The 55543-nt window shown below is 67.5% G+C and carries 62 protein-coding genes, 1 tRNA gene and 1 pseudogene (1 of these 64 cut by a window edge); 35 read left to right on the top strand and 29 right to left on the bottom strand.

The window, feature by feature from the left end:
- Both N415_RS15230 and N415_RS15225 read right to left on the bottom strand, forming a co-directional pair.
- On the bottom strand, positions 1-825 hold the 5' portion of the coding sequence (locus N415_RS15230; RefSeq protein ID WP_068183225.1) for a thiolase family protein. It extends 366 nt beyond the left edge of the window; the window shows 825 of its 1191 coding nt (coding positions 1-825); it begins with the start codon at positions 823-825; the stop codon falls past the left edge of the window.
- Positions 826-940: 115 nt separating this feature from the next.
- Positions 941-1681 (bottom strand): GntR family transcriptional regulator, encoded by a 741-nt coding sequence (locus tag N415_RS15225; protein WP_068183221.1) that lies wholly within the window; start codon positions 1679-1681, stop codon positions 941-943.
- Between the two features lie 231 nt (positions 1682-1912).
- On the opposite strand from N415_RS15225, the gene N415_RS15220 reads away from it, so the two are divergent.
- The 4 genes from N415_RS15220 (at position 1913) to N415_RS31515 (ending at position 3640) form a co-directional block, all read left to right on the top strand.
- Complete coding sequence (locus tag N415_RS15220; protein WP_068183217.1) at positions 1913-2215, top strand: hypothetical protein; 303 nt, start codon at positions 1913-1915, stop codon at positions 2213-2215.
- A gap of 62 nt (positions 2216-2277) precedes the next feature.
- On the top strand, positions 2278-2634 hold the full coding sequence (locus N415_RS33380) for a hypothetical protein (RefSeq protein ID WP_068183214.1): 357 nt from the start codon (positions 2278-2280) through the stop codon (positions 2632-2634).
- A 5-nt stretch (positions 2635-2639) separates the two neighbouring features.
- Positions 2640-3431, top strand: coding sequence for a crotonase/enoyl-CoA hydratase family protein (locus N415_RS15210; protein ID WP_068183386.1), 792 nt, complete (start codon positions 2640-2642; stop codon positions 3429-3431).
- A 110-nt stretch (positions 3432-3541) separates the two neighbouring features.
- Positions 3542-3640, top strand: a tRNA-Ser gene (locus N415_RS31515).
- Positions 3641-3764: 124 nt separating this feature from the next.
- Here N415_RS31515 and N415_RS15205 read toward each other — a convergent pair.
- The 3 genes and pseudogenes from N415_RS15205 to N415_RS15195 all read right to left on the bottom strand — a co-directional run bounded on the left by N415_RS15205 (position 3765) and on the right by N415_RS15195 (position 7667).
- Complete coding sequence (locus tag N415_RS15205) at positions 3765-4796, bottom strand: YncE family protein (RefSeq protein ID WP_152531404.1); 1032 nt, start codon at positions 4794-4796, stop codon at positions 3765-3767.
- A gap of 146 nt (positions 4797-4942) precedes the next feature.
- Positions 4943-6466: pseudogene (locus N415_RS32720) on the bottom strand (NHL repeat-containing protein); the annotation flags it as partial.
- A gap of 121 nt (positions 6467-6587) precedes the next feature.
- Positions 6588-7667 (bottom strand): hypothetical protein, encoded by a 1080-nt coding sequence (locus N415_RS15195; protein ID WP_239645562.1) that lies wholly within the window; start codon positions 7665-7667, stop codon positions 6588-6590.
- Positions 7668-8225: 558 nt separating this feature from the next.
- Between N415_RS15195 and N415_RS31505 the strand changes: the two genes are divergently transcribed.
- Together N415_RS31505 and N415_RS31500 are read left to right on the top strand one after the other, a co-directional pair.
- The gene (locus tag N415_RS31505) at positions 8226-9416 is read left to right on the top strand and encodes a hypothetical protein (protein ID WP_152531403.1); all 1191 of its coding nucleotides are present in this window, start codon (positions 8226-8228) and stop codon (positions 9414-9416) included.
- Positions 9417-9564: 148 nt separating this feature from the next.
- Positions 9565-10608, top strand: coding sequence for a hypothetical protein (locus tag N415_RS31500; RefSeq protein ID WP_152531402.1), 1044 nt, complete (start codon positions 9565-9567; stop codon positions 10606-10608).
- 276 nt (positions 10609-10884) lie between these two features.
- On the opposite strand, the gene N415_RS15180 is transcribed toward N415_RS31500, so the two are convergent.
- The 4 genes from N415_RS15180 to N415_RS31485 all read right to left on the bottom strand — a co-directional run bounded on the left by N415_RS15180 (position 10885) and on the right by N415_RS31485 (position 13558).
- On the bottom strand, positions 10885-11634 hold the full coding sequence (locus N415_RS15180) for a hypothetical protein (RefSeq protein ID WP_152531401.1): 750 nt from the start codon (positions 11632-11634) through the stop codon (positions 10885-10887).
- Between the two features lie 56 nt (positions 11635-11690).
- Positions 11691-12665 carry a hypothetical protein gene (locus N415_RS31495; RefSeq protein ID WP_152531400.1) on the bottom strand — a complete coding sequence of 325 codons (975 nt, stop codon included), beginning with the start codon at positions 12663-12665 and terminating at the stop codon, positions 11691-11693.
- Between the two features lie 75 nt (positions 12666-12740).
- Positions 12741-13259, bottom strand: coding sequence for a hypothetical protein (locus N415_RS31490; RefSeq protein WP_152531399.1), 519 nt, complete (start codon positions 13257-13259; stop codon positions 12741-12743).
- Positions 13260-13318: 59 nt separating this feature from the next.
- The gene (locus N415_RS31485; RefSeq protein ID WP_152531398.1) at positions 13319-13558 is read right to left on the bottom strand and encodes a hypothetical protein; all 240 of its coding nucleotides are present in this window, start codon (positions 13556-13558) and stop codon (positions 13319-13321) included.
- 171 nt (positions 13559-13729) lie between these two features.
- Between N415_RS31485 and N415_RS15170 the strand changes: the two genes are divergently transcribed.
- The 3 genes from N415_RS15170 to N415_RS15160 are packed head-to-tail and all read left to right on the top strand — an operon-like array spanning position 13730 to position 17629.
- Positions 13730-14167 (top strand): MmpS family transport accessory protein, encoded by a 438-nt coding sequence (locus tag N415_RS15170; RefSeq protein WP_152531397.1) that lies wholly within the window; start codon positions 13730-13732, stop codon positions 14165-14167.
- Complete coding sequence (locus N415_RS15165) at positions 14164-17028, top strand: MMPL family transporter (protein ID WP_081665271.1); 2865 nt, start codon at positions 14164-14166, stop codon at positions 17026-17028. Before N415_RS15170 ends, N415_RS15165 begins: the two co-directional genes overlap by 4 nt.
- Before the next feature lie 4 nt (positions 17029-17032).
- Entirely contained in the window at positions 17033-17629 is a 597-nt protein-coding gene (locus N415_RS15160; protein ID WP_068183199.1) for a TetR/AcrR family transcriptional regulator, read from the top strand.
- A 60-nt stretch (positions 17630-17689) separates the two neighbouring features.
- Here the strand turns inward: N415_RS15160 and N415_RS15155 are convergent, their stop codons facing one another.
- Positions 17690-18016: a WhiB family transcriptional regulator gene (locus N415_RS15155; RefSeq protein ID WP_068183196.1), complete on the bottom strand. Its 327-nt coding sequence runs from the start codon at positions 18014-18016 to the stop codon at positions 17690-17692.
- Positions 18017-18360: 344 nt separating this feature from the next.
- Here N415_RS15155 and N415_RS15150 point away from each other — a divergent pair, with 344 nt between their 5' ends.
- Positions 18361-18654, top strand: a complete 294-nt coding sequence (locus N415_RS15150) for a hypothetical protein (RefSeq protein WP_068183193.1) — start codon at positions 18361-18363, stop codon at positions 18652-18654.
- A 55-nt stretch (positions 18655-18709) separates the two neighbouring features.
- Positions 18710-19537 (top strand): enoyl-CoA hydratase/isomerase family protein, encoded by an 828-nt coding sequence (locus N415_RS15145; protein WP_068183191.1) that lies wholly within the window; start codon positions 18710-18712, stop codon positions 19535-19537.
- On the opposite strand, the gene N415_RS15140 is transcribed toward N415_RS15145, so the two are convergent.
- From N415_RS15140 to N415_RS15130, 3 genes are read right to left on the bottom strand one after another with little or no spacing between them, the layout of a single operon-like run.
- Complete coding sequence (locus N415_RS15140) at positions 19532-20320, bottom strand: MBL fold metallo-hydrolase (RefSeq protein ID WP_068183189.1); 789 nt, start codon at positions 20318-20320, stop codon at positions 19532-19534. The two genes, N415_RS15145 and N415_RS15140, sit on opposite strands and share 6 nt — an antisense overlap.
- On the bottom strand, positions 20313-21845 hold the full coding sequence (locus N415_RS15135; protein WP_068183186.1) for a long-chain-fatty-acid--CoA ligase: 1533 nt from the start codon (positions 21843-21845) through the stop codon (positions 20313-20315). The genes N415_RS15140 and N415_RS15135 overlap by 8 nt, the downstream gene beginning before the upstream one ends.
- 16 nt (positions 21846-21861) lie before the next feature.
- Complete coding sequence (locus tag N415_RS15130) at positions 21862-22791, bottom strand: DMT family transporter (protein ID WP_068183183.1); 930 nt, start codon at positions 22789-22791, stop codon at positions 21862-21864.
- A 65-nt stretch (positions 22792-22856) separates the two neighbouring features.
- Between N415_RS15130 and N415_RS15125 the strand changes: the two genes are divergently transcribed.
- From N415_RS15125 to N415_RS15110, 4 genes are all read left to right on the top strand, one after another.
- Positions 22857-23459, top strand: a complete 603-nt coding sequence (locus N415_RS15125; protein ID WP_068183180.1) for a CGNR zinc finger domain-containing protein — start codon at positions 22857-22859, stop codon at positions 23457-23459.
- A gap of 142 nt (positions 23460-23601) precedes the next feature.
- A complete protein-coding gene (locus tag N415_RS15120) occupies positions 23602-24390 on the top strand; it encodes an SDR family NAD(P)-dependent oxidoreductase (RefSeq protein WP_068183177.1) in 789 nt (262 codons plus the stop codon).
- A 17-nt stretch (positions 24391-24407) separates the two neighbouring features.
- Complete coding sequence (locus N415_RS15115) at positions 24408-25331, top strand: catalase family peroxidase (RefSeq protein WP_068183172.1); 924 nt, start codon at positions 24408-24410, stop codon at positions 25329-25331.
- Positions 25332-25367: 36 nt separating this feature from the next.
- Complete coding sequence (locus N415_RS15110; protein WP_068183168.1) at positions 25368-26138, top strand: sulfite exporter TauE/SafE family protein; 771 nt, start codon at positions 25368-25370, stop codon at positions 26136-26138.
- On the opposite strand, the gene N415_RS15105 is transcribed toward N415_RS15110, so the two are convergent.
- Together N415_RS15105 and N415_RS15100 are read right to left on the bottom strand one after the other, a co-directional pair.
- The gene (locus tag N415_RS15105) at positions 26125-27210 is read right to left on the bottom strand and encodes a glutamate--cysteine ligase (RefSeq protein WP_068183166.1); all 1086 of its coding nucleotides are present in this window, start codon (positions 27208-27210) and stop codon (positions 26125-26127) included. The genes N415_RS15110 and N415_RS15105 overlap by 14 nt on opposite strands.
- Before the next feature lie 34 nt (positions 27211-27244).
- Positions 27245-27682 carry an anti-sigma factor antagonist gene (locus N415_RS15100; protein WP_068183162.1) on the bottom strand — a complete coding sequence of 146 codons (438 nt, stop codon included), beginning with the start codon at positions 27680-27682 and terminating at the stop codon, positions 27245-27247.
- Between the two features lie 155 nt (positions 27683-27837).
- Here N415_RS15100 and N415_RS15095 point away from each other — a divergent pair, with 155 nt between their 5' ends.
- Positions 27838-28458, top strand: a complete 621-nt coding sequence (locus tag N415_RS15095; RefSeq protein ID WP_068183159.1) for a TetR/AcrR family transcriptional regulator — start codon at positions 27838-27840, stop codon at positions 28456-28458.
- A 152-nt stretch (positions 28459-28610) separates the two neighbouring features.
- Here N415_RS15095 and N415_RS15090 read toward each other — a convergent pair whose 3' ends face one another.
- Positions 28611-29270, bottom strand: a complete 660-nt coding sequence (locus N415_RS15090) for a DedA family protein (protein ID WP_068183153.1) — start codon at positions 29268-29270, stop codon at positions 28611-28613.
- On the bottom strand, positions 29267-30097 hold the full coding sequence (locus N415_RS15085) for an SGNH/GDSL hydrolase family protein (RefSeq protein ID WP_068183151.1): 831 nt from the start codon (positions 30095-30097) through the stop codon (positions 29267-29269). The genes N415_RS15090 and N415_RS15085 overlap by 4 nt, the downstream gene beginning before the upstream one ends.
- A gap of 122 nt (positions 30098-30219) precedes the next feature.
- On the opposite strand from N415_RS15085, the gene N415_RS15080 reads away from it, so the two are divergent.
- Entirely contained in the window at positions 30220-31281 is a 1062-nt protein-coding gene (locus tag N415_RS15080) for a permease (RefSeq protein WP_068183377.1), read from the top strand.
- Between the two features lie 26 nt (positions 31282-31307).
- The gene (locus tag N415_RS15075) at positions 31308-32108 is read left to right on the top strand and encodes an IclR family transcriptional regulator (protein ID WP_068183148.1); all 801 of its coding nucleotides are present in this window, start codon (positions 31308-31310) and stop codon (positions 32106-32108) included.
- A 7-nt stretch (positions 32109-32115) separates the two neighbouring features.
- Here the strand turns inward: N415_RS15075 and N415_RS15070 are convergent, their stop codons facing one another.
- The 6 genes from N415_RS15070 to N415_RS15045 form a co-directional block, all read right to left on the bottom strand.
- Positions 32116-32955 (bottom strand): polysaccharide deacetylase family protein, encoded by an 840-nt coding sequence (locus N415_RS15070; protein ID WP_068183373.1) that lies wholly within the window; start codon positions 32953-32955, stop codon positions 32116-32118.
- 64 nt (positions 32956-33019) lie between these two features.
- Positions 33020-33745 carry a class II aldolase/adducin family protein gene (locus N415_RS15065; RefSeq protein ID WP_068183146.1) on the bottom strand — a complete coding sequence of 242 codons (726 nt, stop codon included), beginning with the start codon at positions 33743-33745 and terminating at the stop codon, positions 33020-33022.
- Positions 33742-34536: a 3-(cis-5,6-dihydroxycyclohexa-1,3-dien-1-yl)propanoate dehydrogenase gene (hcaB, locus tag N415_RS15060; RefSeq protein ID WP_068183142.1), complete on the bottom strand. Its 795-nt coding sequence runs from the start codon at positions 34534-34536 to the stop codon at positions 33742-33744. The genes N415_RS15065 and hcaB overlap by 4 nt, the downstream gene beginning before the upstream one ends.
- Positions 34533-34760, bottom strand: coding sequence for a dihydrodiol dehydrogenase (locus N415_RS15055; protein ID WP_068183139.1), 228 nt, complete (start codon positions 34758-34760; stop codon positions 34533-34535). Before N415_RS15055 ends, hcaB begins: the two co-directional genes overlap by 4 nt.
- Entirely contained in the window at positions 34757-35275 is a 519-nt protein-coding gene (locus N415_RS15050) for a 3-phenylpropionate/cinnamic acid dioxygenase subunit beta (RefSeq protein ID WP_068183138.1), read from the bottom strand. The genes N415_RS15055 and N415_RS15050 overlap by 4 nt, the downstream gene beginning before the upstream one ends.
- Entirely contained in the window at positions 35272-36555 is a 1284-nt protein-coding gene (locus N415_RS15045; protein WP_068183135.1) for an aromatic ring-hydroxylating dioxygenase subunit alpha, read from the bottom strand. Before N415_RS15045 ends, N415_RS15050 begins: the two co-directional genes overlap by 4 nt.
- Positions 36556-36803: 248 nt before the next feature.
- On the opposite strand from N415_RS15045, the gene pcaH reads away from it, so the two are divergent.
- From pcaH to N415_RS15030, 3 genes are read left to right on the top strand one after another with little or no spacing between them, the layout of a single operon-like run.
- A complete protein-coding gene (pcaH, locus tag N415_RS15040; RefSeq protein WP_068183133.1) occupies positions 36804-37559 on the top strand; it encodes a protocatechuate 3,4-dioxygenase subunit beta in 756 nt (251 codons plus the stop codon).
- The gene (gene pcaG / locus N415_RS15035; protein ID WP_068183131.1) at positions 37552-38070 is read left to right on the top strand and encodes a protocatechuate 3,4-dioxygenase subunit alpha; all 519 of its coding nucleotides are present in this window, start codon (positions 37552-37554) and stop codon (positions 38068-38070) included. Before pcaH ends, pcaG begins: the two co-directional genes overlap by 8 nt.
- Positions 38067-39293, top strand: coding sequence for a lyase family protein (locus tag N415_RS15030; protein WP_068183129.1), 1227 nt, complete (start codon positions 38067-38069; stop codon positions 39291-39293). Before pcaG ends, N415_RS15030 begins: the two co-directional genes overlap by 4 nt.
- Here N415_RS15030 and N415_RS15025 read toward each other — a convergent pair.
- Entirely contained in the window at positions 39280-39927 is a 648-nt protein-coding gene (locus N415_RS15025) for a TetR/AcrR family transcriptional regulator (protein WP_068183126.1), read from the bottom strand. The two genes, N415_RS15030 and N415_RS15025, sit on opposite strands and share 14 nt — an antisense overlap.
- A gap of 264 nt (positions 39928-40191) precedes the next feature.
- Between N415_RS15025 and N415_RS15020 the strand changes: the two genes are divergently transcribed.
- Positions 40192-40473, top strand: a complete 282-nt coding sequence (locus N415_RS15020; RefSeq protein ID WP_068183123.1) for a DUF1876 domain-containing protein — start codon at positions 40192-40194, stop codon at positions 40471-40473.
- Between the two features lie 28 nt (positions 40474-40501).
- On the opposite strand, the gene N415_RS15015 is transcribed toward N415_RS15020, so the two are convergent.
- Entirely contained in the window at positions 40502-42340 is a 1839-nt protein-coding gene (locus N415_RS15015) for a long-chain fatty acid--CoA ligase (protein WP_068183120.1), read from the bottom strand.
- 114 nt (positions 42341-42454) lie between these two features.
- On the opposite strand from N415_RS15015, the gene N415_RS15010 reads away from it, so the two are divergent.
- A complete protein-coding gene (locus tag N415_RS15010; RefSeq protein ID WP_068183117.1) occupies positions 42455-42937 on the top strand; it encodes a flavodoxin family protein in 483 nt (160 codons plus the stop codon).
- A gap of 15 nt (positions 42938-42952) precedes the next feature.
- Here the strand turns inward: N415_RS15010 and N415_RS15005 are convergent, their stop codons facing one another.
- Entirely contained in the window at positions 42953-43225 is a 273-nt protein-coding gene (locus N415_RS15005; RefSeq protein WP_068183114.1) for a hypothetical protein, read from the bottom strand.
- Positions 43226-43400: 175 nt separating this feature from the next.
- Between N415_RS15005 and N415_RS15000 the strand changes: the two genes are divergently transcribed.
- Together N415_RS15000 and N415_RS14995 are read left to right on the top strand one after the other, a co-directional pair.
- Positions 43401-44651 carry an alpha/beta hydrolase gene (locus N415_RS15000; RefSeq protein ID WP_068183111.1) on the top strand — a complete coding sequence of 417 codons (1251 nt, stop codon included), beginning with the start codon at positions 43401-43403 and terminating at the stop codon, positions 44649-44651.
- Between the two features lie 9 nt (positions 44652-44660).
- A complete protein-coding gene (locus tag N415_RS14995; protein WP_068183107.1) occupies positions 44661-46067 on the top strand; it encodes a wax ester/triacylglycerol synthase family O-acyltransferase in 1407 nt (468 codons plus the stop codon).
- Here the strand turns inward: N415_RS14995 and N415_RS14990 are convergent.
- Positions 46064-46294 carry a hypothetical protein gene (locus N415_RS14990; RefSeq protein WP_068183105.1) on the bottom strand — a complete coding sequence of 77 codons (231 nt, stop codon included), beginning with the start codon at positions 46292-46294 and terminating at the stop codon, positions 46064-46066. The genes N415_RS14995 and N415_RS14990 overlap by 4 nt on opposite strands.
- 187 nt (positions 46295-46481) lie before the next feature.
- Here N415_RS14990 and N415_RS14985 point away from each other — a divergent pair, with 187 nt between their 5' ends.
- The 4 genes from N415_RS14985 to N415_RS14970 are packed head-to-tail and all read left to right on the top strand — an operon-like array spanning position 46482 to position 49909.
- Positions 46482-47090 carry a hypothetical protein gene (locus tag N415_RS14985; protein ID WP_068183102.1) on the top strand — a complete coding sequence of 203 codons (609 nt, stop codon included), beginning with the start codon at positions 46482-46484 and terminating at the stop codon, positions 47088-47090.
- A gap of 35 nt (positions 47091-47125) precedes the next feature.
- Positions 47126-48277, top strand: a complete 1152-nt coding sequence (locus N415_RS14980) for a site-2 protease family protein (RefSeq protein ID WP_068183098.1) — start codon at positions 47126-47128, stop codon at positions 48275-48277.
- Positions 48278-48301: 24 nt separating this feature from the next.
- Positions 48302-49093 (top strand): universal stress protein, encoded by a 792-nt coding sequence (locus tag N415_RS14975; RefSeq protein WP_068183095.1) that lies wholly within the window; start codon positions 48302-48304, stop codon positions 49091-49093.
- 57 nt (positions 49094-49150) lie between these two features.
- Positions 49151-49909, top strand: a complete 759-nt coding sequence (locus N415_RS14970; protein ID WP_068183369.1) for a GAF and ANTAR domain-containing protein — start codon at positions 49151-49153, stop codon at positions 49907-49909.
- Here N415_RS14970 and N415_RS14965 read toward each other — a convergent pair.
- Positions 49906-50796: a universal stress protein gene (locus tag N415_RS14965; protein WP_068183091.1), complete on the bottom strand. Its 891-nt coding sequence runs from the start codon at positions 50794-50796 to the stop codon at positions 49906-49908. The two genes, N415_RS14970 and N415_RS14965, sit on opposite strands and share 4 nt — an antisense overlap.
- A 269-nt stretch (positions 50797-51065) precedes the next feature.
- Between N415_RS14965 and N415_RS14960 the strand changes: the two genes are divergently transcribed.
- The 4 genes from N415_RS14960 to N415_RS14945 are packed head-to-tail and all read left to right on the top strand — an operon-like array spanning position 51066 to position 53483.
- Positions 51066-51740, top strand: a complete 675-nt coding sequence (locus tag N415_RS14960; RefSeq protein ID WP_068183089.1) for a helix-turn-helix domain-containing protein — start codon at positions 51066-51068, stop codon at positions 51738-51740.
- Entirely contained in the window at positions 51737-52162 is a 426-nt protein-coding gene (locus tag N415_RS14955; RefSeq protein ID WP_068183086.1) for a hypothetical protein, read from the top strand. The genes N415_RS14960 and N415_RS14955 overlap by 4 nt, the downstream gene beginning before the upstream one ends.
- A 30-nt stretch (positions 52163-52192) precedes the next feature.
- Positions 52193-52537, top strand: a complete 345-nt coding sequence (locus N415_RS14950; RefSeq protein ID WP_068183082.1) for a cupin domain-containing protein — start codon at positions 52193-52195, stop codon at positions 52535-52537.
- Positions 52538-52541: 4 nt separating this feature from the next.
- On the top strand, positions 52542-53483 hold the full coding sequence (locus tag N415_RS14945) for a nitronate monooxygenase (RefSeq protein ID WP_068183078.1): 942 nt from the start codon (positions 52542-52544) through the stop codon (positions 53481-53483).
- A gap of 3 nt (positions 53484-53486) precedes the next feature.
- Here N415_RS14945 and N415_RS14940 read toward each other — a convergent pair whose 3' ends face one another.
- Positions 53487-53987, bottom strand: coding sequence for a DUF1990 domain-containing protein (locus N415_RS14940; protein WP_068183075.1), 501 nt, complete (start codon positions 53985-53987; stop codon positions 53487-53489).
- Between the two features lie 23 nt (positions 53988-54010).
- On the opposite strand from N415_RS14940, the gene N415_RS14935 reads away from it, so the two are divergent.
- Both N415_RS14935 and N415_RS14930 read left to right on the top strand, forming a co-directional pair.
- Positions 54011-54886: an aldo/keto reductase gene (locus tag N415_RS14935; protein WP_068183072.1), complete on the top strand. Its 876-nt coding sequence runs from the start codon at positions 54011-54013 to the stop codon at positions 54884-54886.
- 252 nt (positions 54887-55138) lie between these two features.
- Positions 55139-55543: PE family protein (locus N415_RS14930; protein WP_081665281.1), on the top strand; the 405-nt coding region annotated here is incomplete at its 3' end.

The raw sequence follows: 55543 nt of genomic DNA, 5'->3' as shown, positions 1-55543 counted from the left end.
CGGCTCGGCATGAGAGCCTGGCGCGGCGAGCGCGATTACGGCCGCGGCATCGTTGAGGCCAGAGGAGTTACCGGCCGTCACGGAGAACCCGTCGATTTCTGGGTGCAGCACCTTCAGGGCGGCGAGCGCCTCGATGGTGGTGCCTCTGCGTGGGTGCTCATCCTGCGCGAAAGGTGTTGTGCTGCCGTCGGGTTGCGGCACGACGATCGGCACGATCTCGTCGACGAACGACCCCGCGTCGATTGCCTTCACCGCGCGGTGGTGACTGCGCAGCGCCCACTCGTCCTGCTCTTGCCGCGAGATGACGTACTGCACCGCGCAGTTGTGCGCGACGGTGATCGACATGTCCATCGCGGGCGCATCTTCGGCGGGCGGATGTGAGAACGAAAACCAGGGATCGTCGTAGTCATCGGGATCCTTGCCGGTGGTGAACGGCTTGCGTTTGCGGCATATCGGAGCCGTGGAGAGCGACTCGGTCCCACCGGCCAATACAGCCTGGCTCATGCCGGCACCGATCTGGCCGGCCGCCATCGCGATTGCGGACAGGCTGGACGCACACTGACGGTTGACTGCCGTGCCGGGCAGGTCGGTGAGACCCAGATCCGCGGAGATGTAGCGAGCGATGTCGCCGCCGCCCTGCATGACCTCGCCAAGTATCAGGTCGTCGAAATCCTCGGCGGCGCGCCCGGACCGTTCGATTACGGCCGAGACCACGGGTTTTGCGAGCTCGGCCGCCGGCATGTTGGCAAGAGTGCCTTTTCGCGCGGTGCCGATTGCGGTGCGTGCGGCGGCCACGATCGCGGCGCGGGGTGTAGTTGAGGGCATGCGGTCTCCGAATCGTTGGTGACGCGTCGTAGTCTATACGGTTATACAGATAACTGAATTGCGGCCCGGCGCTCGGGGTCAGGTGGATCCACCGCGGCTGGGATGCGGCTGCGCGTCACTCGAGGAGATCGACCACCGTCGACTGCGTGGGGCCGGCCAGCAGGTACTCCTCGGCCTCATTGAGATGGCGACTCCACAATTCGGCGGCGCCGTCGGCATCGCCCGCCTTAATCATCTCCAGCACCATTCGATGGAGCTTTGCCGAGCGCCGCGTGGCCTCGTCTGCGCGCGCGCCGGTGGTGGGCTGCAGCGTTTGATTGCCCCGCTCGACGATGTGATGAATCATTCCGCTGATCATCCGGAGGGTGCAATTTCCCGACAGACGCGCGATCGCGGCGTGGAAATCGGTCAACTGGGTTATGGCCTCGGCGCCCGTCGGCAGCTGCGCCTCGCGCTCGACTACTTCGTACGTTTCCGCGATGACGGCGGCGTTTCGGACTGCGGCCAACTCCCTCGCCATTGACGTCTCGATCGTCGCCCGGGCGGCGTAGAGGTCCTTCAGGGTGACACCGTCGTGCGTCAGTATCAGGCTGGCGTAGCGGGCCAGCGTCTGGCGTCGTGGACGTTGCACTAGCGCGCCGCCGCGCACCCCCCGTTTGACGCTGATCAGCGACTCGGACTCGAGTACGCGAAACGCCTCCCGAAGTGTCGGCCGAGAAACGCCGAAGCGTTCCATGAGCTCCGACTCCGACGGAAGCATCGTCCCCGGCGCAATCTCCCCGCGGATCACCATGCGGCGCAATGCAGTGGCCACGCGATCGGCCATCTTGGGCTCTCGAAGGCTGTTGACCTCCATACCATTCGTCCCTTCAAGGGCGTGGGGCCGCGACCAGATGAGATACTACTCAAAAATTAGATAAACAGTTAGCTATAATCTGGTACCACAACCAATAGCCTGGATAGAACGGTAGGGAGCGGCTCTGCTGGATCTCGTCGGCCACACCCGTCGGATCGGGCCGAGTGGTCGACGGCCTCCATCGAGCGGCTGCTGAACGTAGTCAGGCGCCGAGTAACGCGAAGGAGCACGATGATCAAGAACGGAACCCGGCTAGAAAGCCAGGTCTGCGAAACGCAGGTCATCGTGATCCGGTCCGGCGACGGCCTTAGTAACTTGCGTGCCGGTGGAGTGCCGATGGTGCCGGTTGGCACCGGAAAGTCCGCCGATGTCGCCCCCGATCCCGCATTGTGTATGGGAAACGTGATGGGCAAGCGTTATGTCGACGAGGGCGGTGCCGAGGTGCTGGTCACCAAGGCCGGCAGCGGCACCCTGACGGTCGGAGACACACCGTTGTCGCTGAAGGAAGCCAAGCCGCTGCCGGCTAGCGACTGATGCCTTCTTTCCGGGCTGCAAAGCGAATGTTGACTTCACGGACGGTGGCCACGCTCCCCGCGATGAAGCCCACGGCGACTGGTCTCGAGAGGCTCGCCCCGCTGAACTTCAGCGGACAACCGGCGCGGATGCGCAGCGCTGAGGAACGCGACATGTCGCTGGCGCTGCGGTCCGGGCAGGGAAACCGGCTCGGCAAAGCGGTCGGCTGGTATCACAGCGATATGATTATCAGCCGCCACAACGACGCCACCCTGGCCGTCGAACCCGGTGAACAGCACCGCCGTGTAGCCCCGGTCGACCAGGTCCGCAATGGCAACCGCTGGCGCGTCGCCTGCGTTGACGCCAGACGGCGTAATTCCTTGCTTTCCGGTGTTCTGAGATCGAGTGTGCGCACGGACCCGTCGCCGGATACCCCATGACGTCGATGAACCTCGGCCAGGAAGCGCTGGTGGAACGCCGCAACAACGTTCAGCTCGTCACCATCAATCGACCGGAAGCGCGCAACGCCATCAACGGCGCGGTCTGCCAGATCGTTGGCGACGCTCTCGAAGAAGCTCACAATGACCCGAATGTGCGAGCCGTCGTCATCACAGGCGCTGGCGACCTGGCTTTCAGTGCCGGGGCAGATCTCAAAGCGTTGGCTCGAGGCGAAAAAATCCGCCATCCTGATCACGAGGAGTGGGGCCTGGCTGGCTACGTGCGGCACGTCATCGACAAGCCGACGATAGCTGCGGTCAACGGCGTCGCCTTCGGCGGGGGAGCAGAGATTGCGTTAGCCAGTGATTTGATCGTCGCCGCCGAGAGTGCGACGTTCGGAATGCCGGAGGTCAAGCGCGGGCTTATCCCCGCTGCGGGCGGGATATTCCGCCTTATGAGACAACTGCCGTCGAAGAAGGCCATGGAGTTGCTGTTGACCGGCGAGCCCATCAGCGCGGCCGAGGCGGCTCGATGGGGCTTGCTCAACAGCCTCGTCCCCAATGGCACGGCATTGGAAGCCGCACTACGACTGGCTCAACGCATCGCGGTGAACGCGCCTTTGGCGGTCCAGGCAAGCAAGAGAGTCGCGCTAGGGGTCGAGGACAGCGTCATCGTCGACGAAACCTCTCATTGGGACCGTACCCAACGTGAGAACGACATTGTGCGTCGAAGTGACGACGCAATGGAGGGCCCGCGGGCCTTCGCGGAGAAGCGTGCACCTGTGTGGCGCGCCCAATGATTGGGCGTATCAGGCCCGGCGCGGCTAGGCCGGCCGAAACGCGAACGTAGATTTCATCCGCTGCGCATCCGCCGCGCCCCTCGTATCGCGTGTTCTGAACCTCAAAGGTTGGTCCAGTTCGTCTGGCTTGACCAGCATGAACGTCTGGCTTCCGACATCGCTTCCGCTTCACACGCGGAAGGTCGCTGGTTCGATCCCAGCCGGGACCACCCTTCTGACCTGCACGAACACGGCTCGTGCACTCGATGATCCGTTGGATTCGTCCGGTTCTTTGGTACATCACGATCCTTGGCGTACAAGACAATCCGTCGCCCCGGCGAGCCCTTGCCCGCGCTATCGAGATTCGATCACCGACACCGTGTTGTCGCCGCCGTTGGTGACGTAAACGGTGTGGCTGCCCGGATCCACCGCCAGTCCGCCCGGGTGCTTGCCGACCGGCACGGTGGCGGTGGCGGTGCGCGTCGAGGCGTCGATCACCGACACCCTGCCGTTGTTGGCGACGTAGACGGTGTGGGTGCCCGGGTCCACTGCCATCCCGACCGGGTTTTTGCCGACGGAGACGGTGGCGACGACCGTGCGCGTCGGGGCGTCGATCACCGACACGGTCCCGTCGCCACCGTTGGCGACGTAGACGGTGTGGCTGCCCGGATCCACCGCCAGGTCGCCCGGGTTCCTGCCGACGGGCACGGTGGCGACGACCGTATGCGTCGAAGCGTCGATCACCGACACTGTGTTGTCCGTGGCGTTAGTGGCGTAAACGGTATGGGTGCCCGGATCCACCGCCACCTCGTGTAGTTGCTTGCCGACGGTCACGTCGGCGGTGACGGTGCGCGTCGGGGCGTCGATCACCGAGACCGTGCCGTCATAGTTGCCGACGTGGGCAGCGGCCGTTCGAAGTCGACCGACGTAGACGGTGTGGGAGTCCGGGTCCACCGCCACCCCCGCCGGGTTCTCTTCGGGGCCCGTGCCGAGGGGCACGGTGGCGGTCACCGTGCGCGTTGAGGCGTCGATCACCGACACTGTGACGCCGTAGTGGGTGACGTAGACGGTGTGGGTGCCCGGGTCCACCGCCACCCCCTCCGGGTCATAGAACGGCTTGCCGACGGGCACGGTGGCGGTGACGGTGCGCGTTGAGGCGTCGATCACCGACATCGTGTCGTCGCCGCGGTTGGTGACGTAGACGGTGTGGGTGCCCGGGTCCACCGCCACCCCCGACGCCGACTTGCCGACGGGCACCGTAGCGGTGACCCGGAAAGTCGGAGGCGTCTTACTGCATCCGGTGACGCCGATGTCGGCAGCGGCGAGCAGCACGAGCGCTGTCGCGGCGGTCGCGACGGAGAGCGCCGCGATTTTTGCGTTCTTCATGATTTGCTTTCCTTTCTGCCGAACATTGGGTCGCCGCGCGCGGCTGTTGTAGTCGGTCACGCCAAGGGTGCGGTGGGCGCCTTGCGCGTTTCTTGCTTGGTCCTTGTGCCGGTTCGCTGTTGCACTTCGACGCGTCAGCCCGTGGGCAGCTTCACCACCTCGGCGTTATCCCGGTCGGTGACGTAGACGGCGCCGGACGCGTCCACCGCCACCCCCCAAGGCTCGCCGAGGCCGACGAACGGCAGCACAGTTTGGGTGTTCGACCCGGCGGCGAGCTTCACGACGCGCTTGTTGGCGGAGTCGGCGACGTAGACGGCGCCCGCCGTGTCCACCGCCACGCCGTGCGGGCCGCCGACTCGGCTGAAGCCGGTGAACGGCAGGACAGTTGGCGTGTTCGACCCGGCCGCCAGCTTCATGACCTTGTCGAAGTCGAGGACGTAGACATCGCCGGCGGTGTCCACCGCAAGCCCCCCAGGGTCGCCAAGGCCGTTGAACGGCAGGACCGTTGGCGTGTTAGACCCGGCGGGCAACTTCAGCACCCGATTCTTGCGGTAGTCGGTGACGAAGACGTCGCCCGCGGTGTCGACCGCGACATCGCGCGGGCCCACACCGGAAAACGGCAGCACGGTCTGGGTATTGGAGTCTGGCGCCAACTTCAACACTCGATTGGTCGTGTTGTCGACGACGTAGGTGTTGCCGGCGGTGTCGACCGCCACGCTCTCGGGGAAGCCGAGGCTGGTGAACCGCAGGTCGGTTTGGGTGTTGGACCCGGCCGCCAGCTTGATTACCCGGTTGCGGTGGTCGCCCGAGGTGTTGTTGACGACGTAGACGTTGCCGGCGGTGTCCACCGCCACGGCCCAGGGATCGTCAATGCCGCTGAACGGCAGCACCGTCTGTCGGCACGCCGGCGGCGCCGTTGACTGCGCCGACGAGAGCTTCACGACTCTGTTGTTTTGGGCGTCGGCCACATACACATTTCCGGCGGTGTCGACCGCGACACTCTCGGGACCGGTGAGGCCGGTGAACGGCAGCGCCGTCTGCATGCACGATCCGGACGCCAACGTCACCGCGGCGTTGTTGAAATAGTCTGTGACAGAAACCCTTCCGGCGCTGTCCACCGCCACCCCGATGGGGCCTTGGAGCCCCTCGAATGGCAGTACGGCCTGGGTGGTCGCCCCGGCCGGCAGCGTCACCACACGCTTGCCGCCGAAGTCGGCGACGTAGACGGTGCCGGTGCCGTCCACCGCGACGCCGCGCGGGCGGCCGAGGTGGGTGAACGGCAGCACGGTCTGGGTGGTTGACCCGGCGGCCAACTCGACCACCCGGGCGTTGAGGTAGTCGGCGACGTAAACGGCGCCGGCCGAATCCACCGCCACGCCGTCCGGGCCGTTGAGGCCCGCGAACGGCAACACCGTCTGGGTGTCGGACCCGGCCGGCAGCTTCACCACCCGGTTGTTGTGGTCGTCAGCGACGTAGACGGCGCCGGCTTTGTCCACCGCCACGCTGTCGGGGTAGTTGAGCCCGGTGAACGGCAGCACCGTCGGGCTGTTCGACCCGGGGGCCAACTTCAGCACTCGTTTGTTGCCGCTGTCGGCGACATACACCGCGCCGCTGGCATCCACCGCGACGCCGGCGGGGTGGTTAAGACCGCCCAGCGGCAGCACGGTTTGTTGGGGCGCCGGCGCCGGCCGCGGCGACGAGTGGCACGCGGTGAGGCCGATGACGGCAACGGCGAGGGCGACGATCGTGGCGTTTCGGCGTTGCCGCCACGGCCGCTGGTGCGGTCGCATGCTACTTCTCGCCCGGGTAAGGCACCGCGCTGATGACCGCGCCGCCGTTGAGCGGCGGTCCCAGCAGAACGTTGGTGGTGCCGGCGGCGGGGTCGTACTCGAGCAGCGACTGGGCGGGTCCGCAACCGGCGACCGTGGCTTTGAGATCGAGGTTCCCGCCGTAGATGCCGATCACGTAGATGCTGTGACTGGGATCGACGTTGGGCACCGCCACCTTGGACACCGTGCCGTCGGGGTTGAGCTTGCCGAGGTGGATGGCGCCGCATCCGCCCGCGTACTGGACATAGGTGCCGGCCGGCAGTTGCCATGCGCTGATGTCGCCGGTGTCGTGCGACGCCGGGTCCGTTATCGGCGCGGTCAGCGCGGTCGGTGCCGAACCGTCGATGGGAACCAGCCAGAGCCGTGAATGCTGGTTTGCGCCACTGCAGTTGGCGAGGACGGTTTTCGCGCCGGCGTCCCACCATCGCACCGGTGAGCAGCTTCCTCCCGCAGACGACAGCTCCCTACCGACTGTTCCGTCGTTGCCCATCAGAGCAAGGCCGGATGCGGTACCCAGCACCAGCTGCGTGCCGTCCGGGGTTGACAGGTACTGACCGTCGAAGGCGCTCGCGAGCTTGTCGGTCGGATAGGTCAGCTGCGGATTGCCGGACAGGTCGACCCGCATCAGTTTCTTGTCCACTTTCAGCAGCAGGGCCTTGCCGTCGGGGCGTGTGAAGCGAGGGGCGACAGACGAGCCGTCAACGGTGAACGTGGTGCGGGTGCCGTTGTGCAGATCGAGCTCGGTGATCACCGTCGATTTTCCGGGGCCCGCGGAGGCCCAAACGGCATGGCTGCCGTCGCCCGACCAGTCGACCCCATTGGGTTCCGTGTTCGGCGGGAAGGTGGTGATCGTGTAGCGACCGCCCGCCGGGTCGACGAGGTACAGGGTGACGGGAACCGTGCCGGGCGCCGGCGAGCCCGGAGGCGGCGACACGCCGGGAGGCACGCTCACGGCCGGGCTCCAGGTGGCGAGCATCCAGCCCGGACCGACTTGCGACCAGGGCACCTCGCCGATCGATTTCTCGACACCGTGAGCCGCCATCTCCGCAGCCGGGGCCGGCGTGGATGTCGTGGGGCTGCCAGGCGCCTGGTGCGATGCGGTCGCAGCGTTCGACGAGCACCCTGCCGCCAGGACCGCGCCTAGCGCGACGAGGCTTGCGTACCGTCGCCATGTCCTCCCCGAGAGGGCTTCGTGGCCGCGGGTGGAGCGGCGCGAGCTGGTGATCATTTCGGTTCCTTTCCCGCGAGCGGTAAGTGGTTGGGAGCAGTCCCGTTCGCGGCTGCTCTGGAAATTGCGGCAACGATGTCGCTGACACCTTGCGCGATTCTTGCGTGGTTCTTGTGCGCGCCGCCGCCAGGTAGGGAACCTCAGCCCTAAGGCATCCGCGGCCGACAACTGCGCGTGAACGCCGCCCTCGACGATGTCGCGGGCAGTTTTGCCACATATGACAAGCTGATGAATCCGAGTCGGAGCGCGGCCGCCGTCCGGCCGACCCGTATCGCTCTCTCGCTGGCCTCCACTCGGTGACCGATGGTGGCTACGCGTGGTACGGGTGTGTCGTCACGTTGGAATGTCGGTGCAGACGCCTACGATGCGCCGGTGCGACGGGATCAACTCGCCATGGCCAAGCGCGGCATCAACTTGCTACTTGGGCACCTAAAAGGCACCAGCGACAGCCTTGATACGGCGATGGCGAGCGAAGATGTGCAAGCCCTCATCGTGGCTTCCGACCCGCTGGTCACCGTTGCGACCATCTTGGTTCGAATGCTCAGGGACGTCACAGACGAAACCGTCGAGAGCACATTGGCTTCACTACGTAAGTACACCGACTTAGATATCGTTCCTGTAGGCCAACTGGAACAAGTCGAGACACTGATAACTCGAATAATATCTGAAGGGTTTTCGGCTCTGCTTCCGGTCAGCGCCGCTCAGGTCGCATTGATTGCCCATGACATAGGGATTGGAGCCGCGACCGAAATCAGCAGAATAGACGGACGCCACGTAAATAAGGTTGTCGCTGATCTTCATGTTCAGCTGAAGAAACAGGGCGACGCAGTACAGATTACCGATCGCGCAGGTGCTAGGGCTGCGTCGGATAAATATGCTGGTGACTTGGAGATGCAGAAGGCGCGACAGCTTGCCGCTTATACAATGGTCGATTATTGGCATCGCGCCGCAGTCGCCTTACACAAGGCCAGCCAAAACGACGAACTGGCGGAGGGCTGCAGGGATTCCCTCGAAGCTTTGTCGCTTGTCGCTGTAACTGTCAATGCCCTCACAGGAGGCGTCTATCAGCTAGCCGGATACGGCAACACTTACCCAGCATGGACGCTTATCCGTCAGCTGGTCGAAACCGAATTCATTCTTTGGCGATTCATGAACGACATCGCTCAAATGCCAGTCTGGCTTCACTCGACGCCGGAGGAACGCCGACAAAATTGGAAACCGGGGAAAATATATCGGCATGACGACAACGACTATCGCCAGAAGGACTATTGGTATCACTGCGAACTCGGGGGACACCCGACGCCTGACGGCGCGCGGGTGATCGTTGGCGCGCCCGGAACACCGGTCTCCCTAGCATCGCTGTTTTCCGAAGATATCGCACATTCATGGGAAGGCTGGCGCCATCTGGCTGAGGCGGCGAAACTGGTCGACGGGCAGTGCGGTACAAACATCTGGAATGAACTTGTGGTCATCGACGCAGAATTCGGATCAACGATTTCTCAGTGGTGTTCGGTCGATATGTACAGGCGCACAACCGCTTTCTACTCCGACCCGCTCGATTAGCTCGACTGGCTACAAAGCTGCAGACCCGATGCCCCGGCAGAGTGCGCCAGGCACCACGGAGATCGCTTACGCGCTAGGGTAACAGGGGGGCCTGAAACCGTCACGGGTTTGCCACGAGTTGTCGGACTCGACTGACATCATCTGGTGTATGACCTTCACGTTTCGCAATCGGATCAAGATTAATGACGGCAAGAATTTCGAACTGGAAGCGCCTGAATTTCGTCTGAGCCCAGAAAGCTCGGATGAAACTATCATGCTCCGTCCTGGTGAACCGGACAAAAAGCTTAGCGAAGTTGACGAATTGATTATTTCTGGAGATGGCTATGATAGCCTCGAATCTGCGCTAGCCGCTGGTCGGAAGTGGCGGCAAGTCGCGTCGTCAGTGTTTGCCAGGATGTTGCTATCGGTCGATTTTGGAGATGACGACGAAAGTAGAGCAGTGCTAGAGGAGATCACGGTCACTGGGCCAGGTCTTGAAATGATTGGCGTCACGCCAGGAGATGTCATCTATGACGACCGTGACGGGTTGTCAGTTTATCGAACAGAGCCCGAACGCCGCTTTATCCATATTTCGATGGGTACGCCATCAGTTCACGTATCGCTGAGCAGGGAACAGACGCATGAGCGCGTTGAGCAGGCGTTGCAACGTCACGCCGGGATTTGGAACGATGAGTTGAAGCTGGCATATCAACTTGTACACAGTTCACTCGCCAATCAGAACCACGAAGCGCGATTCATCCTAGCGGTGACGGCAATCGAAGCCCTTATTCCGTATCGCCAGCGAGTGCCTGAAGTTGTCGCAGTTCTGGACCACCTCATTGCGCATATTAATGACATGCCAGGTAGTGAAGTCAATGGCGAGGTGCGCGATATCATTTTGAAACTGCTTGAATCTGATAAATTCGAATCGATTCGGCAATTTGGCTTGAGACTGAGTGACCGACTGACCCGTGATTACGGTGGCATGTCTCCCCGAAGGTATTTCGACTTTGTATACGGCACCCGAAGTGATCTCGCCCACGGCAACTTACGCGACGCGCCGAGACTGAGTCGGCATGCTCTCAATGAAGCGTATGTGGAGTTGCTGGCTTTTGCCCTTGACATCTTGGAAGCGTGGACACCAGATTACAGCGACTCCGACGCACCGGAGGGCGAAGCTGGTTCACTCGATGGCGACACCGAATCCGCTTAAATTTGTGACGGTGTGACGGAGGCCCACCGGCCACGGCACCGCCCGAAACGGGCATGATGCCGCTTGGCGCGGCGGTGAGTGCAGGCGCGCAGATGCGCCGCGGAGCAGTCAAGATGTACCGCGCAGCGTGCGTTGCCGCGTGGCAGGGCATAACTGAATACGTTGTAGCACAACATGATTCAGATCGGCGATGGGCATGGTCGCGCATGGATCGCACAGGAATCGCCTGAAACATGCGCTGACCGGCATGAACCGGCTGGGTACCTATCAGCCGTACTAGTTGGCTTTGCCGCGATTCTTGCCCACGCTTCCCTCATGGGGCAGAGCGCCGGTGACATCAGGTAGCACAGCTAATTCGGCCCTGCTGTGGGAGCGCAGATCAGTAAGCAACGCTTCGGCCAGGTCGTCCCATTCGGTTTGCACCCACGCCAGCGCCGAATCAATGACGCGGCGCAATCGCCCGATGTTGTCAGCATTGGCCGACTCGCCGAGGACCACCATTCCGTGAACGCTGTTGATCGTTGGCGTGCCGTCAAGGTCATCGATGATCACTAGCGGATTGCACTGCATCCAATTGCTCTCATCATGCGAAATATGTTTGTTCCGAAGGTATTTCAGATGTTTGAAGTCGGCTCGGACGGGCGTGCTTGCGCCGAATATCGTGTCTGGCTTGAGTTCGTCTCGCGCCGCGCTACTGGCGTCAAAACACTTGATGGTTGCGGCGACGGCAGCGATCCATAACGCCGCGCAAGCTGTCGCATTCTCAGCGCTGCTGTTGAGCCGTTGGAACTCATCGAGGAACTTCTTCGCGGTGGTCAGGTCGTGGCGGTGCAGCGTGAGGTGGGCAAACCAGGAGGCGTCTTGTCCGGTGATCCGCTTGACGACGGGTTGTCTCAGGTCTCCCCGGATGAAGATGTCGACAGTCGCCGTGTCGTGGTCGACCTTGACGCCGATTGCATCGCCGAGCTTGCCGTGGTTATAAAACGTGATCGGCGCATCCATCTTGCCGGGTTCGCTAGTTGGCACGGCTGAATTATCCGCCACGACACGCGAGCTTGGCCTTGGGCCAGCGTGATAAAACATCAGACGTGTTGTTCGACCGGGTAGAGCCAGGCCCACGTTTCGATGGTCTTTTGTAAATGCTCTGGGTACAGTCGTGGCCTGTCGGTGTCGTCGTCCCAGTTTTGGGCTTGCGCCTCAAACAGCGCCACCGCACACTCTGCCATCGACACCGCGACGTTGACGCCTTCAACGATCATGCGGGACAGATCAACCTCCCCGCTTGGTATGTAGTCCAGCGGCCACTTGAGCCCGTGAACGATCGCGGAACTTACGTTGTAGAAGCGCGTCGCGATGTCCTCAAAGCCATAGCCGTCATCCCCGTATCGCCCTCCGGACTCGTGCCGTGGCGGGTGGTTGTCGAGCCACCGTGCAGCCGCCTGCACAACGTCGGTACTGCCCAACACTCTGGTTTTCGGCGTCTCATGCTTGCCGCGTTCCAGCATCTTCACGCGCATTTCGAACAGCCGCACGTGCTCGTGGAACTTCTGTTGCTGGATCACGTCATGTTTGCCCGGACCGTTGAGCCACTTTCGGGTTGAACTATGAAAACCCCTCTGCGCGTTCAATTCCGAATCAGTGAATCGCACGCTGAGGCTGCGTCTCATTTCTCGATCTGTGCTCGACAACAGCCATATCGTTTTAGACGCCGATTCAGTTGCCATGCGGCTCAGCGTCAACAGAGAACCTGCGTGGCTATCGCCCGATTCTGGTCTGCCAGCGATTAATTCGGCGATAGCGGTGATACTGTCGATTGCGTTCATGATCGGGAATACCGCTGTGCCGCTTACCATATCGCCAGCGTAATCGGTCATGAAATCTGTGTCATCGCGGTCAAGGCTGCTACCGACATCGACTAGATGGCGTTTGACGCCAAGGCCCCACGGTCGCAACAGTGCGCCGCGTTTGGCCTTGGCTTGCGTGCGACTTCGGATTTCTAAAATTTGCGCCCACTGCATCATACGGTTGAATTCGTCCATCGGATCCGGTTGGCTCATCAGGCTGACTCGATCGACTCAGCCGACTCAGCCGCTTCGTCGGTCACGGCGGCGAGCATGGGGAGACTTCTGTTTTCATCGACGCGATATCGCAAACGAAACGACAGTAGTGATCAAGATTGTGATCACGGTAGCGATCACCGGCACCAGTTCTGACGCCGAGCCGTGTCCCGGATGAGAAGTGCTTGGGGTATTGCTGACCCACACGGTGGTGATGGCGCCGATTACGGCAGCAGTAACGGCTCCTATCCAAGCTAGAAACGATGTTCGACGCGCCACTACTTTTACCTCAGCGTCGGCTTTTCGTTCTGGCTCCGTGGTCGGCTCAGGTGGGTGCCCAGGTTCCTTGCGTCGTATCTCAGCTAACGCAATTGCAATCGAATGTTCTAGTGTGTCGTCGCCTGAAATACCAACGGGCCAATTCTTATGGATCTGGACGAGCGTCTCCAACCGTTCGTAGACCGACTTTCGTGCATTTCGCCAAGTCACCAAGCCCGTGATAAAAGCACCGAACACGACGCCAATCGGGCCTACAAATGAATTCCACCACGCGCTGTTGCAGGTGCTCGGCGCGTCGGCCAGCAGAGTCAGCATGGGCTTAATCTTGCCAGTCTCTGGCCGTTGCGCCCGTGTGGCCGCGCGGGCCGGTTGGGTCAAGGTTTCGGCCCTTCGATGATGGCGGTCGCCAGCGACGACAACGCTTCGCCGATCGCGGCAGCACGACCGAACACCACACCTTGGTAGCGCAGTAATGCGGTCCGGCTGCCGTGTCCAAGACGAGCCAGCGTTTCAGGCCGAATTCTTTCGCACTGCCGGAGGGACACGACCGTCAACCGCTTGGGACCGAGCAACACCCAAATATCGCGGCGTCCAACGGATTCAAGCCAAGTCACCGCCGCAACGGTCGTTGCTCGTGCATCGACGGCAAGGGCTGAGTGGCCCCACAGGGCGGAGTTCTCGGCGATGCGGTAATGTCCTGACCGCCCGAGCATGGAACTTGCGTTCCGCGTCGATGCGGCCCCGGCATCCCGACCTCGGCGGTGGCGGTAGGGAGGAGATGGCAGGTGTATCGACTCTTCAAGAAGGTCTGGATCCCGCTACTTCTTGTCGTCGTCGTCGCGCTCGGTTCGTATGTCGTGCTGCGGGTGCGCGCCAGTTTCGGAGCAACCGCACACGCCGCGAGCCACGACGCGAACGCCGACGACACGAAGCCGTTCAACCCGAAACACATCACCTACGAGGTCACTTCGCCATCGGGGGGCAGCGTCAGCGCCAACTACCTCGACGAGAACGGGCAACCCCATCTCGTCGAGCACGCCCCGCTGCCGTGGTCGTACACGATCGTGACGACCCTGCCGTCGATGTCGGCCAACATCGTCGCCCAAGGTGACAAAGGCCTGCGCAACATCCGATGTCGGGTCATCGTCGACGGCCAAGTCCGCGACGACCGCACCATCGACGAATACGAACCCTTCATCTACTGCCTGGTGAAATCCGTATGAGTACCGAGCCCGGCTCTCGCTCCCGCATCGCCCGCATGATCCGCGTCCTGGCGGTGCCGATCATCCTGCTTTGGCTGCTCGTCGCGCTCGGCACCACGCTGTTCACGCCCTCGCTCGGCGACGTCGCGGGCAGGCACTCGGTGCCCATGACCCCGCGGGACGCGACGGCATTCAAAGACATGATGAACATCGGCCACAAGTTCCAGGAGTTCGACACCGACTCCACGGCGATGGTCGTGTTGGAGGGCGACGACAAGCTCGGCGACAGCGCGCACGAGTTCTACAACAAGATCGTCGCCAAGCTCAAGGCCAGCAAGCATGTCCAGTTCCTGCAGGATTTCTGGAGTGACCCGCTGACCGCCGCCGGCTCCCAGAGCCCGGACGGTAAAGCCGCCTACGTGCAGGTCTTCCTCGACGGCGCGCAGGGCACCACCCCCGCCCACAGGTCGGTCGCCGAGGTCCGCAAGATCGTCAAGAGCGTCCCGCCGCCGCCGGGCGTCAAGGCCTACGTGGCCGGCAACACCGCGCTCAACACCGACACGCTGATCGCCGCGCACAACAGCATGGAACTGATGACGATGGTCACCATCGGCGTCATCTTCGTGATGCTGCTGATCATCTATCGCTCGCTGAAGAACGCGCTGTTGGCGCTGATCCTGGTCCGCTTCGAGCTCTACGCCGCCGAAGGCATCGTGGCGACCGCCGGGAACCTGGACATCATCGGGCTGACCCCGTACGCCGTCAGCATGGTCACGATGCTGACCATCGCCACGGGAACCGACTACTTCATCTTCCTGTTGGGTCGCTATCACGAAGCCCGGTCCCGCGGCGAGGATCGCGAGCAGGCCTACTACAGCGCCTACAACGGCGTCGTGCACGTCATCCTCGGATCGGGTCTGACGATCGTGGGCGCCTGCCTGTGCCTGACCGCGACCAAGCTTCCGTACTTCCAGACGATGGGCATCCCGTGCGCCATCGCGCTGGTGGTGACGATGCTGGCGGGCCTGACGCTGGCTCCCGCGTTGCTCGCGGTCGCGTCCCGGTTCGGTTTCTTCGACCCGAAACGTCAAGTGTCGGAACGGGGTTGGCGCAAAGTCGGCACGATGGTCACGAGGTGGCCCGTGCCCATCATTGTCGTGGCGTCCTTTGTCGCGGTGATCGGTTTCGTCAGTCTGACGACCTATGTCCCGACTTACAACGACAGGAAGTTCACCCCGCCGGACATTGCGGCGAACGTCGCGCAGACGGCGGCCGAGCGGCACTTCAGCCCGGCGCGGATGAATCCGGAACTGCTGATGGTCGAAGCCGACCACGATCTGCGCGACCCGGCGAACATGCTGATCATCGACAGAATCGCCAAGAGCGTCTTCCATGAACGCGGCATCGGGCGCGTCCAAACCATCACTCGCCCGTTGGGCGCGCCGATCGAACACAGTTCGATCCCGTTCGTGATCGCCATGAACAGTTCCAGCACCCTGCAGACCGCGAAATTCATGAACGACAGCATGGCGTCGATGCTCGAGCAGGCCGACGAGATGGGCCGAACGATCAGCGTCATGCAGCACATGTATGGCGTCATGCAGCAGATGACCGCCACGACCCACAGCATGGATCGCCGAACGCACGACCTGGTGGACACCACCAACGAGCTGCGGGACCGCATCGCAGACTTCGACGACTTCTGGCGGCCCATTCGCAGCTATTTCTATTGGGAGAGGCACTGTTTCGACATTCCCATGTGCTGGTCCTTGCGCTCCATCTTCGACGCGCTCGACGGCATCGACCAGATTTCCGACAAATTCGCCGGCCTCACAGTCGATTTCGACGCCCTGGACCGGTTGATGCCACAGCTGCTCGCCGACTTTCCCAAGACCATCGAGTCCATGCAACGAATGCGGGACTTCATGCTGTCCACGCACAGCTCGATGGCGGGCATCCAGCGGCATATGCAGGAGAACGCCGAAGGCTCGACGATGATGGGGAACTACTTCGACGAAGCCAAGAACGACGACAGCTTCTACCTTCCGCCCGAAGTCTTCAAAAACCCCGACTTCAAGCGCGGTTTGAAAATGTTCGTCTCGCCCGACGGTAAGGCGGTCCGGTTCATCATCACCCACCAGGGCGACCCCGCCTCGGTGGACGGGATCCAGCATGTGAAGGGCATCAAGCAGGCGGTTGCCGACGCGGTCAAGGGAACTCCCTTGGAGTCTGCGAAGGTGTCGCTGGCCGGCACCGCCTCGATGTACAGCGACATGCAGGACGGCGTGAAGATCGACCTGACGATCGCCGGCATCGCGACGCTGATCCTGATCTTCGGCATCATGCTGGTGATCACCCGGAGCCTGGTGGCCGCGCTGGTGATCGTCGGTACCGTGCTCGCGTCGCTGGGAACCGCGTGCGGTCTGTCCGTCCTGCTCTGGCAGGACATTCTCGGGGTGGGCCTGCAATGGATCGTGCTACCGCTGACGGTGATCATCCTGCTGGCCGTCGGGTCCGACTACAACCTGCTGCTGGTCTCTCGCCTGAAGGAAGAAATCCCGGCCGGCCTCAACACCGGCATCATCCGGGGCATGGGAGCCTCCGGCCGGGTGGTCACCGCGGCCGGCCTGATTTTCGCGGCGACCATGGCGTCGATGATCGTCAGCGACCTGGTGGTGATCGGGCAGTTCGGCACCGCGATCGGGTTGGGTCTGCTCGTCGACACGTTTATCGTGCGGGCGTTCATGACGCCGGCGATCGCCGCCGCGCTGGGCCGCTGGTTCTGGTGGCCGCTGGACACCTTCGCCATGCGGAAGCGAAACGCCCCTAAGCCGGAGCCGGAGGGTGACACCGCTCCCGTCCCGCAACTGACGGGGGTGTGACGCAATGGAATCGAAGCTTCGCCAGCGCACCGATGGCCGGCTGGACCGGTCCCGTGATCCCGCGATCCTCAACGCTGCCCTTGCCGCACTGACCGAGAACGGGTACGACGCCACGAACATGGACGACATCGCCGCGCGGGCCGGCGTCGGCAAGGCCGCGATCTACCGGCGGTGGTCGTCGAAAGCGGCATTGATGACCGACGTGCTGGTCTACTGGCGGCCCGATCTGCGCGACGACAACGTTTACGACACCGGCAGCCTGGCCGGCGACTTGGACGCCCTGATCGAGCGCGCGGTGCGCAACGACAACGAGTTGATCACCAACGACCTCGTTCTCCGCGTTGCCCTGGAAGCGACGCACGACCGCGAACTCGCCACTGCCCTCGACGACCTGCTGTTGCTGCGGGGCCGGCGCGTGATGACGACAATCCTGGCCCGCGCCGCGGCCCGCGGTGAGATCGCCGCCGACCGCGACTGGTCCCCGGTCGCCGACGTACTCACCGCGATGAGTTTGTTTCGGGTGCTCAACGGCCAAACCGTCGACGCGGGTTACTTCCGACAGGTCATCGACACACTTGTGCTTCCCGCGCTGTCCACCTAGAGCTTCTCGGTATCGCGCGAGAGCTGTAACAGTTTCGTAATGAGGAAAACGGGCGCCCGGCTAGCCGGCGGAGCGGGCGTTGCGCCGGCGGAAGAAATCCGTCCACGACACGACCTCGGGATGCTGCTTGAGCAAGGCCCTGCGCTGGCGCTCGGTCATCCCGCCCCAGATTCCGAACTCGACTTTGTTGTCGAGCGCCTCCGCCGCGCACTCCCGCAGCACGGGGCAGTGACGGCAGATAACGGCCGCCTCACGTTGTGCCGCCCCCCGCACGAACATTTCGTCGGGATCTGCGTCTCGGCACAGCGCCTCCATGACCCAGGTGCGATCGTCCGCCTCCACGGGGCGCGGAGCGCTGGTCACGGGCACAAGACTGATTGGCCGCACGGCCGTCGCTGATTCTGGCAATGAGCTATCCCTTCGTACCGGCCGGCCGAGCGCATGCTCTGCGACCGCCTCCCCTGAGACCCCGTTGGGACGCGTGCCACATCGTGCCCGTTCGTGTGACCTAAATCCCCCCGGTCCCCAAGTTAAGGGATTCAGTATCGATTGCGCAACGTTTTGTGGCACATCCGTACCTTTTTCTTGATTGGCTCGGAGTTCGACGCCGGTGACCTCGGCGTTTGCCGACGCGCTGTCGGACCTGCCCACGACGAACCCACGCACCTCCGACCGAAATCGTGATCGACTAGTCCCAGCAGCTACAGAGCGAGAGACAAGGACGGTGGACGATGGCAGCCAACCAAGAGGGCATCGGCGTGTTGAAGCTCGAATGCCCGCAACGCCACCCGGTGGGCAGGATCCTCAAGGAGGCCCCGCACCAGTCGGTCATGTACGACCCCGGCGCGATGGCCGGAGAGCGCCGATTCTGGCCCAACGAAGAGGACCAGCCGCAGTTCAAGACGCACTGCCGCTTCTGCGACAAGCCGGTGGCCGAGGCCACGACCACCCTGCAGGGCCAACTGGCGTCCCTGGTCGCCGACGCCTCGCAGACCATCGGAACCGTCACGATGCAGTTCGCCTAGGCGGCGTTACAGTCTTGGGGCGCGATGTTAAGCGCCGACGCGTGAGAGGAGCCCCGTGCCGACACCGGACGACGCCCCCCGCCCGCCCGAAGGCGACTGGCTGGGCACCCCGTACCTGAAGTTCGAACGCCAGGGGCCGATCGCTGTGTGCACGATCGACCGCCCCGAAGCGCGCAACGCCCTGACGCCGGCGATGTACTTCGGGATCCGCTACGCCATAGGGCGTGTCAGCGAAGACCCGGACCTGGCCGGGCTGCTGATCACCGGAACCGGGGACGTCTTCGCGCCCGGCGGCGACATGGGCGGCGGGGGAGCCACCGACAACTGGATCACGTTCGGCTCGGCGCTGGGCATGGACGTCACGCCGTTCGACGCGGTGCGCACGTCGGCCAAGCCCGTCGTCTCCGCGGTCAACGGGCTGTGCCAGGGCGGCGGCATGCAGATCGCGCTGTGCAGCGACCTGTCCGTGGTCAGCGAGCGGGCGACCTTCCGGGTGCCCGAGCTGTTCCGCGGTTACGCCGACACCTACTACAGCCAGATGCTCGTCCGGGTGATCGGCCCGGTCCGCACCCGTGACCTGATGTTCACCGGCCGGGTGCTGACCGCCGCCGAGGCCCTCGACTGGGGCCTGGTCACCCGGGTGGTGCCCCACGACGAGCTGCTCGCCACGGCCAAAGACCTGCTGGCGCAGGTGTGCCGGACCGCGCCGCGCGCCCGCGGCGTCATCAAGTCCAGCATCGACAACTACCTCGGCCTGTACGACCGGATCGGCATGACCGCCAGCCTCACCGACGCCGAGGCCCGCGACGGCTTCCGCGCGTTCAAGGAGCGCCGCTCGCCGGACTGGGTGCACCCGGGGCTGCGCACCGAGGGACGGCTATAGGTCGATCCACTCGCCGTGCGCCGCGACCCGCAGCACGCCGGCGATCCCGGCCTGATCGAACGCCGCGGCGAATTCGTCGGCGCCCTCGCTGAAGTGGGCCCAGCCGTCGACGTGGGCCGGGATCACCACCTTGGCGCCGAGAACCTCGGCGGCGGCGGCCGCGCGCGCCGACGTCAGCGTCAACGGCCGGCCGTTTTCCTTCGCGGGCACGCGCGCCGCGCCCGCGAAGAGCACCGCGACGTCGATCTCGCCGACCCGATCGGCGACGGCCTTGACGGCGCTCATCGAGGCGTTGTCGCCGCTGAGATACACGGTGGGCACGCCGGGTCCCGACAGCACGAAGCCCGTCACCTCGCAATTGACGTGGCCGCCGGCGTCGCGCTGCCCGTCGGCCGGGCCATGGACCGCCGGAACCGCTTGCGCCACAAGCGAACTCGAGCCGCCCGGCAGGTCATACGACTCCCACGCCGGCACGCCCACCGCGGGCGGGCCCAGCCGGCCGGCGGCGCCGGGATTGGTGAGCACCAGCGGGGCGGCCAGCGCCATCCGGCGACCGTCATCGTCGAGGTTGTCGGGATGCTGGTCGTGACTGATCAACACCGCGTCCACCGGACCCAATGCGTCGGCGCCCACCGCCGGCCCCGCGAGCTTGGTCAGGTAGGCATGCTCACCGGGGGGATCGAAGGTCGGGTCCATCACGATCCGGCGCCCGGCGATGTCGATCACCGTCGTCGGCCCGCCCAGCACGCTGATCGCAAAGGCTCGTCGCCGCGAGTCAAACATTTCGTGCCCGGCCTTCCCAATAAGGTTCGCGCAGAGCGGTTTTGAGGATCTTGCCGCTCGCGTTGCGGGGGAGCGACGGCACGAAGTCTACGGTGCGCGGGCATTTGTAGCCGGCCAGGTGCCGGCGGCAGAACTCGATGATGTCCGTGGCGCCGACCTCCTCGGTGGCAACGACGATGGCCTTGACCGATTCGCCCCAGAAGTCGTCGGGCACGCCGATGACGGCGGCGTCGGCGACGGCCGGGTGCTCGATCAGCACGCTTTCCACCTCGGGCCCGTACACGTTCTCGCCGCCGGTGATGATCATGTCCTTGAGCCGGTCCTCGATGTAGACGTAACCGTCGGCGTCGAGGCGGCCGATGTCGCCGGTGCGCACCCAGTCGTCGTCGGTGATCGTCTCGGCGGTCGCGTCGGGGCGGTTGAGGTAGCCGCTCATGTTCTGGTTGCTGCGCACCCAGATCTCGCCCGGCTGCCCGACGGGCAGCACCTCGCCCGTTTCGGGGTCGACCACCCGAATCTCGGTGCCCAGCACGGGCTTTCCGGCTGACAGCTGCAGGTGGGGCCGGTCGGGGTCGCGGTGGTCGTCGTCGCCGAGCGCCGTGACGGCCCCGCACAGTTCCGTCTGCCCGTATACCTGGACGAAGTTGGTCTCGGGCCAGGTTTCGAGCGCCCGGTGCAGGAGCGGCACCGGCATCGGCGCGGCCCCGTAGACGATGTAGCGCAGGCCCGCGATCGCCGCGCTCGCCGCCTCGCCGGCGTCCAGGAACCTTGCGATGACCGGTGGCACGAAGAACGCGTGCGTCGCGCCGGATCGCACCGCCCCGATCAACGCCGCGGCGTCGGGCTCGCGGGTGATGATCGTCGGCACCCCCGCCGCGATGCCGAACAGCGCGTACCCGATTCCGCCGACGTGGAAGAGGGGCATGGCCACCAAGTTCGCGTCCCCGTCGCCGAACGGGAACGCCGGCGCCAGGTTCGCCGCGTGATTGGCCAGCGCGCGCTGGCTCAGCAGCACACCTTTGGGCCGCCCGGTGGTGCCGGAGCTGTAGATCACCAGCGCGGTTTCACCCTCGTCGACCTCGGCGGCCGGCGCGGGTTGCGCTGCGGCGAGCAGAGATTCGTACTCGTCGTCGATCACGACGAGGCGGTCCAGGCCGTCGACCCGCGCGGCGGCCGCCTCGGCGGCGGGCCGCAGTTCCGCGCCGACGAATAGCAGCCGCGGGCGGCTGTCGGCCAGCACGTGCGCGAGCTCGTCGCCCATCACCCGCCAGTTGACGACGGTCGTCACCGCGCCGATCGACGCCGCGGCGAACAGGATCTCCAGGCAGGCCGGGTGATTCTTGTCCAGGAATGCCACACAATCACCGCGCCGCACACCGGCGGCTTGCAGCGCCCCGGCCGCCCGCCGAATCCGCGACGCCCACTGTGCCCACGACCACTGCCGCTCGCCGTAGCGGATCGCGACGTCGTCGGGCCGCTGCCGGGCGTGTCGCTCGACCAACCCGGCGAGCGTCGTGCTGTCCATAACCCCTCCGCAGAAGTCAATCTTTCCCACTCTGTGATACGCGGTCGCGCTCCCGCACGCCGCGGCGGGCCGCGGTTTCAGATCCGCGCGAGCTGGCGAGGTAGCCGGCGGCAAGCACCAGCGCACAACCGCCGAGCTGCAGCGCCGAGGGACGCTCGCCCAGCACAACGGCACCCAGCGCGACCGCGCCCACCGGGGTCAGCAGGAGTAGCGCCGAGCTGACGGTGCTGGGGACGCGGGCCGAGAAGAACGCCACGAACAGCCAGCCGAGCAACTGGCCGGTGACGGCGACCAGGATCAGCCATCCGACGGCGTGCCAGCCGGGCCACAGCTCCAAGCCGTGCCACCAGGGCCCCACGGCGACCGCCAGCACCGCCGACGTCGCCAGCACGACCGCGTACGTCTGCATGGCTTGGCCGGCCTGCCCACCGCGTCGCAGCAGAAACAGGAATCCCGAATAGCACAGCGCGGCGCCGATCGCGTGCGCAGTGCCCAGCGCGGGGTTGCTGCCCGAGATTCCGTGCTCCAGCATCCCGCCGGCGAGTGCGACGCCGACCAAGAGCGCGGGCAGCGCCAGCAGGAACCGGGCCGAGACCGTCTCCCGGTCGACGAGCCAGCTCAACAGTGGAACGACGGCGACCTGGGTGTTGACGAGGACGGTCGACAGGCCCGCCCCCACCTCCGGAATGGCCTGCGTCCACAGCAACATGTCACCGGCGAACAGGGCGCCGCAGCAGGCGGCCGACAGCAGGCCGCGCCGCGACAGAGCGCGGCCCCGTCGCCATTCCGGGACGGCGAGCACGACGACCACCGGCAGCGCGAGCAGGCAGCGCGCGGCCGTCGCGGTCGCCGGGGTTGTCGCGGCCAGTTTCAGGAAGACGGCCGAGGCGGACACGCACAGGGCGCCGACGGCCAATCCGATCCGGTCTGCAGGTGTGCGTTTCATGTCGCTGCGAGTACCCGGCTGTCTAATGGTTAAATCGATATTTAGGAATTAGGCGGTGATGACTGATGGTGCGTTCGGAGGCGGCCGGACTCGACCTGCGCGGGGGTCATCCCGCGGTCGACCTGGTCAACACGGTGGCGTGGCGGGGCGACCCGCAGCGTCGGACGGAATACCTGGCGGGCTATCTCGACCTGGTGGCGTGGGCGCGCCACGCCGGGGTGCTGTCGCCCGGTGAGGCGCGCCAGCTCGCCGTCTTCGACCGCGATGCCGGCGGGAAAGCGTTGCGTCAGACCGTCCGGCTCAGAGAGGCGCTGCATCGCATCTGGACGGGGTGCGGGTCGGCCCGCGATGCCGACACGGTCGCCGGCGCATACCGATCGGCGCTACGGGCCCAACGCCTCACGATCGACGGCGACATCGCCGGGTGGCACGAGGTGGCGCTGGACGCGCAAACGCCGCTGCATCGGCTGGCCGCCGAATCGGTGACGCTGTTGACCGCCATCCCGTTGTCGCGCATCAAGCGCTGTGGCGACTCGGCGTGCGGCTGGCTGTTCCTCGACACGAGTCACCGGCAGAACCGCCGGTGGTGCAGCACCGCCGACTGCGGCAACCGCGCCCGGGTCCGACGGTTCTACGAGCGCACCCGGGACGCCCGGCCGGATCGCTAGCGCAGTGTGAACTGAGGGCTTTGCGTGTGCGCACAGGGCGGGAATCCGGCCGGTCCGCCGCCCCGGGCTCACACGCGACGCCGTGGGCTCACACGCTGCGCCGTCGGCGCAGACCGGGCGCCGGTGTGCCACTATCACTGCCATGGTCAACGCCGATCGCGCCCGGTCCCGCACCTTCGTCGTGACGGGGGCGGCGTCCGGCATCGGATTGGCCACCGCGCGGCGCCTGCTCGCCGAGGGCGGCACCGTCGTCGGCGCCGACGTGGCGGCCCCACCCGACCTGGGTGCCGAATTCCACTTCGTCACCGCTGACATCACCGACGAGGATGCCATCGCCGCGGTGCTGGCCGCCGTCCCCGACCGCCTCGACGGCGTGTTCCACGCGGCGGGCGTCGCGGGAGGCGGCCCGGTGCACCTGCTCGACCGCAAGGAATGGGAGCGGGTGATCGGCATCAACCTGACCGGCACGTTCCTGGTGGCCAAGGCGGCGCTGGCCAGGATGATCGAGCAACCCCGCGTCGACGGGGAGCGGGGCTCGATCGTCACCGTCGCCAGCATCGAGGGCCTGGAGGGCACGGCCGGCGGCAGCTCCTACAACGCGGCCAAGGGCGGCGTCGTCCTGCTCACCAAAAACATCGCGCTCGACTACGGGCCCAGCGGCATCCGCGCCAACGCCGTCTGCCCCGGCTTCATCGAAACCCCCATGGCCCAAGGCGTTTTCGGGCTGCCGGGGATGGAGGGCCCGCTGGCGTCGATCACCGAGGAGCACGCCCTGCAACGGTTCGGCCAGCCCGAGGAGGTCGCGGCGATGGCGGCGTTCCTGCTGTCGCCCGACGCCTCGTTCGTCAGCGGCCAGGCCATCGCCGTCGACGGCGGCTACACCGCCGGTCGCGATCACGGTGTCGTCAAACTCTTCGGCTTGCCCGACTAGCGCCTTAAGATTCGCGCATGGTCACTCCCGACGAGGCGATCGCGGCGATTCGAGGCACCGGCGGCGCGCAGCCGGGCTATCGCGCGCTGCACGCCAAAGGCACGCTGTACCGCGGCACGTTCACCGCGACCCCCGATGCGGCGGGCCTTTCGCGCGCCAAGCACCTCGACGGCTCGACGGTGCCCGCGCTGATCCGCTTCTCCAACGGTTCCGGGAACCCGTCTCAGCGCGACGGCGCGCCCGGGGTGCGCGGGCTCGCGGTGAAGTTCACGCTGCCCGACGGGTCCACCACCGACGTCTCGACGCAGACCGCCCGGCTGTTCGTCTCCAACACGCCGGACGGGTTCGTCGATCTGCTCAAGGCGATGCGGCCCAGCCCGACGACGCCGCTGCGGATGGCCAAGTACTTTCTGACCCATCCGCGGCTGTTCGGCGCGCTGCCCGTGCTGCGCGACGCCAACAAGGTCCCGACCAGCTACGCCACCATCGAATACCACGGCCTGCACGCCTTCCGCTGGGTCGCCGCCGACGGGAGCGCCAGATTCGTTCGCTACCACTGGGTTCCGGCCACCGAGTCCGAGGCGCCGGCCCCCCAAAGTGACGGCCCGGACTTTCTCACCGACGAACTGAACGCGCGCCTGGCAACCGGTCCCGTCCGGTTCGACTTCCGCGTCCAGATCGCCGGACCGGACGACTCGACGGTCGACCCGTCGGCGGCCTGGCAGAGCACGCAGATCGTCACCGTCGGCACGCTGCAGATCGACGGCCTGGACACGCAGCGCGAGCACGGCGGCGACATCGTCGTGTTCGACCCGATGCGCGTCACCGACGGCATCGAACCCTCCGACGATCCGGTGCTGCACTTCCGCAGCATCGCGTATTCGGCGTCGGTCAAGCTGCGAACCGGCGTGGACCGCGGGCCCGAAGCGCCGCCCGTCTAAGGCCGACTAAACTTCGCGGGAGTGCTGCTCTCCCATATGGTTTTGATCGTCGTGGCCGGGTTCGCTGCCGGCGCCATCAACGCCCTCGTCGGATCGGGCACCCTGGTCACCTTCCCGACGCTCGTCGCCCTCGGCTATCCGCCTGTCACGGCCACCATGTCGAACGCGGTCGGCCTGGTGGCGGGCAGCGTGTCGGGCACCTGGGGCTATCGCGCCGAGCTGGCCGGGCAGTGGGATCGGCTGCGGTGGCAGCTGCCGGCGTCGCTGGCCGGTGCGGTGCTGGGCGCCTTCCTGCTGCTGCACCTGCCCCCGACGGTGTTCGCCCGCGTCGTTCCGGTGCTGTTGGTGCTGGCGCTGGTGCTGGTGGTGATCGGGCCGAAGCTGCAGACGTGGGCGGCGCAGCGCGCGGAAGAGGCGGGGCGTTCGCCCGAACACATCACGCCGGCACGCAAGGCCCTACTGGTGTTCGGGACGTTTGCCGTCGCGGTCTACGGCGGCTACTTCACCGCCGCGCAGGGCATCCTGCTGGTCGGTGTCATGGGCGCGCTGCTGCCCGAGTCGGTGCAGCGCATGAACGCCGCCAAGAATTTGCTGACCCTGGTGGTGAACGTGGTTGCGGCGGTGAGCTATTCGCTGGTGGCGTTCGGCCGGATCAGCTGGCCGGTCGCCGGGTTGATCGCGGCGGGCTCGCTGGTCGGGGGACTGGTCGGGGCGCGCTACGGGCGCCGGCTGTCGCCGACGGCGTTGCGCTCGACGATCGTGGTGGTCGGGCTGATCGGCCTGTACCGTCTGCTCAGCGTGGGTTGACGACGGCTTCGGCGATGACGTCCATCACGTCGTGGCGCTTTTGCCACGCCCGCAGCTGACGCATCGCCCCGTTGCCCTGCTTGGCGACGCGGTCGAGTTCGGTTGTAACGCGGTCGTATTCACCGAGCGCGTCCAGCGCCGGGCGCACCCGCTGCACCAGCGCGCCCAACATCTGGCGCACCGGCACCGCCCCACTTCCGTGGATCAGGTCGAGCGTGTGCCCCGCGAGCCCGTCGTGCGCGGCCTTCCAGTACGCGGCCCGCAGCGCCGCGGGCGGCAGGCGCTCGTTTTCCCCGCTTCGCTCGTCGAGCGCCGTCATCACCGCGGCCCTGACCAACGTGGCCAGCAGCACCGTCTCGTCGACCGTGGCCGGCACGTCGGCCACCCGGATCTCGACGGTCGGGAAGTTCTCCGACGGGCGCACGTCCCAATAGACCATCTTGTGGTCGAGGATGACCTCGCTGTCGATCAACATGCGCACCGTGCGGTCGTACTCTTCGGGCGCGGGGAAGAACGGCGGCGGCCCGGCCACCGGCCAGCGCCGCCACAGCACACTGCGCCAGCTCGCGTAGCCGCTGTCGGCGTTGCGATACACCCGCGAATTTGCCGACAGCGCAAGCAGTGACGGCAGCCACGGCCGCAGCCAGTTGCTGACCCGGATCGCGGCGGCCCGGTCGGGCACCTCCACGTGGACGTGACACCCGCAGATGCCCTGCTCGTGCGCGACCATCCCGTACGCCTCGCCGATCCGGCGGTACCGGGGTGTGTCGGTCAGGGGAAACTCGTGCGGCGTGCTGGGCGGGAGGCCGGTAGCGAGCAGCTGCACCCCCGCGGCCTCGGCGGCCTCGGCGGCGGCGCGGCGCAGCCGGGTGAGCTGCTCGCCCAGTTCCGCGCTGGTCGCCGTGACGCTGGAGTTGGTCTCGACCTGGCAGCTGCTCAATTCCAGCTGCAGGGTCGCGCCCCGCCGCTCGGCTTCCTCGGCCACCGCGGCGTTGCGGGGGGCCGGTTGACCGGTACGCGGGTCGACGAGGAGGAATTCCTCCTCCGCACCGAAGGTGGGAAGCCCGCTCATTCAGCCGATTATCGGCCGATTGACTGGGGCGTGCTTACCAGCGAGCGCTCGACGCGAGCGCGGCGTCCGCGGTCGGGTAAACCGGCAGCAGGCGGTTCAGCCCGCAGGCGTCGACGATGCGGGCGACGAACGGTTCGCAGGTGACCAGGCGCAACTCGATGCCGCGCTCTCGACACCGCTTGGCCTCGTCGGCCAGCACCCCGAACGCGCAGCAGCCCATGAACTCGAGGCCGCTGACGTCGATGACGAAGGGGCCGGGCGGGATGACGATGCTGGCGGCCTCGCTCACCAGCAGGCGCCAGGTGTGCTCGTTGCAGGCGTCGATCTCGCCGCCGGCGTAGATGATCACTGCCGCGCCGTTGCGGTCGGTTGTCGCCCGCAGCGTGCTGTGTGGGTCACCCAGCTCGTGGACCAGCCGCGTGCTGAGCGTCAGGTGCGGACTGAAGGTTGATTCCGCAGTAGTCAGGCTCATGAGGGACTCCCTAATCTACCGACGCCGGGCGCCGGGATGGATGCCCGTCCTTCTGTCTGAAGACAGACGCTGCGCGAACTGCGCGAATCTCATTTGTATAACGAGACAGGGCAGTCTGTCTACCTTAGGCTGATAAGAGTATGGTAAGGCCCGGTATGGCAAGCGACGATGTCACTCCTGTCATCAGCTCGGCTCGCGAACGCATTCTTAACGCGGCATATGAGCTGTTCAGCCGGCGTGGGATCCGCGCCGTGGGCACCGACGAGGTGGTCGTGCGGGCCGGCGTGGCCAGGGCGACCCTCTACCGCCACTTTCCGACCAAGGACGCGCTGGTGCTGGCCGTGCTGCAGCGCCGCGAGGAGGTCTGGACGCACGGCCTGATCGAGGAGCAGTCCCGGCAGCGGGGCAGCACCCCCGAGGAACAGCTGCTCGCGATCTTCGACGTGCTGCACGACTGGTTCCAGTCGCGCGACGGCTACGAGGGCTGCTCGTTCATCAATGTGCTCCTGGAGTTGGGCGCCGACCATCCCGCCGGCCAGGCCTGCATCGCCCACATCGACCACGTCCGCGACATCGTGCGCCGCCGCGCCGTCGCGGCCGGGCTGACCGACGTCGAGGAGTTCGCGTCGTCCTGGCACATCCTGATGAAGGGCGCGATGATCCTGGCGGTGGTGGGGGACCTGGACGCCGCCCAGCGCGCCCGCAAGATGGGCCTCTCGCTCATCGAGGAGCACCGCCCGGTCGAGCCGATCGACATCGGCGAGGCGGTGGGTTAAGCCCGGCCGGCTCAGGGCCTTGAGTGTGAATCCTGGGCTTTCAGCGTGAACTGATGGCGGGATCCGGGCGACTTTCCCACCCTGGACGCACGCGCAAAACCATGGATTCACGCTAAGCGGCCACGGAGCAGAGCGCGCGCTCGTCAGCCCGATTAAGCCGCGTCGGTGGCTTCGGCTTTGCGGTAATGCTCTTCTTCCAGCTCGGCGATCATCCGCGACGTGCGTTCGCGCAGCAGGATCGCGGCCGTGATGCCGCACACGACGGCGACCACCAGCCCGATCCAGGAGAACCGCTCCAGCCAGCGTTCGGCGGCCATTCCGGCGAAGTACACGAGCGCGGTGGTGCCGCCCGCCCAGCAGATGCCGCCGGAGACGTTGGCCGCCAGGAAGCGCGGGTAGGGCATCTTGAGCGCGCCGGCGAGCGGGCCGGCAAAGATCCGCAGCAGGGCGATGAAGCGGCCGAAGAACACCGCGCGGACGCCCCAGCGGTTGAACAGCTTTTCGGCGAGCGCGACGTGTCCGGGGCCGAAGTGTTTGGGGAACCGCCGGCCGAGCCGGTCGAAGAGCGGCAGCCCGTACCGGCGCCCGACCGAATAGCCGATCGAGTCGCCGACCACCGCGCCGATCACCGCGGCGGCGCCGACGCCGACGGGATTGACGGCCAGGTCGTGGTGCGACGACATCAGCGCCGCGCTGACCAGCACGATCTCACCGGGAAGGGGAACGCCCAGGCTCTCCACCCCGACCACACCGCCGACTACCAGGTAGACGAGCAGCGGTGGGATCGACTGCAGCAAAGCCTCCACATTCATGGGTCAAGGATGCCTGACTGACGGACAAAGCGCGCCGTACCCGGTGCGGTGACCGGTTCCAGTCGCGGGCGCTTGGGCACCCGCCCGTCGGCCGAGGATTTGCCGCGCATGCGCCGCCACACCCACGGCATGAACTTTTCCTGCGTCCAGCGCAGCTGCCCGTAGGTTCGGGTCCGGAACGACAGCCGCGTGGGGCTGCCGCTCGCCACGGCCCAATCATGGTTGCTGCCGGGCAGATTCAGGGCCTCGGCGGCCGCGGCGGCAAACAGGATGTGGCCCTTGGTGGACGCGTGCACACGGTCGACGTCCCAGGTGTCCAGGTCGCGCATCGAGGGCGCGTCGTAGAGGTCGACCAGCCGGAAGCCGTATTGGTCGGCAGCGGCCCGGATCGCGTCGTTGATGCGGGCGAGCCGCCCGGAGACGAGCCGGCCGAGCGGGAGGAATTGCGCGACGTTGGGGAAGGTGGTGGTCACCACCGTCGCCCCGGATTCGGCGAGCGCGGCGTGCATGTGATCGAGGTTGGCCAGCGCCCGGCCGAACGAGTTTCCCGGCTGGATGACGTCGTTCATCCCGACGCACACGGTGATCAGGTCCGGCCGCATCGCGAGCGCCGGCGGAAGCTGCTCGTGCAGCACGTCGGCCACCAGCTTGCCGCGGATCGCCAGGTTGGCGTAGTGCAGGCCGGGATAGTGCGAATCGATCATTGCGGCGAGCCGGTCGGCGAACCCGAGGAAGCCGACGGTGTCGTTACCGTCCCACAGGCCCTCGGTCTGGCTGTCCCCGATGGCGACGTATCGGCTGTATCCGGTCTCGGTAGCCCCGTACACGATGCCGAGACTAACCGGTAAGTCCGTTTTCGGGGGCCATCGCGTGGCGTGGCGCGGGCGATCCTTCGAGCCCGTCGGCCCCGGTGGGCGCTGCCAGGGATTGTCCGTTAGCGTCAGTGGGCGTGGCGCTGCCATTGGGTGTCAACGCAATTCGCTCGCCGGGCCGCGCGGGTGTGGCGCTAGGCGCCGTCGCCACCGCAGCGGTGTTCGTGACGGGGCTGCTGTGGGCCAAGTGGACGCCGTATGCGACGAAAGCACTGAGGGCCCAGCGAACCCATCACTGGCCGGGATCGAACATCCTCACCGTGGGCGGCGTGCACAGTGGCGACGCCCCGACCTGGCATGCCGCCACGACGTTCTTCCACGCCTACGTCCTGTCCATTTGGCAGGCGCTGGTGGTGGCGCTGCTGATCAGCGCGTCGATTCAGGCATTCATACCGCCCTCGTGGTTGCCCCGCGTGCTGAACCGGCGCCGCCTGGTCTCCAGCGCGGTGGCCGGCGGCCTTGCCGGCATGCCGTCGATGATGTGCACGTGCTGCGCCGCCCCGGTCGCCGTCACCTTGCGGCGCAACGGGGTCAGCCGAGTCGCCGCGATCGCGTATTGGTTGGGAAACCCCGTGCTGAATCCCGCGGTACTGGTATTCCTGGTGTTCGTCGCGCCGTGGCAGTGGGCGCTGACCAGGTTGGTGGTCGGGATCGCCGCGGTGGTCGGCGTCGCGACTGTCGTCGGCCTGATGACGCGGTCGCGGCGGGTTCCGCCGCCCGAGACACCCGCGCCGCAGCCTTGGGCGCCCGCCCGAAGCTTCGCGGTAGCCCTGCTGCGCTTGTGCCTGGTCCTGCTGCCCGAGTACGCCGTCCTGGTGCTTGCACTCGGCGCGTTCCGCGGCTGGCTGCTGTCCCTGACCCGCCTGCAGCAGGGCGGCCTGCTGGTCGTGGTGCTCGCGGCGGTCGTCGGCACGCTCATCGTCATCCCGACGGCGGGCGAGATCCCGATCCTGCAGGGCCTGGCGCTGCTCGGCGTCTCGTCGGGAACCCTCGGCGCGCTGTTGATCACCCTCCCGGCCGTCAGCGTCCCGGGTGCGGTGATGGTCGCCCGCAGCTTGGGCTGGCGGGCCGTCGCGACGGCGGTGGTCGTGATGATCGCGGCCGGCCTGCTCGGCGCGGCCTTCCTGACCCTGATCTGAATCGCGTCCCGAGTACCGTCACTGCCATGAGCAGCAGGCAACCGGCCGGAAGCGAGCCGTCCGCCGAACCGCTTGCGCCGCAGTACCCGATCGAGTCGGTCGACAACGCGCTGAAGCTGCTGCTGTTGCTGGGGGAGCGGCCTGAGATCCGGCTGAGCGAGGCCACCCGATACCTGGGTGTCGCGCCGTCGACCGCGCACCGGCTGCTGGCAATGCTGGCCTACCGCGGCTTCGTGCGCCAAGACCCAATCTCCAAGGCGTACCTGCCGGGTCCCTCGCTCACCGGCGTCGCGTTCGCGGTCTTCGGCCGGCTCGACATCCAGCGGTCCGCCGCGCCGATCATGCGTGCGCTGAGCGAGCAACTGCGCGAATCGATTCACGTCGGGATGCTTGACGGCGCCGACGTCCACTTCGTCGCCGCCACCGAGGGTCCGGCGGCGGTCCGGGTGGCGTCCCGGCTGGGGCGCACCATGCCGGCACACTGCACCTCGACCGGCAAGGTGATGCTCGCCCAGCTGCCCGAACACGAACTGCGTCAGCTGTTTCCGAACGAAGAGCTGGAACGGGTCACCTCGCATTCGATCGGCAGCCGCACCGAGCTGGAGGCCGAGCTGTCGCGCATCCGCGAGCGGGGCTATGCCATCAACCGCGAGGAGAGCGAGGACGGTGTCGCCTCGGTCGCGGTGCCGATCCCGACGCGGGCGCCGGGCGTGCGGCTCGCGCTCAACGCCGCCGCGCCGCAGGACCGGCTCGACGGCGACCGCTACCCATCGGTGGTGGCCGCTCTTGTCAAGGCGGCCAAGGAGATTGGCGATCAGATCGGCTGAGACTGAGTTAGCCAGCGAAACGCGCTGTGCGGTGCGGGATTTCGGGCTTCAGGAAGACGTCGTTGAGCGTCACCGTGCGCAGCCTGCGGGCCCGGATGATGTCCACCAGCTGCTTGTAAACGTGGGTGACCGGGGCGTGGTTGAGGTGACCGATCACGATGTTCTGCCGCGTGAAGGACAGGTCGGCCAACTTGACGATCTGGTCTTCGGACAGCAGCGCCGAATCGCGCAGGTCCCCGGACCACAGCGTGGGCACCTGGTAGCCGAGATCGGCGGCCACCGCGTCCACCACGGCGTTGTGGTGGCCGTAGGGCGGCCGGAAGTACGGGGTGGCATCCACGCCGTAGGTGCTGCGCAGGAACTGATCGGTGCGACCGAGCTCGTCGGCCACCTGGTTCGGCGTGAGTTTCGTCAGGTCCGGATGCGACCAGGTGTGGTTCGCCAGCTGGATCTGCCCGGATTCGACGAGCGGGCGAAGCACCTCGGCGTTGTCGGTCCACGACCGATAGGAGCCGGTGACGAAATAGGTGAGCCGCACGCCGGTGTCCCTGGCGAATTCCGTATAGAGCCGGACCACATCGGTGTCGACGCCGTCGTCGACCGTCCAGGCCAGCAGGTCACCGTCGCCGGGAAGCTTGCTCAGCACCGCGCCGCCGGGCAGCGTTACCCGCGCGGCACGGTCGGGGGGCGACAGCAGCGGCGGCAGGGGCGGGGCGGCGGGGGTCGGCGCGGGCCCGGGAACCTCGGCGCGTGCCACCGTCTCCTTGGGCCCGGTGTCTGAGCACCACGAGATCCCGGTGACCGCCACCGTAGCGGCCACCGCGACCAGGAAGCGCCTCCGGTCCAGTTCGCTCACGTCGGCTAGGTTAAGCCCGCCGCCGCCGCGATCCGGGCAGGGCGCGCGCCCGATATCAACCTGTGACTTCGCCCAACCGCGCGATCTCGTGTCGCCAGGCCGCGTCGGTGTGCAAGCCCGGGCCCAGGTCCGGGAGGTCGTCCCAGTCGGCGTCGTCGATGTCCCGCAGCGTGCCGCCGGCCGCGCGCACTCGCAACGCCATCCGCGCCAGCGAGTCGAGGCTGATCGCCTGCAGCACCGCCTGTTGAATTGTGTTGGCGGCGCTCGTGATCCCGTGGCCGCGCAGGATCACCACCGGCCGACCGCGCATCGCCTCGACCATTTCCTTGCCCAGCTTGGAGTTTCGGATCAGCACCGCGCGCTCGTAGACGGGCACGCCGCCGCGCGCCAGCCACGCGCCGGGGATGTCGTAGGCCCCGTAGACCGGCCTCAGCGCGATACCGGCGAGGTCGGCGGCGACGACGGCGGGCGGGTGCAGGTGCGCGACGGCCCGGTGCCCGGGATCGGCGCGCATGGTTTCGACGTGGATGGGCAGCTCGTTCGGGACGCGGTAGCCGTCGAGTTCGCCTGCGGCGCCCGCGGTTCCGTCGAATTTGACGAGCCGAATGTCGCTGGGGCGGGTGAACGCCACCCCGGTGTCGGTGTCGCTGCGGCAGCGGACGAGCAGGCGCTCGTCGTCGACGCGCAGGCTCAGGTGGCCGAGGATGCCGTCGACCAAGCCGCGCGCCGCCGCGACGCGGCAGCCCTGCGCCACCAGCTCGCGTTCCTCAGCCAAGTTCATCGTGGTTTGCCCAGCCCGAATCCGCCGTCGGGATGGACGGTTTCGCCGGTGATGCCGCGGGAGCGGTCCGACGCCAGGAACACGAAGCTCCAGGCGTGGTCCCCGCCGGTGAGAGCGACGCCGAGGGGGCTGCGCGCCGCCACGTCGCGCGCCCGGTCGGGGGTGTCGTCGAGGCGCACGCCGTCGAGCCCCAGGCTGGCGAGGCCGCGCAGGTCGGTGTTCAGCGTGCCGCCCGGCGCTACCCCGTTGACCCGAATCTGCGGTGCCAGTTCGTGAGCCAGCGTCGCCACGAGCCCGCGAACGGCGAACTTCGACGACACGTACAGCGCGCCGCCCCGCCCGGGGTAGTAGGACGACACCGACTCGGTCAACACGATCGACGACCCGCTCGCTGACCGGAGCGCGGGGAGCGCCGCCTTGACCGACTGCAGGTGGCTCAACACGTTGGTGCGGAACATCTCGTTGAACGCGCCCGACAGGTCAGCCGCGTCGATGTCGCCGACACCCCGGTAGAAATCGAAGATTCCGACGCAGTTGATCAGCGTGTCCAGCCCGCCGAATTCATCCACCGCCGCGGCGACGGCGCGCTCGTTGGCCTCGCGGGTGACGGCGTCGCCCTCGACCACCGGCACGTCGGGCGACTCCCGCCGCAACCGCTCGCACTTGTCGGAATCCCGTTCCAGTACGGCGACTTTGGCGCCCTCGGCGCGAAACGCGTCGACCACGGCCCGGCCGATCCCCGAGCCGGCGCCCACCACCAGCGCCCGCTTGCCCTCGAGCCAGGCCGTCACGGCTGGTCCGGTTCGTCGGGCAGCAGCGGACCATCGGGATTGCCGACCATGGCCGCCAGCGTACGGGTGTTCTGCCGGGTCAGCGCCTCGATCTCGAGCGCGTCGAGGGAGATCGAGCGTCCGGTCTTGGGCGCGCTGATCAGCAGCCGCGACCCGTTGCGGGTGTCGATCCGCTGGATCACCACCTCGGTGAACTCGTTGGCTATCGTGATGGCTTCGCTCACAGGAACACCGCCAGGTTCTGCATCCGCAACACCGACTCGTCGACAAAGATGTTGCGGCGGGCCAGCTTCCAGCGATCGCCGCACCAGCGCAGCAGGTCCTCGCGCCCACACGACACCAGCGCGCTCTCGTTGACGTCGCCCCGGCTGCGGAAGAGCAGCTCGGCCGACTCGACGACGAGGTGTGTGTCGTCGTCACCCTCGAAGGCGCGCACGTTGGTGATGAAGTGGCGCAGCCGCGACGGCGGGTCCTCGGTCCAGGCGTGCTCGGTGGCGAAGCGGGCCGCCCGCTGGCTCAGGGAGTACTTGTCTTCGTCGAAGTGCGCCATGCCGGGTGACGTGTCGAACCCGGCGCCGCGCGCCGTCGTGACCCGGACCGGCATGACGTAGCGGACGTCGTCGGTGAGCGTGTCCAGCCACGCGTCGTAGCGCTGGGCGTCCAGCAGGTAGGCCTCGTCGACCAGGAACTGATGCGCCTGGTGGTGTCGAATGTGGTTGAACGGTAATGGTTTTCTCATTGAAGGTAGTCCGCCCACAGCTTGAGCAATTCGCGCTGATTGTGCTCGTTGTAGCCGACCTGAGCGCGCCCGGGCCCGTGGAAGGCGTCGGGGGGCAGGGCCGCAACGACGGGACTGTCGTCGCCGAGCAGTCCCATCCGGCTGTTCAGCAGCAGCCGCCGCGCCATCGAGCCGCCCGCGGTGGTGGTCAGCGACACCCAGTTCTCCACGTCGTCCTGCTCGAACATGCCCGTCGACCCGAAGCACATCAAATAGGCCTTGTAGGAGTCCTTCTTGAACTGCTCGGGTGCGGCGGAGTCCACCGCGAACCAGGAACACACCTCGGTTTCGTTCTCGCTGATCGGCTGCCACAACCGGATCGAGATGAAGGGCAACACCTGATCATCTTGGCTGTCACGTACTTTTGGCCAGTTGTGCACGAAGCTGAGATTGGGAAAGCAGGTGGCCGCGGAGATCATGAACCCGTCCTCGCCGACCACCCGCTGCTGCCGGGGTGTCCAGGCGTCCCTGATGCGGCCGATCATCTCGTCGGGGTAGCCGACGTAGCGCATGCGTTCCCCGAAGTCACCGGGCGGAAGCTTGTAGGTGGTCCCGCCGCCGCGATGCGCCCAGTACGTCGCTCCGTCCTTGCGCTTCTGGGCTTTTGGCTCGCGAAACAGGCCGATGTCGACGATCGACGCGTGCGTGTGCGGCGTGTGGTACATGTCGCCGGCGAAGTTCTCGGCGCCGATCTTCCAGTTCGCCTTGATGCGCCAGCGCTGCGGCCCCCGCACCTCCAGGCCGGCCGGGCTCTGCTTGGTGTAGAAGTCCAGGTAGAACCGGAAGTCGCCGAGGAAATCCTCCAGCGGGTCGGCCGCCGGGTCCATGCTGATGAACATCAACCCGTTGTAGCTCGCGAAATTCGGTGCGGGGAGCAGGCTTTGGCCGTCCCGCGCGAGTCCGTCCTCGCCGCCGTAGGCCTCGCGGTGAAATGGCAGCCCGATCAGCCGGCCGTCGTTGCGATACGACCAGCCGTGGTACGGGCAGCGAAAGTTGGAGGCGTTGCCCAGCTCCGCGCGGCACACCTGCATCCCGCGATGCCGGCACATGTTGAACATCGCGCGGATGACGCCGGCCGAATTGGCGATGATGAACGAGTCGTCGAGAACCCGGCGCACCAGGTAGTCGCCGTCGTGCGGAACTTCCGATTCGTGGCCCACGAACGTCCATGCCCGGCCGAAGAGGCGCTCCTTTTCCAGTGCGAACAGCTCGGTGTCGTTGTAGATGTGGGCGGGGATCATCCCGCGCCGGACGTTGTCGAAAACGCAACGAAGATCGGTCACGCGGCCCTCTGCTGTTCAGAAATAATTTCTGCTGAATAGAATCCCGCACCTCGCCCGCCTGGTCAATCCCCGAACCTCGCTATCGAGGGCGCGCAAAATGCCGGTCCCAACGGCGTGTCGGCGTACCGACACGCGCGCTCGCGGGGCGGAAAGCTCGCAACGGGCGTCTGGAGTCGCCGGCGAAATCGGGAGTAGCCTCACGGCTCATGAGCGCCGAGGATGTCGCGTCCCAGGACGACATCACGGCGGAGATGGCCGCGATCGCGAGCGCCGCCGAGACGGTCGCGGATCCGGCCCGGCCGCAGCTCGACTACCCGCCCTATCGCAGCACCGCGCTGCGCCATCCGAACCGGCCCGCGCTGCTCGTCGACCCCGAGGGGCTCGAGCGCCACGCGCCGTGCTTCGGCGGCCGCGATGTCGACCCGCGTGACGCCGACCTGACCGCCGGCCATCCCGGTGAGCCGATCGGGGAGCGGATCGTCGTGGCGGGGCGGGTGCTCGACGACGCCGGCAGGCCGGTGGCGGGCCAGCTGATCGAGATCTGGCAGGCCAACGCTGCGGGCCGCTACTGCCACCCGGTCGACCAGCACCCGGCGCCGCTGGATCCGAACTTCGTCGGCGCCGGCCGTTGCCTCACCGGACCCGACGGGTCGTACCGCTTCCTGACCATCAAGCCCGGCCCCTACCCGTGGCGCAACCACCGCAACGCCTGGCGCCCGGCGCACATCCACTTCTCGATATTCGGAACGGCTTTCACGCAACGCCTGATCACCCAGATGTACTTCCCGGGCGACCCGCTGTTCGACCTGGACCCGATCTTCCAATCGATCCCCGATCCCGCCGCCCGGGCGCGGCTGATCGCCCGCTACGACCACGACCTCACCCAGCCCGAGTACGCCACCGGCTACCGCTGGGACATCGTGCTCTGCGGCGCCCGCCGGACCCGGACCGACGATGGCTGAATTCGCCTGCACCCCAGGGCAAACCGTCGGGCCGTTCCTCGGGCTGGGCCTGCCGTATCCCGGTGGCAGCCAGCTGGTCGGCGACGGACATCCGCAGGCGGTACGGCTGCACGGCACGGTCTACGACGGCGCCGCCCAAGCGGTGCCGGACGCGCTGGTCGAACTGTGGCAGGCCGACGGCGCCGGCCAGATCCCGCGGCTGGCCGGTTCCCTGCGGCGCGACGAAACATCGTTCACCGGGTGGGGCCGGTGTGCGACCGACGCCGCGGGCCAGTACTCGTTCACCACCGTGGCGCCCGGCCCGGGCGCACCGGGGCGTGCACCGTTCTTCGCGCTCGCCGTCTTCGCGCGCGGCCTGCTGGATCGACTGTTCACCCGCGCGTACCTGCCGCACGGCGATGCGGCGGTGGCCGGCCTGGTATGCGTCCCCGAAACCGGCTGCGCGGGATACCGTTTCGACATCCACCTGCAGGGCCCCAACGAGACCGTGTTCCTGGAGTACCGGCGATGACCAACCTGCTGTGGCCCGGCGACCAGCGGGCGGGGACGCACATGACGGACGCCGCGCTGCTGGACGCGATGGTCACGGTGGAATCCGCCTGGCTGGCAGCGCTGACCGCCGCCGGCCTGGCGCCCCGCGAATGCGCCGGGGCCGACCTGGCGGCCCTGCTGCGGGACGGCGACGGCGAGTCGCTCGCGGCCGGCGACGAGGGTGGCGGCAACCCGGTCATCGGCCTGGTCGACCTGCTGCGCGGGCGGGCCACCCCGGCCATCGCGCCGTGGATCCACCGCGGCCTCACCAGCCAGGATGTTCTCGACACCGCCCTGATGCTGGGCGTGCGCGCCGCCGCCGACGCCCTGACATCCGAACTGAGGCAGCAGGTTTCGACGCTGTCGGACCTCGCCGCGGCGCACCGGGGCACGCCCATGGTGGCCCGCACCCTCACCCAGCACGCGGCGCCCACCACATTCGGCGCCAAGGCGGCGCGCTGGCTGGACGGGGTCGTCGACGCCCACGAGCGGATCGCCGGGCTGGTCACCCCCATTCAGGTCGGCGGCGCCGCCGGAACGCGGGCCGCGACCACAGAGCTGGCGACGCTGATCGGGGGCGCTGCGGACCCGTCGGCGGTCTCCGATCGCCTGGCGCAAAGCGTTGCAACGTCTTTGGGGTTGAGCGACCGGTCGCCATGGCACACGACGCGAACGCCGGTCACCGCGGCGGGGGATGCCTTCGTCGGGTGCACCGACGCCTGGGGCCGCATCGCATCGGACGTCGTCACCCTGGCCCGCCCGGAGATCGGCGAACTGGGCGAGCCGGCGGGCGAAAACCGCGGCGGGTCGTCGTCGATGCCGCACAAGCGCAACCCGGTGCTGTCCATCCTGATCCGGCGGGCCGCCGTCACGGCGCCGCAGTTGGCCTCGACGCTGCACACCGCCGCCGCGCTGGCCAACGACGAACGGCCCGACGGCTCCTGGCACGCCGAATGGGACACCCTGCGCACGCTGACCCGACGGACCGTGGTCGCGGGTTCGCAGTGCGGCGAACTGCTGGCCGGGCTTCAGGTGCATTCTGCGCGGATGGCCGAAAACCTGCGCCTGGCAGACGTTTACGGCGAGCAGCGTGCGATCGCGGAGCTGGCGGGCGAGGCCCCGTCGGCAACCTATTTCGGTGCCGCCGACCGTCTGATCGACCAGAGCCTGGACCGCGCCGCGCGGGTCCTCAAAAACCGCTAGTGGCCAACGCCTCGGCGTCGGCCTTGTAGATGCTGGCCATCCAGATGTGCACCAGCATGTCGATCACGCGGTCCTCGGGGATCGCCGGCTCCTCGGCGGTGAACGTCGCGGCCATCACCCGCTCGCTCAACATGTTCAGCGCGACGGACAGATCCTCGGCCGGGTAGGTGTCCGGGGCGGCGCCGCGGCGGCGCTCGGCCTTGATCGCCGCCGTGGTGTGCGAGATCCACTTCTGCATGAGCGTCGACCACAGCTGCCGGACCTCGGGGTTGGTGGCCTTCGCCGCGGCGCCCGCCACGGCGACCGCCCGATGCGAGCCCGACACCTCGAAGAAGGCCTCGATGCGTGCCCGCCACAGCGTCGCGGGGTCGCCGAACAGCTTGCCGCCCAATGCCGTAAGCGCCGCGTGCGCCTTGCCGTTCATCTGGTCCAGCAGCGACAGCAACACGGCGTTCTTCGACTGGAAATAAAAGTAGAAAGTCGGACGGGAAATGCCCGCGCCCTTCGCCAGATCGTCGACCGAGAAGTCGGCCAGCGGCCGCTCCTGCAGGAGGCGCTCCGCGGTGGCCAGGATGGCTTGCTCGCGGTCGTCGCCCGAATGATGCGACGGGCGGCGGCCGCGGGAGGCGTGCATCTACTCGGCCTGCGCGAGGTCGTCCACGAAAGTTACTTTATGGACGCGTCGATATAAGTCAACGAATTGTTGATTACAACCAACAATATTGTCGATTAATATCGACGGTTCGTTTATCGACCAATTTGCTGAATGGTCGGCATCCCGTCGAAAACTGTTTCACGCCCGTGCCGTGCGCACTGGTGACTTTCGCCCCTACTTCGCGGCGTCGGCCGGTGGTCGCATCTAGGTGGGCTAATACCCGGCAAGACAAGGAGACTGGCGATGACCGGCAAGGCTGACGGCACCAAGACCTGCCAAATCGACCTGGTGGTCGAAGAGCACGAAGAGCGCACCCGCGCCAAGGCGCGGCTGGCCTGGGCGGGCAAGAAGTTCGTCGGGGTGGGCCTGGCGCGGCTGGATCCCGCCGACCGGCCGGTCGCCCAGATCGGCGACGAACTGGCGATCGCCCGCGCGCTGTCCGATCTGTCGAATCAGCTGTTGGCCTTGACCTCAACCGATATCCAGGCCAGCACCCACGAACCCGTCACGGGTCTGCACCGCTGACGCGCGACCGGAGAAAGGGAGCGCGGCGCTATCCGTAGAGAGCCGAGATGTCGTCCGCGGCCTTGCCGACGACGACCTTGCGGCGCAGCTTCATGCTGGGCGTCAGGTCGCCGGATTCGATGGACAGTTCGCGGTCCAGGACCGTGAATTTCTTGATCTGCTCCCAGCGATTCAGCTCCGCGTTCAGCGCGTCGATGTAGCCGGCGATCAGTTCCCGGGTGCGCTCGTCGCGCGCGATCTCGGCGAACGACTTGCCGCCCAGGCCATTCTTGCCGGCCCAGTCCGTGATCGCCTCGCCGTCGAGGCTGACCAGCGCCACGCAGTAGGGCTTGGCCTCCCCGATCACCAGCAGCTCACCCGCGTACGGGCAAAGGCCCTTGAACCGCACCTCGATCGCCGCCGGCGCCACGTACTTGCCCTGCGACGTCTTGAACATGTCCTTCTTGCGGTCGGTGATGCGCAGGTAGCCGTCGGCGTCGATCTCGCCGATGTCGCCGGTGCGGAACCAGCCGTCGTCGTCGAGCGCCTCGGCGGTGGCCTCGGGCAAATCGTGGTACGACGTCATCACCCCCGGGCCCCGCAGCATGATCTCGCCGTCGTCGGCGATCTTCACCTCGGTGGCGGGGAACGGCCAGCCCACCGTCCCGAAGCGATAAGCGTTGGGGCGGTTGATGAAGGACGCGGCGGAGGTCTCGGTGAGCCCATAGCCCTCGAGCACGGTGATGCCGACAGCGTCGAACCACTGCGCGACGTTGCGGTCCAGCGCGGCGGCGGCGGAGACGAAGAACCGCACCCGCCCGCCGAAGCGCTCCCGGATCGTGGAGAACACCAGCCGGTCCGCCACCCGGTAGGCGAGCGACGCTGCCAGCGAAGGCTTTTCGCCGGCCTGCCTGGCCGCGGACACCTTCAGGCCCACCCGGATCGACCAGTCGAAGATCCGCTTCTTCAGGCCGCCCTCCTCGGCGATCATCTGCTCGATGCGGGCGTGTGCCTTCTCGAAGATCCGCGGCGCGGCGCCCATGACGGTCGGGTGCAGCACCGCCAGGTTGTCGACGATCTTCTCGACGCGCCCGTCTATCGCGGTCGGGAAGCCAATCAACAGCGGCAGCGCCAGCATCACCTTGCCGAACGAGTGCGCCAAGGGCAGCCACAGGAAGTTGAGGTCGTCGGGGCCGAGCACGGCCAACGAGTCGATGGCAGCGGCGGTGTAGGTCCAGGCGCCGTGGGTCAGCCGCACGCCCTTCGGCCGCCCGGTCGTTCCGGAGGTGTAGATCAGGCTGGCCAGCTGGTCCGGCCCGACGGCGGCGACCCGCTCCTCGACCGCGTGGTGCGAGTCGGCCAGAAGTTGCTTGCCGCGCTGTTCGAGCTCGCCCAGGGTGATGACCCAGTCGCCGTCGCCGTTGCCGTCGATGATCACCACCTGGGTCACGTCGGGCAGTTCCGCGCGGTGCTCGACGAGTTTGTCGACCTGCGCCTGGTTTTCGGCGACCACCACCCGGCTTCCCGAGTTGGCCACGATATAGGCGACGTCGGCGGCGATGGTCGTCGGGTACACCGTCGTCGTCGCCGCGCCGGCACACAAGACGCCGAAATCGACGAGCACCCACTCGTATCGCGTCGCCGATGCCAGCGCCACCCGGTCCTCCGGTTGGATGCCCAAGGCGATCAGGCCGGCGGCGATGCGCTGCACACGCTCGCCGACCTGCCGCCACGTCACGCGCTCCCAGCCGCCGTTCTGCGGATACCGGAACGCTTCGGTGTCCGGGGTGGCGGCGACGCGGTCGACGAACATCCGTGCCACCGACGGCGCCCGGTTCTCGATCTTGGAGAGGTCGGGCTTTTCCAGTGCGGCGAGTGTTGCTGTCATGTCTTCGATCCATCGGTGACGGGCTTGAAAACCTCACTGTTCTGCGGCTCTTCGGCGGAGGATAGGGGACAAAGTCCCTTACCCGCCGCGGTGCGCTACGCGCAGCATTGAGCCATGAAGTCGCTCATCGTCTGCGTTTCGAAATCGCACGGCAACACCCGTCGGGTGGCCGACCGGATGGCCGAGGTGCTGGGCGCCGAGGTCGTCGAACCCGAATCGGTGGACCCCGAGAAGCTCTGCGAATACGACCTCGTCGGCTTCGGGTCCGGCATCTATTACATGAGCGTGGACGCCAGGCTGCGGGCGTTGATCCGCCGCCTGCCGCGCGTTCGCGGACCCCGCGCCTTCACCTTCTTCACCAGCGGCGCGAGCGAGGTCCCGTTGCTGGATTACAACAAGCCAGTTCGAAACCAGTTGGCGGCGAAGGGCTTCGACGTGCTCGATGCGTTCTCCTGCCGCGGGTTCGACACCATGGGGCCGTTCGGATTCATCGGCGGCATCAACCGCGGACGGCCCAACGACCACGACCTCGACCGGGCCGCGGACTTCGCCGCGCAGCTGCGCGAGCGCGTCGCGGGCTCGCCGGCCGCCTCGTGATCGCGCGGGTGAGGGCTATTTGCTCATCGCCTCGCCGGCGCTGCGCACCACGCTGCGGAAGAACTCCATCCGCGCGGCCACCAAGTCGTCGGCCAGGTTGAGGGCCGCGTCGACGACTGCTTTGCGTCGGGACTGCTCGGGCAACACGGGTCCCACCTCGTCGACGAACTTGCGGACGGCCTCGATCGCCTGCTTACGGCCGGCCTCGACCGACTCGAGCACCTCGTCGGACAATTCCGCCCAGCGGGGCTCGGACTTTTTCGGTTTCTTTTCCGATGCCTTTGCCATTTCAAGCTCCTTGAACTCGGCGCTTCGGCATGCTGCCGACGCCCTGACGTTACGGCCGGCTGGTCGACCCGACGAGTGGCTAAAGTCCTCACCCGGGCATCCGGGGACTTCCCGCGACCGCGACCGGGCCGTAAGTCCCTAACGCGCCGATTCGGGCGGGTGTTAGCGTGCGGCCATGTCAGACGCCGCCGGCGACGACGGTCAGCGACCGGGCGATCCGCGCTGGAATCCGCCCCTGATCGGCGGGCTGGGCAACGCCGTCCGCCCGTTCATGCACACCGGCCTCTACCTCACCGAATCGTGGCGCGACTACCTCGACAAGGAGGAGGGCGGGCTACCGATTGCGCGCCCCACCCTGGCGCTGGCACTGCAGGCTTTTCGCGACGAGGTCGTCCTGCTGGGCCTGAAGGCGCGACGGCCGGTGAGCGAGCCCCGGGCGTTCGACCGCATCAGCCGGGAAGTGGTCGCGGCCCTGGACTTCTACGGCGAGCGCGGATGGCTCGATCACCCGAAGAGATTCTTCGGGGCGCCGCCGCCGCTTTCGGACGTCACGGTCCAACAGGTCAAGGGGCGCAAACGCACCCTGTATCGCCTGTCCTTCGACAGCGGATACCTGCCTCGGCCCGGCGAGCCGGGCGGCCAGCGGTGGATGGGCTACACCGCGAACAGGCGCGAGTACGCGCTGTTGCTGCGTCATCCCGAACCACGGCCCTGGCTGGTGTGCGTGCACGGAACCGAGATGGGCCGGGCCCCATTGGATCTCGCTTTGTTCCGCGCCTGGAAGCTGCACGACGAACTGGGTCTCAACGTCGTCATGCCGGTGCTGCCGATGCACGGCCCACGGGCCCGCGGGCTGCCGAAGGGCGTGGTGTTTCCCGGCGAGGACATCCTCGACGACGTGCATGCGACGGGTCACGCGGTGTGGGACATCCGCAGGCTGTTGTCCTGGATTCGGTTGCAGGAGCCCGACTCGCTGATCGGGTTGAACAGCCTTTCGCTCGGCGGCTACATCGCGTCGCTGGTCGCCAGCCTCGAAAAGGGCCTCACCTGCGCCATCCTCGGCGTCCCGGTGGCCGACCTGGTGCAGCTGCTGGGGCGCCACTCCGGCCTGAGCAAAGGCGACCCGCGCCGGCGCACGATGGAGTTGGCCGAACCCCTCGGCCGGATGACGTCGCCGCTGTCGCTCGAACCGCTGGTGCCGATGCCGGGCCGCTTCATCTATGCCGGCGTCGCCGACCGGGTCGTGCACCCGCGCGAGCAGGTGGTCCGCCTCTGGGAGCACTGGGGCAAACCCGAAATCGTCTGGTACCCAGGCGGTCACACCGGATTCTTCCGGTCGCGGCCGGTACAGAAATTCGTGTGGGACGCGCTGCGGCAATCGGGGCTCCTCGACGCGCCGCCGACCCGGCGCGACCGCCCCGCGTAGGCGGGCGAGATGGCCCCCATGGACCCGCTGGACGTGGCGATGATGGCCGCGGAGCTGGTGGCCAGCCCGATGCATGTCGGTGCGGTGCTGATCCTGTCGCCGCCGGAGGACGCCGGGCCGGATTTCGTCGACGAGCTGTATGGCGAGACGCTCGCCGGTAATCATCCGATCGATCCGCGGCTGCGCAGGTATCCGCACAGTGGCGTGGACACCGGGGGAGTGTGGGTGTGGCGGGAAATGCGCGACGTCGATCTGAGCCGACACTGCCAGCGCCGCACCGTGTCGGGGGACCTTGGCGAGTTCTGGCGGCTCATCGGTGAGCTGGACGCGGAGCGCCTCGATCGCTCCCGGCCGATGTGGATGTCGTATCTGATCGACGGCCTCGATGGCGGCCGATTCGCGCTCTACATCAAGGTGCACCACACCGTCATCGATGGTGTCGCGGGCTTCCGGATGATCGCCGACGCACTGAGCGCCGACCCACAACGCCGGTCGATGCCGCCGTTCTACGCCGACCGCCGTCCCGAGGCGCCGCAGTCGGAACGGGGCGGGCTGGCGTCGCGTCTTGTCGCGCCGCTGCGATCGCTGCTCGGCGCGGCGACGTCGAGCGTCGGGCTGATCGGGCGGGCCGTCACGGGCGAGCTGTCGACCGTGCTCGACAGCCTGGTCGGCCACACGACCGTGCTGCCTTTCGGTGCGCCCTACACGCGGTTCAACGGCCATCTCGGACACGAACGTGCCGTCGCGGCCGCCAGCTGGCCGAGGGAGCGCATCGAAGCGGTGCAGCGGGCGGCCGGGGTCACCGGCAACGACGTGGTGACCGCCCTGGTGGCCGGCGCGGTGCGCCGCTGGATGCTCGAGCGTGGCGAGCTGCCGGAGCGGTCCCTGGTGGCGGCCTGCCCGATCACGGTGCGCGCTCGCGAGCGTGACGAGGGAAATGACCAGCACGGCAACATGTTCGGTCTGTGGCTGTGCCCGTTGGGCACCGACATGGCCGATCCCGCCGCGCGGCTGGACCTGATCCACCGATCGATGTCGGAAGGAAAGCAGTGGGTGGCCAAGCGCGGATCGACGGCATCGCTGCTGACCGCCGCGGGCAGCATCGCCGCGACGGTGATTTTCCCGCTGCTGCCTTTCACGCCGAAGCTGCGCACCGGATACAACCTGCCCATCTCGCACGTGCCCGGCCCGCGCAGCGAAATGTATTGGAACGGAGCGCGTCTCGAGGAGATCTATCCGGTGTCCACCGTCTACGACGGGATGGCACTTAATGTGACGACGTGTTCATACGCCGACCGCATCGGATTCGGTTACGCCGCCGGTGCCGATGTGGTGCCCGACATCGAGGAGCTGATCCCGCTCACCGAGGAGTGCCTGGCCGAGCTCGAGGCATCCGTGGGTGCGCGCAGCGGCTAGCCGCGCGCCCCGCCGCTCACGCGGGCCATGATGCGATCCAGCACGGTCTTCGCGAGATCACCGTCGTCGGCCACGCGGGGCAGACCGCGCCGCCGCAGGAACGTGTCCAGGCGCCGGTCGGGCGACCAGTCGGCATAGATGGGACCCAGGTAGTGCGAGCGCAAGAATTCACCCGCGAGGGCGTCAACGTCGGAATCGGACAATAACAACGGCGGGCTACCACCCATAACCGTCAGTCTCCTTTGTTCAGCCGCAACCGCCGCAGCCAAGTTACGTCAGACGAAGTCATTATTTCGTCACGCGCCGATACCGGATAGGGCCCAAAGTCCCGAGCCGGTGACGAGAGCACATCGGCGCTGCCGCGGGGACCATCGACCCTGGCGGGCGGTCCGACCGCCCGCCCACACTGGCGCCATGGGCAACGCGACCAGGCGGATCACTGAGACGGCGGCGCTGCTCGCGATGCTGTACGGCGCGCGACGCTATTACCGCGATTGGGGGGCCACCAAGGCGGAGTGCCGGATGCTGCTGCCCGGCGACGCGTTGGTGGCCGACCCGGCGATCCAGACCACCGAGGCGGTGTACATCGACGCGCCGGTGGCGGCAGTGTGGCCCGCGCTAATGCGGCTCGCCGATGGCCGGCGCGAGCCCGATTCGCCGCCGTCGGCGAAACACCTTGCGGCAGGAGACGTCTTGCGCCTGGCCCCCGACGGCTGGCCGGGGCTGCCCGAAGGCGTGACGTTCACCGTCGCCCAGATCGTGCCCGAGAAGTACATCGTGCTCAATGCCACGCGGGAAGACCTGCGCTGGAATGCGGTGTGGTCCTTCCACATCCAGCCGCACTGGGAAGACCGGGTGCGGCTCTTGACCCGCGCCCGGCTGGCCCTGCGCCATCCCGGCGAAGTGTTCGCGATGGAATTGGCCAGACCGGTGCTCGCGCTGGGCACCCGGGGTTTGTTGCTCCGCATCAAGCACCGGGTCGAGCGGCCGCTCATGACGGCGCCGGCAGAAGCCGGGCGCTGAAACAATCTGTCCGCCCCCGACTTTGGAGGTTCTAGGTGCGCGACGCGATCCCGCTGGGCAGGGTTGCCGGGTTTCCGGTGAACGTGAACTGGAGCGTGCTGGTCATCCTGTGGCTGTTCACCTGGAGCCTGGCGAGCACGCTGCCCGGCACCGCCAAGGGGTATTCGGCCCCGGTCTATTGGCTGGCCGGAGCGTGCGGCGCGCTGGTGCTGCTGGCGTCGCTGTTGGCCCACGAGCTCGCGCATGCCGTGGTCGCCCGCCGGGCCGGGGTGGCCGTGGAGAGCGTCACGCTGTGGCTGTTCGGCGGGGTGACCAACCTCGGCGGTGAGGCGAAGACGCCCAAGGCGGCCTTCCGGATCGCGATCGCGGGCCCGGCCACCAGCCTGGCCTTGGCGGCGGCATTCGGCGGCCTGGTCGCGGCGCTGCGCGCCCTGCATGCCGCGCCCGTCGTCGTCGGCGTCGCCTCGTGGCTGGCCGGCATCAACCTGCTGCTGGGCCTGTTCAACCTGTTGCCCGGCGCACCGCTCGACGGCGGCCGCGTGCTGCGTGCGTACCTGTGGCGGCGCCATGGCGACATCGTGCGCGCCGGCATCGGGGCGGCGCATGCGGGACGGGTGGTCGCGTACGTCCTGATCGGTTTGGGCCTGGCCGAATTCGTCGCGGGGGGCGTGGTCGGCGGCGTCTGGCTGGCCTTCATCGGCTGGTTCATCTTCGCCGCGAGTCGCGAGGAAGAGGCCCGGATTACGACGCGACAGCTCTTCGCCGGGGTGAGCGTCTCCGACGCGATGACCGCGCACCCGCACACCGCGCCCGCCTGGCTCACGGTCGAGGATTTCATCCAGCGCTACGTCCTGGGCGACCGTCACTCGGCGTACCCCGTCAACGATCCGGACGGATCGATCGTGGGACTGGTGACGCTGACCCAGCTGCGCGACGTGGCGCCGGACGCGCGGGGCAGCACCCGGGTGGCCGACATCGCGCTGCCGCTGGACGCGGTGCCCACCGCCGGGCCGCGGGAGCCGCTGACCGCGCTGCTCGAGCGGATGGCGCCGGCCGGTCCCCGCAGCCGCGCCCTGGTGCTCGACGGCGGCGAGGTGGTCGGCATCGTCACGCCGAGCGACCTCACCCGGCTGATGGACGTCTACCGGCTCGCGCACCGTGGACCGGCCGTGACGTCTCCCGTCTAGCGGCCGAAAGGTGTTGGGAGGATTGTGAAACCGATCATCGTGGGGATCGACGGCTCGCCGGCGGCGATCGCGGCCGCGCTGTGGGGCGTCGACGAGGCCATCAGCCGCCACGTGCCGCTGCGCCTTGTCGCGGTCATGAAGCCGACGCATCTATCCCCGGACGACTACGCCCGTGACCTCACCCATGCCGAGAAATCGCTTCGGGCGGCCCGATCGGCGATCGAGGCCAGCGGAAAACCCGTCGCCGTCGAAACCGAAATCGGTCGCGGGCCGACCGGCGCGCTGCTGGTCGAGGCGTCCTCGGATGCCGAGATGATCTGCGCCGGGTCCACCGGAATCGGGCGCTACGCCCGCTCCATCCTGGGTTCGACGGCAACCGAGCTGGCCGAGAAGGCGCATTGCCCGGTGGCGATCCTGCGTACCGATGTCGACCAGCCACCGCCGGACATCAACTGGATCGTGGTCCGGATGTCCGACGCGCCCGACGACGACGTTGTAATGAAACACGCTGTGGGAGAGGCGAAATTGCGTCGGGCGCCCATGCTCGTCCTGGGTGGACGACCGGAGGACCTCACCGACCACGCCGACTGCCGGTTCCAACAGCGGGTGCAGGACTGGCGCCATCGTCACCCCGAGGTGCGCTTCTACCCGATCACCACCAGGGAAGCCATCGCCGGTTTCCTGGCCTCCCACGACGAGCGAATCCTGCTCGCGGTAATCAGCGGCACGGAGGCCGGCCAGTTGGCGCGGCTGGTCGGGCCTTACGGTCACCCGCTCTTCCGCCACCCCGAATGCTCGGTGCTCGTCGTCCGCTAGCGCGCCGGCGCCCAAGAAGTGACGTTTGGCTCTTATCGGCCGGTGATCGCGACGGGAATGATCTGGGTCTTGAACGGTGACCGTACTTCCCGGGTTTGGGCGTCGATCGCGTCGCTCGCCGGACGCGACGGATCGCCGATGTCTTCCGGGCACGCGTGTCTGGCTTGCGTGGAGGCGGTCGGTGCCAGCGCCGCCGGTCTGATTCTGACGAGCGACAACTGGACGTTAAAACCCGCGTATGTCACGGATTCGCGAGCCGGCGAGGCCGAAGAGTTGCAGGTGACCTTGGGACAGGGCCCGGGGGTCGATGCGCTGGCGCGCGGGAGGCCGACCCTGGTAAGCGATCTGGCCGCGCCGCATAGCAGCCGCCGCTGGCCGACCTTCGCGGCGGAAGCGGGTCGGCTCGGGATACGGGCGATGTACAGCCTTCCGCTGGCGTTGGGCGCCATCGAGGTTGGCGTGCTCGACCTCTTCGGCGACACCACGGGCCACCTCGATCAGGGCCGGTTGATGGACGCGCTGATCTATGCCGACACCGCGCTGCTGCTGGTGGTCGACGCCGAATGTGGCATTCCGCCACCGGAAGCCCAGCACGCCGACGGCCCCGGTCCGGTTCTCTGGCACGCCGAGATTCACCAAGCCGCCGGAATGCTTTCCGAACGCCTCGCTGTTTCACCGCTGCAGGCGTTGGTGCGGTTGCGCGCGTATGCCTACCACCACCACAGGCCGCTCACCGATGTCGCGCGCTCGGTGGTGGAGGGGCGGCTGCGGTTCCGCCCCGACGATGCGCATCTCGTGGGCGAGCACGGCGACTAGGCCGGGGCCTCGCGCGCCACGATCACCGGCGCCTGCGCCATCTGGGCGACGGCTTCCCCGACGGATCCGACCAGCATTCCGGCGAAACCGCCGCGGCCCCGGCTGCCGACCACGACCAGCTGCGCCCCCGCGGACTGCTCGACCAGCCGTCGTGCCGGCTGGGCCTGCACGACGATACGGGTCACCCCCACGTCGGGATACTGCTCCTGCCAGCCCGCCAGCCGCTCGGCCAACACCTCTTCGGCGGCCGATTGGGTTGTGGGCCAATTAATTTCGGGCCACTCTGATCGGTCGAGATCACTCCACGCGTGCAGGGCCACCAAGTCCGCGTTACGGCGAGACGCCTCATCGAAGGCGATCGCGGTTGCGGGCTCGGATGCCGGTGAGCCGTCGACGCCGAGCAGCACCGGGCCCCGACCGGCGCCCGGGGTCGCGGGGTCCTCGTGGATGATCGCAACCGGGCAGTGCGCGTGACGCAGCAGGGCCGAGCTGACCGAGCCCAGCAGTCGGCCGGGCCAGCGGCCGCTGCCCTGCGCCCCCGTGACCAGCATGTCCGCCTCCTTGGACAAGTCGATCAGCGTCGGAACGGCTGCCGAGGAAAGGATTTCGGTGTGGATACCGGCCGGGCCGCCGCGCCGCGAGGCCGCTTCGACGACCTTGAGCGCCTCGTCGATTAGTCGGCGACCGTGCTCCTGCTGCCAACGCATCACCCCGGCCGGCACAGGCGTCCTCAGCCACGTCCGAACCTCGGGAGAAACGGCGTGCACGAGGGTCAGCGGCACGTTGCGCAGTTCGGCGTCGCGCGCCGCCCACTGCACCGCTGTCCTGGCGGCCGGCGAGTCGTCGATGCCGACGACGATTCCCAAACGTGCGTTCTGTGATGACATCCCCAGTCCTCGATTCGTCGGCGTGGCCGTTCACGCACGACCGTATCGGGGCCGGGTGCGTTTCAGCAGGGGCGTTTGTCACAAGACCGCGCGTGGCACAGAAGTTTTCGGCGCCCGTCCTCTTTTCACAAGAGCGGTTGTGTAAAGTCGAGCGACGTGACGTGCGACCTGCCGGTGGAGCGCGCCCCCCACCTGGCCGATAATGGGGCCCGCGATGTCGACACATCGCTGGTCGCCGCCCAGCCCAGGGCCGACGAGACCAAAGGAGCGTGAGCGGCATTACGTCAGTGGGAGAAAACACCGGACGCCGCCGCCGCGAGGTGCTGCGGCTACTGCGGTCGTCGCCCGATCCGCTGAGCATCGTTGCGATCGCCGAACAGCTTGGCGTGCACCCGAATACCGTGCGCTTCCACCTCGACAGCCTGCTCGCGGCCAGCCAGGTGGAGCAGGTGGAGCACGACCGCAAGGGCCCCGGGCGCCCGCCGCTGATGTTCCAGGCGGTGCGGCAGATGGATCGCGGCGGGACGCGCCACTACCGCATGCTGGCCGAAGTTCTGACCGAGGCGCTGGCAGCCGAGCGGAATCCGCGCGCAAAGGCGGTTGCCGCGGGCCGGGTCTGGGGGCGGAACCTGGAGTCACGCGCCAAGGCGCCGAAGGCCCGGGGCGCCGACGAAGCGGTCGATCGGCTGGTCGGCGTCCTCGACGACCTCGGCTTCGCCCCGGAGCGCCGGACGTCCGACGGCGAGCAACTGGTGGGCCTGCGGCACTGCCCATTCCTGGAACTGGCCGAAACCCGTGGCGCGGTCGTGTGCCCGATCCACCTCGGCCTGATGCAGGGAGCCCTGGAGGCGTGGGGCGCGCCGGTTTCGGTCGATCGCCTCGACGCGTTCGTCGAACCGGATCTGTGCCTGGCCCACGTCTCGCCAGCCGGCCCGGCCCGGTGAGCCCCGGATCCGCGGTCGCCGTCGCGGTCACCTTCGTCTGGCTCGGCATGGTGCTGGCCATCTCGTTCCTCGAAGCCCCGCTGAAGTTCCGCGCGCCCAACGTGACGCTGCAGATCGGCCTCGGCATCGGGCGCCTGGTCTTTCGCGCGCTCAACACCGTCGAGGTCGCCTTCGCCCTCGTCATCGTCGCGATCGTGGTGTCGGGCCCGACGCCCGCGCGGATCACCGCGGCGTTCGCCGTCGCCGTCGCCGCCCTGGCGATCCAGTTGATCGCGGTGCGCCCGGCGCTGACCCGCCGCTCCGATGCGGTGCTCGCCGGATCGGACGGGCCGCGGTCCCACTCCCACTACGGCTACATCGGCCTGGAGGCGGTCAAGGCCGTGGCCCTGCTGGTGGCGGGGATACTGCTATTGACCGCCTGATGCGGGCTCGCACGACCGAAGGAGACGACTATGGAATCCATCTCGTTGACCGGCCTGGCCTCCGAAAAGCTGGCCGAGGCGGGGCGGTCGCACAGCGGACGCGCCGCGCACACCATCCACGGCGGTCACACCCACGAGCTTCGGCAGACCGTGCTCGCCCTGCTGGCCGACCACGACCTGTCGGAACACGACAGCCCCGGCGAGGCGACGCTGCAGGTGTTGCAGGGCCACGTCCGCCTGACGACCGGCGGCGACGCCTGGGAAGGCAAGGCCGGCGACTACGTCGCGATCCCGGCGGAGCGGCACGCCCTGCACGCCGTCGAGGATTCCGTGGTCATGCTGACCGTGCTGAAGAGCCAGCCCGGGGCGCACTAGCCGGATGCTATCCACGCCCTGGTCAAGGAGTTTCGGGCTGCGGGTGCCGATCGTCAACGCCCCGATGGGTGGGGTCGCCGGTGGCCGGTTGGCCGCTGCCGTTACCGCGGCCGGCGGGCTGGGCATGGTCGGCATGGGCAGCGACGGCAGCCGGGAAGCGCTGCAAGCCCAGTTGCCGCATGTGCGCGGGAGATTCGGAATTGGCTTGGTGGACTGGGTGATTCGGACCCAGCAGGGCTTGCTCGAGGACGCGCTGGCCGCCGGGCCCGCCCTGTTGTCGGTCAGTTTCGGCACCGACTGGTCGTGGGTCGCCAAGGCACACGACGCCGGAATCCCCACCGCCACACAGGTTTACGACGGGTTGGGCGCCCGCCGGGCCGTCGACGCCGGCGTGGACATCCTGGTCGCGCGGGGGTCCGAGGGCGGCGGGCACGGCCAGGTCAAACTCGCCACGCTGCCGTTGCTCGACGACGTGTTGGACGCCGTCACGGTGCCCGTCCTCGCGGGCGGTGGCGTCGCCTCGGCGCGCAGCCTGGCCGCGGTCCTGGCGGCCGGCGCGAGCGGGGCATGGGTGGGCACCCGGCTCGCGGCTTGCCCGGAGGCGCTCACCGGCGACGGCAGCCGGCGCGCGCTGATCGCCGCCCGGGCGACCGACACGGCCGTCACCCGGGCATTCGACGTCGCCCGGGGGTTGCCCTGGCCGGCGAAGTTTCCGTCGCGCGTGTTGGCCAACGACTTCGTCGCGCGCTGGACGGGCCACGAGGACGCGCTCGATGTGTCGGCGTGCGACGAACTGGCCGCGGCCGTCGCCGCCGACGATCGCCGCGTCGCGCCCGTCGATGCCGGCGAGGGCGTCGGGATGATCCGCGACGACGCGCCGGTGGGTGAGGTCATCGCGCAGATGTGCGCGGGTGCGGAGAAGCTGCTGACCGGTTGGGGCTCGTAGCGGCTACACGGCGCGCAGATAGCGCCGGGCGATGACGCGCTGGGCCGCCCTGACGACCGGCCCGCCGGCCTTGCTCCACCAGGCGGCGGGCCGGGAGAACGCCGACACCTCCGCATACACCGCGTCGGTGGCCGGGTCGCGGCGCACGACGAAGCGCTCCTCGCCCGACTCCGGGTGGCCCGGCAGCGTGCCGTAGGCGAACCCGCGGATGTCGGGCTCGTCGACGACGTAGACGACCCGGCACGGCGCGGGCAGAAAACCCAGTCGCACCACCAAGACGGCGTCGACCTCGGCCACCTCGGTGCTGGCCTGCACCCGCAGGCCGGATCCGCGTTGCATGCCCCAGCGCATGACCGCGTCGCCGGCCTGCTCGAAACGCGTTCGGCCGGTGCCGATTTGACGCTCGTTGTGCTGGTGGTCGTACCCGTCGGGCAACTCGCCGTTGGCGGTGGCGCCTATCTCTTTGTAGGTGAGTGGAAGTTCTTCGAGCGCTTGTAGGTCCACAGGTTCAGCGTACGGTCGTAGGAGTGACCACTCAGACTGTTGCCCAAGCATCCGGAACGTTCACCCTCGGCGGCGACCTGACCGTCAACCGGCTCGGTTTCGGCGCCATGCGCCTGACCGGCAAGGGCGTGTGGGGCCCGCCCGCCGACCGCGACGAATGCGTGCGGGTGTTGCGCCGCGCCGTCGAGCTCGGGGTGAACTTCATCGACACCGCGGACTCCTACGGGCCCTACGTTTCCGAGGAGATCATTCACGACGCGCTGCACCCCTACGACGGCCTGGTGATCGCCACCAAGGCGGGTCTGCTGCGCACCGGCCCCGACGTGTGGGTGCCGCTGGGCAACCCGAGCTACCTGCGCCAGGAATGCGAGATGAGTTTGCGCCGCCTCGGCGTGGAGACCATCGACCTGTTCCAGCTGCATCGCATCGACCCCAACTACCCACTGGCCGACCAGGTGGGCGAGCTGCTCGCGCTGAAGAACGAGGGCAAGATCCGCCACATCGGCCTGTCCGAGATCGACGTCGACCAGCTCACCGCCGCCCAGCAGATCACCGAGATCGTGTCGGTGCAGAACATGTACAACCTGGCCTCTCGCGGCGCCGAGCCGCTGCTGGACGCCGCGACCAAGCTGGGCATCGGCTTCATCCCGTGGTTCCCGCTGGCCGCCGGGCCGCTGGCCGCGCCGGACGGCCCGCTGCAGCGCATCGCCGCCGAGCACGACGCGAGCCCGTCGCAGCTGGCGCTGGCCTGGCTGCTGAAGCGCTCGCCGGTGATGCTGCCGATTCCGGGCACGTCCAGCGTCGCGCACCTGGAGGAGAACGTCGCCGCCGCCGAGATCACCTTGACCGACGAGGAGTTCGAGACGCTGGCCAAGGCGGGCGGCCAGCAGACCGTGTAACCGCCGCGAAAGTGCCGTTACCGACGCGTTTCCCGAGTGGAGCTGTCGGTAGTTGCACCTTCGCGGCCGCTGACACCCAAAAATAGGGAAAATTCCCGATATCCCGGGGCCGCCCGACTCCGCACACTTGGCGGCGAGCGCTCCGGGCGGCCGGCACGGCCACACCAACCGCGACACCCCCACGCTGCGGCTCGCCGTCGCCGTGACGCCGCCCGGACGCGCCGAATACGGCTGCGTGGGCGGAGGGAAGACATGTCGTTTGTGGTGGCGGCGCCGGAGGTATTGACCTCTGCGGCAACGGATTTGGAGATTATCGGGTCTGCCCTGACTGAAGCCCATACGGCGGCGGCCGGTGCGACGACCGGGGTGCTGGCGGCGGGGGCCGACGAGGTCTCGGGCGCGATCGCGGCGCTGTTCAGCGATCACGGTCAGGCCTTTCAAGCGTTGAGCGCGCAGGCGGCGTCTTTCCATCGGCAGTTCGTGCAGACCCTGACCGGCGGTGCGGGCGCGTATGCCCTCGCCGAGGCCGCCAACGCGTCGCCGTTGCAGACCCTGGAGGACGACGTGTTGGGCGTGATCAATGCGCCCACCGAATTATTGCTGGGGCGTCCGTTGATCGGTAACGGCGCCGACGGTGCGCCGGGAACCGGGCAGCCC

The organism is Mycobacterium sp. UM_CSW (assembly GCF_000455205.1).
In the GTDB taxonomy this organism is placed as follows: domain Bacteria; phylum Actinomycetota; class Actinomycetes; order Mycobacteriales; family Mycobacteriaceae; genus Mycobacterium.
This window is presented reverse-complemented; position numbering and strand designations above follow the sequence as displayed.

Bases quoted from the DNA above. Each gene is read 5' to 3' on its own strand.
- N415_RS15030 (WP_068183129.1), top strand. From the start codon at position 38,067: ATGACCAACCTGCTGTGGCCCGGCGACCAGCGGGCGGGGACGCACATG.
- N415_RS15105 (WP_068183166.1), bottom strand. From the start codon at position 27,210: ATGAGCGGGCTTCCCACCTTCGGTGCGGAGGAGGAATTCCTCCTCGTC.
- N415_RS31495 (WP_152531400.1), bottom strand. From the start codon at position 12,665: ATGAGCCAACCGGATCCGATGGACGAATTCAACCGTATGATGCAGTGG.
- N415_RS14970 (WP_068183369.1), top strand. From the start codon at position 49,151: ATGATCTGGGTCTTGAACGGTGACCGTACTTCCCGGGTTTGGGCGTCG.
- N415_RS15000 (WP_068183111.1), top strand. From the start codon at position 43,401: ATGTCAGACGCCGCCGGCGACGACGGTCAGCGACCGGGCGATCCGCGC.
- N415_RS14985 (WP_068183102.1), top strand. From the start codon at position 46,482: ATGGGCAACGCGACCAGGCGGATCACTGAGACGGCGGCGCTGCTCGCG.
- N415_RS15005 (WP_068183114.1), bottom strand. From the start codon at position 43,225: ATGGCAAAGGCATCGGAAAAGAAACCGAAAAAGTCCGAGCCCCGCTGG.
- N415_RS15025 (WP_068183126.1), bottom strand. From the start codon at position 39,927: ATGCACGCCTCCCGCGGCCGCCGCCCGTCGCATCATTCGGGCGACGAC.
- N415_RS15100 (WP_068183162.1), bottom strand. From the start codon at position 27,682: ATGAGCCTGACTACTGCGGAATCAACCTTCAGTCCGCACCTGACGCTC.
- N415_RS15150 (WP_068183193.1), top strand. From the start codon at position 18,361: ATGGCAGCCAACCAAGAGGGCATCGGCGTGTTGAAGCTCGAATGCCCG.
- N415_RS15210 (WP_068183386.1), top strand. From the start codon at position 2,640: ATGAACCTCGGCCAGGAAGCGCTGGTGGAACGCCGCAACAACGTTCAG.
- N415_RS14995 (WP_068183107.1), top strand. From the start codon at position 44,661: ATGGCCCCCATGGACCCGCTGGACGTGGCGATGATGGCCGCGGAGCTG.
- N415_RS15110 (WP_068183168.1), top strand. From the start codon at position 25,368: ATGGTTTTGATCGTCGTGGCCGGGTTCGCTGCCGGCGCCATCAACGCC.
- N415_RS14950 (WP_068183082.1), top strand. From the start codon at position 52,193: ATGGAATCCATCTCGTTGACCGGCCTGGCCTCCGAAAAGCTGGCCGAG.
- N415_RS15065 (WP_068183146.1), bottom strand. From the start codon at position 33,745: ATGAACTTGGCTGAGGAACGCGAGCTGGTGGCGCAGGGCTGCCGCGTC.
- N415_RS14990 (WP_068183105.1), bottom strand. From the start codon at position 46,294: ATGGGTGGTAGCCCGCCGTTGTTATTGTCCGATTCCGACGTTGACGCC.
- N415_RS15015 (WP_068183120.1), bottom strand. From the start codon at position 42,340: ATGACAGCAACACTCGCCGCACTGGAAAAGCCCGACCTCTCCAAGATC.
- N415_RS15130 (WP_068183183.1), bottom strand. From the start codon at position 22,791: ATGAAACGCACACCTGCAGACCGGATCGGATTGGCCGTCGGCGCCCTG.
- N415_RS15010 (WP_068183117.1), top strand. From the start codon at position 42,455: ATGAAGTCGCTCATCGTCTGCGTTTCGAAATCGCACGGCAACACCCGT.
- N415_RS15090 (WP_068183153.1), bottom strand. From the start codon at position 29,270: ATGAATGTGGAGGCTTTGCTGCAGTCGATCCCACCGCTGCTCGTCTAC.
- N415_RS15050 (WP_068183138.1), bottom strand. From the start codon at position 35,275: ATGAGAAAACCATTACCGTTCAACCACATTCGACACCACCAGGCGCAT.
- N415_RS15195 (WP_239645562.1), bottom strand. From the start codon at position 7,667: ATGGCGGCTCACGGTGTCGAGAAATCGATCGGCGAGGTGCCCTGGTCG.
- pcaH (WP_068183133.1), top strand. From the start codon at position 36,804: ATGAGCGCCGAGGATGTCGCGTCCCAGGACGACATCACGGCGGAGATG.
- N415_RS15075 (WP_068183148.1), top strand. From the start codon at position 31,308: ATGAGCAGCAGGCAACCGGCCGGAAGCGAGCCGTCCGCCGAACCGCTT.
- N415_RS15220 (WP_068183217.1), top strand. From the start codon at position 1,913: ATGATCAAGAACGGAACCCGGCTAGAAAGCCAGGTCTGCGAAACGCAG.
- N415_RS15115 (WP_068183172.1), top strand. From the start codon at position 24,408: ATGGTCACTCCCGACGAGGCGATCGCGGCGATTCGAGGCACCGGCGGC.
- N415_RS15125 (WP_068183180.1), top strand. From the start codon at position 22,857: ATGGTGCGTTCGGAGGCGGCCGGACTCGACCTGCGCGGGGGTCATCCC.
- N415_RS31490 (WP_152531399.1), bottom strand. From the start codon at position 13,259: ATGCTGACTCTGCTGGCCGACGCGCCGAGCACCTGCAACAGCGCGTGG.
- N415_RS33380 (WP_068183214.1), top strand. From the start codon at position 2,278: ATGAAGCCCACGGCGACTGGTCTCGAGAGGCTCGCCCCGCTGAACTTC.
- N415_RS15160 (WP_068183199.1), top strand. From the start codon at position 17,033: ATGGAATCGAAGCTTCGCCAGCGCACCGATGGCCGGCTGGACCGGTCC.
- N415_RS15140 (WP_068183189.1), bottom strand. From the start codon at position 20,320: ATGTTTGACTCGCGGCGACGAGCCTTTGCGATCAGCGTGCTGGGCGGG.
- N415_RS15095 (WP_068183159.1), top strand. From the start codon at position 27,838: ATGGCAAGCGACGATGTCACTCCTGTCATCAGCTCGGCTCGCGAACGC.
- N415_RS15205 (WP_152531404.1), bottom strand. From the start codon at position 4,796: ATGAAGAACGCAAAAATCGCGGCGCTCTCCGTCGCGACCGCCGCGACA.
- N415_RS14945 (WP_068183078.1), top strand. From the start codon at position 52,542: ATGCTATCCACGCCCTGGTCAAGGAGTTTCGGGCTGCGGGTGCCGATC.
- N415_RS15120 (WP_068183177.1), top strand. From the start codon at position 23,602: ATGGTCAACGCCGATCGCGCCCGGTCCCGCACCTTCGTCGTGACGGGG.
- N415_RS15225 (WP_068183221.1), bottom strand. From the start codon at position 1,681: ATGGAGGTCAACAGCCTTCGAGAGCCCAAGATGGCCGATCGCGTGGCC.
- pcaG (WP_068183131.1), top strand. From the start codon at position 37,552: ATGGCTGAATTCGCCTGCACCCCAGGGCAAACCGTCGGGCCGTTCCTC.
- N415_RS15165 (WP_081665271.1), top strand. From the start codon at position 14,164: ATGAGTACCGAGCCCGGCTCTCGCTCCCGCATCGCCCGCATGATCCGC.
- N415_RS31500 (WP_152531402.1), top strand. From the start codon at position 9,565: ATGACCTTCACGTTTCGCAATCGGATCAAGATTAATGACGGCAAGAAT.
- N415_RS15045 (WP_068183135.1), bottom strand. From the start codon at position 36,555: ATGATCCCCGCCCACATCTACAACGACACCGAGCTGTTCGCACTGGAA.
- N415_RS14965 (WP_068183091.1), bottom strand. From the start codon at position 50,796: ATGTCATCACAGAACGCACGTTTGGGAATCGTCGTCGGCATCGACGAC.
- N415_RS15135 (WP_068183186.1), bottom strand. From the start codon at position 21,845: ATGGACAGCACGACGCTCGCCGGGTTGGTCGAGCGACACGCCCGGCAG.
- N415_RS15020 (WP_068183123.1), top strand. From the start codon at position 40,192: ATGACCGGCAAGGCTGACGGCACCAAGACCTGCCAAATCGACCTGGTG.